We start from the raw sequence: 55508 nt of genomic DNA, 5'->3' as shown, positions 1-55508 counted from the left end.
CGGGAACAGCTGGGGCTTCCGCCCGTGGCATCGGCCGACGAGTTCCTCCGCAAGGCCCCGCTGATGCTGGTCACTACCGCCAAGCCGTTCGAATACGCCGTCACGGACTGGGGGCAGGAGGTCCTGATGGTAGGCGCCCCCACCTGGGAGCCTCCGCAGGACGTCCCGGAATGGCTGACCTCCATTGACAAACCAATCGTCCTTGTCACCACGTCCTCCGAGTTCCAGGACGACGGCGTGCTGGTCCGCACTGCCCTGGACGCGTTCCGGGACGAACCCGTTCACACTGTTGCCACCATGCCTGCAGGAATCCCTGACGGGCTGGACGTGCCCGCCAATGCCACCGTGGTGGATTTTGTTCCCCACAACGCCGTCCTTGACCGTGCAGCCGTTGCGGTCACCCACGGCGGCATGGGCTCCACCCAGAAGGCGCTGGCGCACGGCGTGCCGGTGTGTGTGGTGCCTTTCGGCCGGGACCAGCTGGAGGTGGCCAGGCGGGTGGAGGTCAGCAAGTCCGGGACCCGTCTGCCGCGCAGGAAGCTCTCGCCTGGACGGCTTCGGCGGGCCGTGAAGGACGCCATGGCCATGCGTGCCGGTGCCGCTCGGGTGGCTGAAGGCTACGCCGCAGCCGGCGGAGCCTCCGCCGCCGCGGATGCCATCGAGGCCCGGCTGCTGCAGTCACACGCGGCTTGACTCGCTCCGCGCCGCCCCTTGTGCTAGCGGGTGCCGGAACGCCGGATTTCCGCGGAATCACGGGAATCCGACTGGATGTGGGCGGCGATGAGGAAAACGTTTGCCCTCTTGTGGGTTCGTTGACTTGCCACAATGGTGTTAGCTGGATAGCGTGTTCCCTGATCCGACATGGGGGATCCTGCTAACCGACGGAGGTTCGTTGTGGCTCTCGCCGACTTTGCCCTGGCGCTGTGCGCGCTGCTGGGCACGCTGTTGATTCCCTTTCTGGTGATGTACCAGGTGCTCAGACTCAAGCGCCGCGCCGTGCGGGTTGCCGCCATCCGGGAGGGAATCCGCTAGCCATGCCGTACGTCGATATCAACCCCCACAAGGGCCGCCCCAAATGGCAGGCCTACGCCGTCCTGGCGCTCCTCCTGGTGGCCACCTCCGCTGTGGTGGCGCTTGCCCTGTCGCGGGTCTGACCGCTGGATTCTGCCTGAGCACCTAGACTTACTGTTTGAACCAGACAGTAAAGTCCAGCAGAACCTTATGCCGAAAGTCCTGGGGGGACAGACATGCCTGATCCGGCGGATCAAAACGCTCGCGCCCTCGCACCTGATGCAGATAAAGGGCAGCCGCAGTTGCGCCGACGCCGCGACCTCCGTCGCGCCGACGGTGACCTGACAGACGCCCGGACAGGAACCATGCCAGCCATCACTCCGAACCCCTCCAGTCCGTCAGAGGCAGGCCAGCCGCCTATCCGCCGCAGCTCCTGGGCCGAAGCGGCCGCCGCTGCGGACGCAGCGAAAACCACGGGCCACGTCCCCGCACCCAGCCGGCCGCCGGCATCCTTCGCGCCTGCCGGCCGCCAGCCGGAAGCTGGTGTGCCCGCGGTTGGGGTGCCTGATTCGGATACGCCGGCTGTTGACGTGCCGGCTTTTGCCGGTCCCAGCTTCGAGACGCCGACAGCTGCCGCCCCGGCGGCGGCCGATCAGGACATCAGCACCTCCGCCCCCGCGGGCGGCACTGCGGACGCTGCGCCGCCGTCGTCGGACGCTTCTACCAGTACCGAACCGGTGCGCCGGAGCAAGCGGCCCAGCGCCGCGGACGTTATTGCCGACACCCCGATGCCTGACTTCACCAGCTCGCCGGGCCTGTTTGTCCGTGAGCAGAAGCCCCGGCCGGTGGGCGGATTCCGCGGCGCCATGTACTCGCTGACCGGTGGGGCCTGGAACCTGGGCCCCGGCGCCAAACAGCGCGCAGAGGACGAACTGCGCCTCCGGATCGCGCGCCAGCTGCAGGGCAGCTTCAACACGGCGGTCCTGAGCCTGAAGGGCGGCATCGGCAAGACCTCCACCACGGTGGGCGTGGGCCTGACCCTGGCCGAATTCCGCGGCGATCCGCCCTGCGCCATCGATGCCAACCCGGACTCCGGCGACCTGGTGGAGCGCGCCCTCGGCGAGGGCATTTACCAGCAGGCCAGCCCGCGCACCATCACGGACCTGCTCAAGAACATCGAGTCCGTGGATTCGCTCACCGCGCTGTCCCGCTACATGCACCACGCCGGCCGGCTGCACCTGATCGCGGGGGAGCAGGATCCGGAGGTCTCGGACTCGCTCACGGCGGCCGAATATCTGCGGATCCGCAAGCTTATCTCCAGCTACTACTCCATCGCCCTGACCGACTGCGGCACCGGCGTCACGCACAACGCCATGAGCGGCATCCTGCAGTCCGCTGACAACCTGATCATCGCCGCAGGGTATGCGGTGAGCGGCGCCAAGCGGGCCCGCAGCACCCTGCACTGGCTGGCCAGCCACGGCTACGAGGATCTGGCCCGGAACGCCATTGTGGTCATCACGGACAAGGACGAAGTCTCCTCCCGCGTGGACAAGGACGCCATCGAGGAACACCTCGCCGGCATCTGCCGCCAGCTCATCGCCGTCCCGCATGACCGCGGCGTGGCCGACGGCGACCTGGTCACCCTGGACGTCCTCAAGCCTGAAACCCGGCGGGCGTACAAGGAAATCGCCGCCGCCATGGTGGACGGGTACCGCTAACGCCGTCCGGCAAGTGCTGCCGGTGCCAAAAAGCAGGTACCGGCTACTCGGGTGGCGGGCTGTGCGTGGTCCCTACCATCGGACCATGATGTATCTGACGTACAGCAAGCGCCGGCGTCCGGGGCGCCCCGGCGGGCCGGGCGGGGTCCTGCGGGATGCGGGCTGGACCGGCCTGTCCATCGCTGCCGCCGTCATCCTGCTTCCCGCCATCGGCACCAGCGCGCTGGCCCGTGCCATCCTGCGCAAAGGCCCTGATTCCCATGGTTCTGAAACCGACAGGACCCATTACCTGATCACCTGAGCGGCCCGCCGTTCGCCCAAGTGGGTAGCTGTAAGTGTCGCTTTCAGCGTCGAAAACGGCACTTGCTGCTACCTACTTTGGGTTTCCAGCGGGCTGGCCTCAATAATGATGTTCTTGCCCCAGAGGTCCTCCGTGAAGCAGGTGATGAGGATAAGGCGGCCCGGAACTATGTCCCAGATCGGGCTGGCCTCGAGCGTGCTTTTGTTCTCCGTTGTGATCGCGTCCACCTTAAAGCCAAGGGTCCCCTGCTCCGTGGTGACGGTGAACTGATCGCCCGGCTGGGAACGGGCGCTGATGTTGTTGAAAGGGGAGCCGCGGCCTTCCCAGCTGTGCCCGACGATATAGGTGGTGTTGGTGGACCCCGCGCCCGGGCTGCCGTACGGAGCAAGCCAGTACGCCTCCACCGTGTGCGGCGGGACGATAGATCCCAGGGTCAGCTCCTGCTCCGTCGGGGACAGCGCCAGCACATCCTGGTCCATCTCCACCGCGGGATAGGTGATGTGTAACGGAGGTGAGGCGACCTGCACCGGGCCCTGAGGCACGTCAAGCGACGGAACTGCCGGAGCCGGCGTCGCCGGACCTGCCGAAGGAGCCGGCTCCGAGGGTGCAGCCGACATGACGTCCTGTGAGGACGACGATGCCAGGATCAGCAAGGACAGAAAGAACGCCCCGGCCAGCGTACGGCCGGCCGGGACCCACTCCTGCTTTCCCCCGCCCAGGGAGATGGGACTGCGGTGCCGGGCTTTGCCGCCCGGTCCCCGCCCCCGTTGCCGGCGTTAACTGTTCCGACGCCTTCCGGCCAGCAGCCTGGCCCCGCTGATGCTTCCCGCCGCTGCGCCAATCCCGGCGATGACTGCACCCCAAGCCACAAGCGCCCCAGGGCCTACTGCTGAAACACTCGCGGCGGTGTCAACATCGGTCCCTTGGTTCCGCCCCCTTGTTTCGCCCGTCCCCCCGGTTCCGGTCCCGGTCTTGGCCAGCGGAGCTCCCGTGGTGGGAGAAGCCGTGGGCGTCGGCGTGGCGCCCCTTGCTGTGGTGGTTTCGGTGGCGGTACCGCCCGCCGTCGGCGTGCCGGTATCTGTCGCCGTCGGCGTGCTGGTGACTGTCGACGTCGGCGGTACCGTTTCAGTCGGCGTGCCCGTGGTGGGCGGCGGACCGGCGACGCAGCCCGGCGCGGTAAACACGTTGCTGTCAAGGGTGACGGCGCCATTGCGGGCCAGCGCCCGGCCCTCCACGGTGGCGCCCGTCTGGAGGGTTATCGACGTCAGAGCCAGGATGGTCCCCTTGAAACTCGAGGCGGTGCCCAGCGTGGCTGAACTTCCCACCTGCCAGTACACATTGCAGGCCTGGGCGCCGTTGGTCAGGATGACTCTGCTGGCCGAGCCCGTCACCAGGGTGGACGCGACCTGAAAGACGAAAATGGAGTTGAAGTTCCCTTTCCCGTCCAGGGTCAGCGCCCCGTTGAGACCCAGCGAACTGCTGGACGTATAGACACCCTCAGTCAGGGTGAAGCCGGCCAGATCACCTGACACCCCGGTGGTCATTGGCCGAGCTGCTGCTTCGTTGTAGGCGGTGACCACGTCCAGCTGCGCCTGCACCGCAAGCGCATTCGCCGCGTTAGTGGCGGCAAGAGCGAGGCCGGGAGGAAACCCCGTGATTGCCGACCCCGGGCTCACCCCCAAATTTCCCGGAAGAATGGATGGGCCCGTGTTGGTTACGGTGCTGCCGCCCAGCACGGAATAGGGGGCGGCGGTGCCAAGGTTGATCGGGGCCGCCGCAAACGCCGGCTGCTGCCAGGCAACGGCCAATGCCAGAACAAATATTGCGGCGGATCCCAGGACGGGCACGGCGGCCCGGCGGCGAAAACTCGCCGCAGCCGGCGGGGTGGATTGGTTTCGAACGGAGTGGTTTTGCGTAGAACTATGTCGCATTTGCGACTACTTTCCCCCAAGCGGAGCAAGCTGCTCCAAGCCATCACAAGCCCCCGGATGCTTGAGGGTGTGACGCCGTAGGGACTCTACGCCTCATCGGCCCACATAAATAGGGCTGAACGAAAGACCCGCAGTATTGGCAGGTTCCGCCCTACGGCTTGGGATGCACCTGCTGCTGCTTCAGCGCTGCCAGCCACTCCCGGAACGTCTGGCGTCCGACGGCGGCGCCCGCCTCCGGGAGCAGGGTCCCGTTGCGCATCGCTTTCCACAGCCGGCCCGGCGCTGTGGCGCCAACAACAAGCTTCCGCTGCCCTGATTCCCGGGCGTACGTCCGGACCATGTCCACCAGCTGCTCCACCCGCGGCCCGCCCAGGTCCGGAATCCGTCCCTGCGGGCCTGCCTCCGCGGCGTCCACCAGGGCCACGGCCACCTCGCGGGCGGCGATGGGCTGGGTGGTCATCCGGGGTACGACAGCCAGCGGGCCAACCGAGCTGCGGGCCAGGACCTGCCCGGCGAACTCGTGGAACTGGGTGGCGCGCAGGATCGTCCAGGGCACTTCCCCGCCGCTGACCAGCTCTTCCTGGACCAGCTTGCCGGAGTAGATCCCGGCGGCAGCCTTGTCCGCACCAACGATGGACAGCGCCAGGTAATGCCGCACGCCGGCAGCCTTGGCCGCCTGCAGCAGGTTGGTGGTGGTGGCCCGGAAAAACTCCACCGATGCTTTGGCGGACAGGGTCTGGATGCTGACAACATCAATAACGGTGTCCACGCCCTCCAGCGCCCCGGCCAGGCCGCGGCCGGTGACCAGGTCCACGCCCTCCGAGCGGGCGAGGATCTTCACGGTATGCCCCCGCTCCCTGGCGATGCTGACCACGTGGCGGCCCACTTTCCCGGTTCCGCCGGCGACTGCGATGTTCATGCGTGCACTTCCTTCGGTGGGTGCGCTGCCGGCGTTCCGGCAGCACGAGGAGGATGACCGGCAGCAGGCTGGCGGCCAGGCTCAAAAACGTTGCCCACGGCGTCGGCCATTGCCGGCCCCTGCAGATGTCCCAAATGGTAGCCCGGATGCGGAACGCCCAACACCGTCCACCCAGGGCGCGGCGCGGGTGGCCGCGGTCCCGGCCGCGAGGAAAGCGTAGAAACCGGCTCCGGCCAGCGCCAGGCAGGAACGCAAAAACATTGAGACCGCATGCCGAAGCGGTGGGGAGCGTCCGTGGTGGATCTTGCGGGTTATCCCCTCGCCTGTAGCTGGCGGGAGCGTTGCATCGCTTGCGTGGATCGTTCCGCGGCCTGATGCTCGCCTGAGACGCGGTACAGGTCCGATGCCCATTGAAATTCAGCGGCGGCATCCCGATACCGGGCCTCGTCAAAGAGCCTGCGTCCGATGTGGTGGCGTACGTTGGCTTCCTCCACCCGGGTTGAGGCCAGCTGGAGTGCTTCCTCCTGCAGTTGCGCGGCTTCATGCCATCGGTATCGGCGTTGTAAGACCTGGGCCAGCAGCAGGAGTAGTTCCCTGCGGTGAGGCGTATCAGCCAGCAGCTGGAAGCCTTCCTGGAAGGCCTCAGTTTCACGGTTCAGCAGCGCCAGAAAGCGAACACGTTCCAGAGGAGAGCAACCGGTAACGAGGATGTTTTCCAGCGCTTCCCGGTCGATCACCTCATCACGGAGCGTGGCAGGGTTGGTTCGCCACAACTCGGAAGTATCTTCCACCCTTACGTGCCCTCCATGGATTGTCACGGGACCGGATGCCACACCTACCGACCTTAAGGGCCAGCACCGTCCCCATGTTCTCATGAGCTCTTGGTCCCGGCGACGCCTGTCACGCGGACGACACTGCCCTTCACAGGCTCTGCTGCGGGGCATGAAAAAGCATGCCGCCAACCAGTGGAGCAGCCCCGCCAGTTCAGGACTGGCGGGGCTGCTTGGATGTTCCCCCGGTTGTTGCGGGTTATTTATCAGCTGCTAGGTGGGCAGGAATTCGGCGCTCCTTGGCTGTTGGGCGGGTTGAACTCGCAGTCGTCTTCCAGTTCCTGGGGTTCAGGGCTCACGTTCGTTGTGTTCCCTTGGGTTTCGTTGGTCTGTGTGGATCCGACGCCGCCCTGGTTCCTGCCGGGGCCTTCGAAGGTGGTGCAGGTCACGGTTCCCTGTGTCTTTGTACAGTTATCGGGAAGGGGAGCCGCCAGCGCGGACGTGGCGGATCCGCCCAGAAGGAAAGCGCTCAGGGTGAGTGCAAAAAGAGTCTTGCGCATTTTCATGGTCCTAGTCTTTTTGACGGCCAGACCGTTCTTTGTGCGATCCGGCACGACGGAGGAATGGTCGGCGGAACCACAAGCTAGACCAGAACCCGTTCCGGGGAACCATCTCAACTGTTTGTCTGCCCGAAGCTGGCATCACCGCCAGTCTTGGCAGTGGATGAGCCGCTCAGTGTCCCCGAGCAGATCGGCCCAAACGCGGCGTGGCCCAGAACGCGCCTCCCACACAGGGCAATCGCTGGCGTTACTTCGCGCGCCAGGCTGTTGCCCATAAAAAGATTAGCGCCCCTGCCCTGACTTGTCCCTACCTAATTTTATTGGCCTAACACGCACATCTTCGTGAGCGGCAGCGCCTTCAAAAGACGAAGGATCCCCGTGGAGGGTAGGCGTCGTAGGTTCCGTGTTTGTCCCAGCTATTAGGCCGTGGATGAACGCGACGCCAGCGGTAGTGCGCCCGCTGTTCTGGAGTGATTGACACTCCTCCCTGCTCGGCGTGTACTTGAATCGGCTTCTGCCTCAACTGAAGCCCAGCCATGGAGCGGCCTGACCCTCCCGTAAGGCCGCCAATAGACGGAGGTCGAAAAAATGGGACAGGCACGCGATGTATTGGACCGCTTAACCACTGCCGTGACCGCGAGAGATAAAGAGACTCAGGCGGCGTGCTACGCAGCTGATGCCGTGGCCGTCACCCCCGAAGAGGGTGAGCTAGTCGGGCCGGCAGCAATCAGTAACTACCTGTCGCAATTTGGGGAATCGTTCCCGGATATCAGCTATGAGTATGCGCAGAAGTATGAGGATGGAAATGTAGCCATCGATGAGGGCTTTGTCGTCGGAACCAACACAGGACCGCTGCCCCTGCCGTCCGGCGAAAGCCTACCTCCCACGGGCAAAAGCATCAGGGTGAGAAGTACCGACATCGTCCACGTGGAGGATGGTCTGATCACAAGGCACGAATTCTACTTTGACCAGCTGGAGTTCCTAGGACAACTCGGCCTGCTACCGGAATCCCTGTCCAAGCCCTGAGCCTTAGGGCCATTCCCACGGAGATCCAAGGGGGCCGTTCAACACCTAAAGTAGGGTTGCTGGGGTGCTGGCTTGATGTACCCCCACGGAATGGGTAGGTTGTTGCATGTACATTCAATTATTCGGAGCGGCGGCCAGTGGGAAATCTCAGTTCGGCGTGGTCGCAGGTCGCGGCAGTGGTGAGTGCGGTGGACGCAGCCCTCAGCAAGTGGCTGTCGGATACGCATAATGTCGGCCTGACCGACTACAACGCCATACTCCACCTGAGCAAGGCGTCAGGCAGGGAACTGCGCATTAACGACCTCGCGCACAGGGTCGGCCTGAACCAGAGTTCGGCGACCCGACTCGTAGGGCGACTTGAGGCCAAAGGGCTGGCCGTCCGGGATACGTGCCCGGACGATGGCCGGGGAGTCTACGCAGTGATCACCGATCATGGCGTGAACGTCGTGAATGCAATTGGCGAGTCCTACGAGAACAAGCTCGGCGAGCTGCTTGGTACTGCAGCACAGGAACACCCGCATCTTAATCTCGTTGACCTGGATGGCGCGTTCGGAACCATCCGGAAACTCATCTCCTAACTCCAGGTGCAGCTATTTTTTTTGGCCATATAGCTGCATGTACATACAAAAAAGTCCTTAATGTCTTGACCCTTACCCGTAGTTGAGGGCCAGGGCGAGTACACACGAATCGAAAGGAACAACATGAGCTGGTTCTATCTGGGAATCGCCGTCATTTTCGAAGTCGCCGTCGGCATCTTAGCGAGCAAAGCAGAAGGCTTCACCAGGCTGTGGTGGACGGTCGGAACCCTCGTCAGCGGCGCGGTCGCCACCCTCTTCCTCAGCCTCGCTTTGCTGACCTTCGACGTTGGCGTGGGCTACGCGATCTGGACCAGTGTCGCCGGCGTCGGGATCGTCATTTTCGGTGCGCTCTTCCTCAGTCAGCGCCTGAACTGGAAGAAGGGCCTGGGCATCGCTGTCGTCATCGGCGGGGTCGCAGGGCTCCAGCTCAGCGGCGCCGCCTGATCTCCCCGCCCCATCACTTTGAAAGGACACTCCTAATGACCATCACAATCAACCCCAGCGTTAACCGCACAACGCCCACCGGCAAGAAAGCAGGATCCTGGCTGGTGCTGCTGCTGGCCGGAGTCTTCGAGATTGGCTACGCGCTCAGCGTGGCCGGCAGCAAAGGATTTACCGTCCTCGGTTGGTCGGTCTCTGCCTTCATTTTCTTCCTCTTGACCCTGTTCTGCCTCAGTGTTGCACTCAAGTCCATCGACGTGGGAATCGGGTACGCCGTTTGGGCCGGCATCGGTGCCGTCGGCGCGGCCCTCCTCGCCCCCATCTTCTTCGATGAAGTCCTCACCCCCATTCGCGCCCTCTGGCTGGCCGTCATCATCGGCGGCGTCATCTGGCTCAAGCTCACTGACAGCGCAAAGCTGCAGCGAATCCCCACCGAAACGCCAGTCCCCGAACCAACTCGGTGATCGGCAGCACCCGCCCGGGGCGTGCTGAGTACAGCAGCCGCCACGGGCGGGGTACTGTCACCGTTCCGCTGTCTCTGCGCTGACGCCTGACCTGTGAGTCGCAGCGGTAAATATCGGTGTACGCAGGAGGAACCCTGAGCGGAGAATGGCCTTTCAGTCGAGAACAGCGGCGATGGCCTCAATCTCGACAAGCTGGTCACGGTAGCCAAGAACCGTAACGCCCATCCACGATCCATCCTCATTCAACGGGCACGCACCGGCCAAGAAGATGAGCCTTGCGTTGCTAGGAGCGGTCGCCGCGTACGCGTACTGCGCAACATCGGCAAGTGCGCCCGAACGAATGAGAGTGATCGCGCGCGGCATGGCTGTCCTTCTTGAAGGTTGGATAGTGGCTGGTTGCCAGCCTAGCAACGCGGACGCAGGCCACGTCCCGTAAGCCGATCCTTGAACGGACGGTCAGCGCAACGCTCGTGGCGCCTAGTGGCAGGGCTGCCACCTGAACAAATCATTCAGTGTCAGTCCCTGTTCATCGAGCAGGATGGAGATTGGTCAGCATCACATCGCCCTGCTGGGAGATATCGTCAGAGACCAACTCGCCGGTATCACGGCAAAGGCGCGTGGATTGTGCTGAACCCTGAGAAGCTGCGGTTGTGGAACCTGCTATGAAGCTCCGGTCATCTCCCGCGGCGGCGCATGCGCGGGAAGTCCGCCCACCAACTCTGCCGCTGCGGCCAGGGACCAGCGCTCGTTCTCATGCTCGTAGCAGACCACCATGGCCACATCCGAGCCCTTCGCTTCATCCATGGCGAGGAGCAGGGCATCCTCTACATGCCTTGCATATTCCAGCCGTTCGGCCAGCGTGCCCTGGATTTCGCTGTCATCAATCACCACGTGGGCCTTGCCGTCCACGATGACTTTGAGCGAATACCCCTGGTCCTCCTGCAGTGAGCCGCGGGTCGATGAAATTTCGGTAACTTTGTCCGCACGGACCAGGCCGTTGCTGATGGTGCGGATCCACAATTCCCCCATGAAATCTCCCTTGGTTTTGTGTGGAACGGATGGCAGCCTTCCACAAGGCAAACGCTAGTCCTCCCGTGGCTTTTTGTGACCCCCGAATTTGCTGAAATTCCAACGACAGCACATAAAAGTGGCCCGATCCCGGCCCCGTCATAGGATAAATCTGATGACTTCGCCAGACAGCCCGCCGCCGTTCAACTTCCGGAGCATCGCAATACCCGCGTTCGGCCCCGCGCTGCTGTTCTGCATCGGCGAAGGAGCTGTCCTGCCCGTGGTGGTCCTCTCCGCCCGCGACCTCGGCGCATCCGTGGCGGTGTCAGCACTGATCGTCACGCTGATCGGTCTGGGCTCCTGGTTTTTCAACCTGCCCGCCTCCCTCATCACGCTCAAATTCGGCGAACGCTGGTCCATCGTTGGTGCCGCCGCTGTGGGCGCGCTGGCCCTCGCCGCGGCCGCAATGTCCTCCCTGATCCCCAACGGACTGTGGCTGCTCGCCGGGGCGATGGCCGTCGTCGGGATGACCGCCAGCGTCTTCAACCTGGCACGGCAGAAGTACCTCACAGAAGCGGTGCCGCTCGAATTCCGTGCCCGGGCGTTGTCCACGCTGGGTGGCGTAACCAGGATAGGCATCTTCATCGGGCCGTTTGTGGGTGCAGCCGTCATGCAGTTCGCGGGCATCGGCGGGGCCTACTGGGTGGGCGTGGCCGGCATGGCGGCCGCCGCGGTGCTCGCCGTCACCATCCCGGACCTGGTGGTTCCGCCGGCGCCCGACGGCGGACACAAGGGCCCCGAACCTACCCTGCGGAACGTGGCGGCATCCCATTCCGGTGTGTTCCTGACGCTGGGCCTGGGCATCCTGCTGCTCAGCGCCCTCCGCGCCTCCCGCCAGGTGGTCATCCCACTCTGGGCCGACCACCTGGGCATGGACGCCACCCAGGCATCGCTGATTTACGGGCTGTCCGGGGCGATCGACATGCTGGTGTTCTACCCCGCCGGCAAGCTCATGGACCGCCGGGGCCGGCAGTTTGTAGCCATCCCCTCCACCGTCATCATGGGAATAGCCATGCTGCTGATCCCGCTGACCGCTTCGTTCACCGGGCTCCTGCTCGCCGCGCTGCTGATCGGCTTCGGCAACGGCATCAGTTCCGGCCTGATCATGACACTAGGTGCGGATTTCTCGCCGGACCGCGGGCGCGGCCAGTTCCTGGGCCTGTGGCGTTTTATCGCCGACGCCGGATCAACCGGCGGGCCCGTGCTGCTCTCCGTGGTGACTGCGCTGGCATCCCTGGGCGCTGGGGTCTCAGCCACCGGGATTCTGGGGTTTGCCGCGGCAGCTGTGTTCGCCGTCGTACTTCCCCGGCTGAAGCACCGGCGGAACTACTAACGGGTTGTGTTGCGGGTTTACGCCACTTGTTTTACTAAAACCGCAGGTCAGAGGCCTGTTGAATGTTCAATTTCTTGAGCAAACATTGATTATTTTCGCCCCTTAGTCCTGATCGAGCACGTGCAATGTGGTCTTCAGCAGTAAATCAAGCACGCAAAAGTCTGAGGGGACATCATGAAGAACAGCACACTGATCAAGGGATCTGCGGCAATCGCTCTGGGCGCAGCACTGCTGGTAGGCGGCGGCGGCACACTGGCCAACTGGAACGCAGATGCGTCGGCCACGCCGGGCACCATTGTTGCGGGGGACCTGAACGTGGAAAACACCACCGCCGGCGTGTGGAAGGACCGCACCGGCGCAACAATCAACATCACCACGTACAAGGTGGTTCCGGGCGACAAGCTCACCTTCACGCAGGACCTGGCCGTCACGCTCACGGGCAACAAGATGGCAGCAACCGTCGCCACCACCGGCATCGATGAGACCAGCGGATTCACTGCCGCCAACGTCACGGTTACCGACCCGGCCCTGACGGTGGGCGGCACCGCCGTCGTCAACCCGCTGGTGGCCTCCGCCAGCACGCAGACGGTGACAGCGACGATCACCTTCGAGTTCCTGTCCACCACCGAGGACCGCGACGACGTTGGCGCAAGCTACAACTTCAACAACGTTGGCTTCACGCTGACCCAGGTCACCCAGACCGGCCTGTCCTAGCCTGACGCTGGCGGGCGGCCCTGAGCAGCCGCCCGCCACATCAGGACAGATTCGGATCAGGACCAGGAGGAACAATGCGGATGCCGCGGATGCTGCGCACCGGTGCGCTAATCGCAGCAGCGGTAGTCCTGGGACTGTTGACGGTGCAGGGCTCATACGCCCTCTGGAATGCCGCCTCCGCCGCGGCTCCGGGCACCGTCACCGCCGCATCGTTCGATGTCAGCCTCACTGCAAGTCCCTCCGGGCAGGCCACCAACATGAGCCTCACCGGAGGGGCCCCGGCAACCATCAACCTCACCCAAGCCACCTCGCTCGCACCCGGAACGCCGGTATACGCAAGCGTTGTGATCGGCAATAACTCCAACGCCGGCGGAACGTTCAGCACCAGCATCATTGTGGGGCAGCCGACCGTTTCCAATACAGGGTTCGGAGCCCTGGCCCAGTACGTCACGGTATCTGCAAAGTTCGCTTCGGCCGTCACGGAATGCGGCAGTTCCACCGGCTACACGGCGCTCACCGCAGCTGGACTCACGTCCGCGGCCGTCCCGAAGGCGGCCAGCACGGTTCTCTGCTTCCAGGTCAGCCTCAGCTCCTCCACCTTCATCCTCCTGAAAGGTCAGACGGTGAACATCAGTCTTCCCATCACGGCCCGCCAGCTCTGCGGGGTGCCCAGTGGCTGCGCCTGAAATCATGCCCGCTGACCTGGCTTTTGGCCGGGGCGGTGGCAGGCCTGCCGAAGCGGGCAGCCGCCGCGCGACGGCTGGCCGCGGCAATACCGGCGCGGAAGCCTGCGCGGACGCCGGCGCGGAGCCAAAGCGCCGGGGCTATTTCGCAGCCGCAGGCAAGGCCCTGAACCTGGTCGTCCTGATGATCCTCGTTTTCGCGGCACTGGTGCTGATCGTGGTTCCGCGGGCCACCGGGTCCGAGGCCTACACGGTGCTGACCAACTCGATGGCCCCCAAGTTCCCTCCCGGAACGTTCCTGGTGATCAAGCCTGCCGACTTCAGCGAACTGAAGTACGGCGATGTGGTGACCTTCCAGATGTATTCCGGCCGGCCCGACGTCGAAACCCACCGCATTGTGGGCTTCGGTGCCACGCAGGAGGGGGAGAAGACCCTCATCACCAAGGGCGACAACAACGGCGTCAACGACGCTGATCCCGTCCGTGAACTGCAGGTCAAGGGCAAGCTGTTCTACGCCGTTCCGTTCGTGGGCTACGCAGCCAACGCGCTGGGCAATGCCGACCGCAACACCTGGAGCATGGTCGCCGCTGCCGGGCTGATCGGGTACGGGGCCCTGCAGTTGGTCAAGGGAATCCGCAGCCGGAGGCGCACCCAGCAGGCCGACGCCGGGGCGCTGGCGTGAAGCCCGCCCAGGTGCCCGGAGCCAGGCTGGCCATCGGCGCCTTCGTCCTGACTGTTCTGCTGGGGGTTGGCGGCGCTTCGGCCTCAGCCCTCTGGGAGCAGTCCGCCACCGCCACCATGACGGTTACCGCCAACGGCGCCTGGCCCGGCCCGGCGCTGGCCGGGCTGACCTGCACCAACGACAGCCCGCACAAGGTGGCCACGCTCGCGGTCACCGTCTCGGCGGCGCCGGCCACCATCACGTACGCAGCCCTCCAGGCCAGCGGGAACTATGGCACGAGCTATACGGGGTCAACAATCCTGCTCCCGAACGGCTCCGCGAACATCGTCCTGACGGCAAGCCCATATTCGCAGAGGTCCCAGATCCTCAAGGACAATGCCGCCGGCCCGTTGACAGTGCGGGTTACTGCCACGTATCTGGATCAAACGGCCGCCTTTATGGACGTCACCCTGGACAACGCCACCGCCAACGGCAAGGTCAGCTGCCCGCTGGCTCCGGTGCCGGTCAGACACTAGCAGCTTCCTTCATCCCTGCAGCAGCACCGCTGCCCCCAGTACCTGCGCCGGTGCCGTGAAGCGTCCGGCACCGGCGCAGCCGGTGCGGTCAGCGGGAAGCTGGGACCCGCCGTCGGGCCGCATAGGCGAACAGCGAAGTGGTGGCAACGGTGGCCAGGTACCCGGCGATCACAATGAGGGAAATGCCGGCCCAAAAGTAGTTGGTGGTGCTGGCTTCCTGGCCCGGCCCCGGGGCGATCCTGGCCAGCGAGTACACGGCCACCGCGGCCGAGGCCAGCCCGATCATCACCGGCAGCGTCAGCCAGATCTTGGCCGAGCCCCAATGCCTGCCGAAGCCGTCCCACACATTCCAGGCCCCGCCATGGCGCAGGATCAGCCAGCCGGCGGGGATCATGAACGCGCCCACCAGCAGGAACGCCGCCACCACGTCGGCCGGGCGGTGCCACTGGTTGATCAGCGTGGACACCCCGGACGCGATGGCGAACGTGCCGCCCACAAAGCCGGCCATTGGGCGCCAGCGGGGCGACGCCATCAGGAACACCGCGGCCGCCGCCGACGCCGCCAGCGTGGTGTGCCCGGACGGAAGGGAGTTCAGCTCCAGCGTGACCACACCCTTGTCCGGGCGGGCCGGCAGCACATCCTTGAGGATCTGGGTGGCAATGTTGGCGCCGATGCACGCTGACACGGCGATCCCCGCGGCGGTCCAGCGGCGCCGGATCACCGTGACGAAGAGAACCACCACGGCGGCCATCACCAGCGAGATGGTGGGCAGCCAGTCCAGGAACTCGGTGGCTGCCTTGCCCGCAGGTCCGTGCACATCCACTGCTTCCACCAGGGCGGACTCGTCGATGAACTGGCCCGTGGTGGTCTGCACAAAGTAGTAGTACGTGGCGATCAGCCCCACGATGCAGGCGAGCGTGGCAAAGGCGAACATAAAGCCTGAGCCCGGGGCGGGGCGCAAAGGAGCGCGGGCCGGCGCCTGTCGTGAAACGGTCATCAGTTAAGGGTGTCACAGAAAGCTGGGAGCGGCCTTCAGCCAAAGTGACTCGCAGCTAACGTCGTGAAAAGCCGGAATGACGACGTTAACTGCGAGTCGGTTGGGGGAGGGGACCGGCGTCAGGTGAGTGACGCCGCCAGCTCCTCGATGAGCTCAAACTGCTCGCGCACGCCGCCTTCCATGCCGGACTGCGCAATCGTGTCCCGGACTTCCTTGCTGCCCGCATCGGTGAGGATGCTCACGGTGGTGGCGCCGCCGTCGGCATCCCGGAAGGTGACCGTGTTGACCACGCCCTCCCCGCCGGATTCCTCCCCGGGCATCTCCATGACCTCGGTCTGGACGATCCTCTCGTTGGGCACGATCTCGCGGTACGTTCCGTGGAACGCCACCTCGAATTCGCCGTGCGCCACCATAACGTACCGCCACGCGCCGCCCACCCTGAAGTCCATGTCGGCCACGGTCATCTCGCCCCGCCGTCCGGCCCACCACTTCCTGACGAGTTCCGGCGTGGTCCAGGCGCGGTAGACCAGGTGCCGGGGCGCGTTGACGGTGCGGGTGATCAGGATTTGCTCGTCGCTGGGGAACGTAACTTCCATGGTGCCGCTGCTTGTCTGTGCCATTGCCCTATTCCTTCTCTCAGTCTTTCTAGCCGTCTTTGTCTTCTTGGTCTTTGAGGTCCTCCAACACGCCCTCCAGGAGCTCGAAACGCTCCTCCCAGAGGTGCTGGTAGCCGGCAACCCAGTCGTGGATAGGCTTCAGGGCCTCAGGATTGAGCCGGTACAGCCGCTGCCTGCCCTCATCCCGCACCTCCACCGCGCCCACCTCGCGCAGCACCCGCAGGTGCCGGGAGACGTGCGGCTGAGCCAGGCCCAGCAGGTCCACCAGTTCGTTGACCGGGCGCTCGCCGCCGGTCAGGGCGTCCAGGATTTCCCGACGGCGGGGCTCAGCCACCGCGTTGAACGCATCTGCCGTTGTTGCTGCCCGTGCCATGATTGGATTGTATACCCATATGGATATGCATTGGAAGGGGTTCTGTCCGCCACCGCTTGTACAGTGAACAGATGCCTACCCCGACTGTCCCGAATGGCGTCCCCCCGCTGGAGGAGCTGCTGGCCTCCGCGCACGTGGTGAGCCTGCCCATGCGGGTGAAGTTCCGGGGCATCATGGAGCGCGAAGCCCTGCTCCTGCACGGACCCCTTGGGTGGGGGGAGTTCGGCCCGTTTCCGGAATACGCGGATGGGGAAGCTTCCCGCTGGCTTGCCGCCGCTGTTGAGGCCGGGTGGCAGGGCTTCCCGCCTCCCCTCCGGTCCAGCATCCCTGTCAACGCCACCGTGCCCGCCGTCTCCGCGGACCGGGTCCCGGACGTCCTGGCCCGCTTCGGCCGGGTGGACGCCGTGAAGGTCAAGGTGGCCGAGCGCGGCCACACGCTCGACGACGACGCCGCCCGCCTCGCCGCCGTCCGCTCCGCCCTCCCGGATGCGGCCATCCGTGTAGACGCCAATGGCGGCTGGGACGTGCCCACGGCGGTGTCGGCACTCACCCGTCTGGCCGGCGTCGGGCTTGAATACGCGGAGCAGCCGGTTCCCACCATCGACGGGCTGGCCGAGGTGCGCTCCCGGCTGCGGGCGGCCGGAACCCCCGTGCTGATAGCGGCCGACGAAAGCGTCCGCAAGGAATCCGACCCCCTCCGGGTGGCCCGGGCCGGCGCGGCCGACCTGATTGTGGTGAAGGTGGCGCCGCTCGGGGGAGTGCGGCGCGCGCTGGAGATCGTGGCGCAGGCCGGGCTCCCCGCCGTCGTGAGTTCCGCCCTGGACACTTCCGTGGGGATCCGGGCCGGGCTTGCCCTGGCGGCATCCCTGCCGGAGCTTCCCTACGCATGCGGGCTGGGCACCGTCTCCCTGTTCGAGTCCGACATCAGCACCGATCCGCTGGTGGCCGACGACGGCGCCATCCTCCTCCGCGATGTCTCTGCCGACGCCGGGCTGCTATCGCAATTCGCGGCTTCGCCGGAACGCCGGGACTGGTGGCTGGCCCGGCTCCGCCGCGTCCACACCCTCCTGACCGCCCCCTGAACCCCCTCCACCCTCCACCCGGGACGCTCTCTCACTTGATGCGGGTTTTCGGGCAACCCTCTCGCACTTGATGCGGGTTTTCCTGAGACGCTCTCTCACGTTTCTGCAGGTCACGAGCGGTTCACCGGAACTTCATCTGGCTGACGGCTCTGCGTAGGAACCGGCTGACAGGGTGGGCGGGACCTCATCGAATTCTTGGAAGGCCCCCATGTCTGAAACGACAGCCCGCAAGTTCACCCTGCTGCCCATGCTTGGCCATACAAAGGGCAAGCGCAGCGCCGTCACCTGCGCCCTGAAGTGCGACAACGCCTGCGCCGGCGACGTCTGCAACACGAGTTCCAACAGCTACTTCCGCGACATCGCCTCCGCCACAATGTCCCGCCGCGCCGCCCTGGGCTTTGGGGCCGCCGGTGCGCTCGCCGTCGTGCTCGGTGGAAACCTGGCCTCAGCGGAACCGGCTACCGCCGGCGGACTGTCGCCCGCCGCCAAAGAGGGTTTTGCAAAGTCCAAGCTCCAGTTCACGGCCATCGCGCCTGTTGATGCCGCCGTCGACGCCGTCACCGTTCCGGAGGGCTTCACCTGGAAGCCGGTGATCCGCTGGGGCGATCCGATCTTCAACGGTGCGCCGGCCTTTGACCTGAACAACCAGACGGCTGCCGCGCAGGAGCAGCAGTTCGGCTACAACAACGACTACACGGACATCCTGGAGATCCCGGGCAGCAAGGGACGCCGGGCGGTGCTGTTCGCCAACCACGAGTACACCAACGAGAACATCATGTTCCCGGCCACCATGCCGGCAGCCCAGATGCGCGCCGTGGGGGCTGCCGCGCACGGGCTCTCCGTGGTGGAACTCGAGCGGAAGAACAAGAACACGCCGTGGACGTACGTCAAGGGCGCCGGGCTGAACCGCCGCTACCTGAACTCCACCGTTTACGAACTGACAGGTCCGGCCGCCGGCTCGTCGCTGGTTAAGACCGTTGCGGACCCGGACGGCCGCTTCATCAAGGGAACCCTGGGCAACTGCGCCGGCGGCACCACCCCGTGGGGCACCATCCTGTCCGGCGAGGAGAACTTCCAGGGCTACTTCGCCGGCAACGGCACGTCCGCCGGGGACAAGCGCTACGGCATCACCTCCAAGCCCACCGCGCGCCAGTGGGAACTGGACGATCCCCGCTTCGACACCCGCAACGCCGGCTACGAAAATGAGGCCAACCGCTTCGGCTGGATCGTGGAAGTTGACCCGTTCGACCCCACCTCCACCCCCAAGAAGCACTCGATGCTGGGCCGCTTCAAGCACGAAGGCGCCAACGTCATCATTGCCGAGTCCGGGCACGTGGTGGCCTACTCCGGGGACGACGAGCGCTTCGACTACCTCTACAAGTTCGTCTCCCGCGATAAGTACCGCGAAGGCGACCGGGCGCACAACATGACCCTCCTGTCCGCCGGCAGCCTGTACGTGGCAAAGTTCACCGGCAACTCACCGGCCTCCGAGATCACCGGCACCGGCGCTGTTCCCGCCGACGGCGCCTTTGACGGCACCGGCGAGTGGCTGCCGCTGGTGGTGGACGGCGTCTCCGCCCTGCCGGACATGTCTGTGGAGGAAGTGTTGGTGTACACCCGCCTCGCCGCCGACAAGGTGGGCCCCACCAAGATGGACCGTTGCGAGGACGTGGAGCCGAACCCCTTCACCGGCAAGGTTTACGTGGCCTGCACCAACAACTCCAACCGCGGTGTGGGGTCCAACGAGGCCGCCACCGAGGTCAACCCGCGCAACCAGAACCGCGACGGCCACATCGTGGAAATCATCGAAACCGGCGGCCAGACCTCCACTAAATTCGCCTGGAACCTGCTGATGGTTTGCGGCGATCCGGCCCAGGGTGACGTCACCTACTTCTCCGGCTTCCCCGTGGACAAGGTCTCGCCCATCTCCTGCCCGGACAACCTGGCCTTCGACTCCGTGGGCAACCTCTGGATCTCCACCGACGGCGCCCCCTCCGGCATCGGCAAGGCGGACGGTCTGTTCAAGGTCACCCTGGACGGCGCCGAGCGCGGCAAGGTGGAACAGTTCCTCGCCGTCCCGCGCGACGCCGAAACCTGCGGACCCATCATCCACGACGCCGAGCGGACCGTTTTCGTCTCCGTCCAGCACCCGGGGGAGGACGGCTCGTTCGACGCGCAGGTCTCCTTCTTCCCGGACTACGTTGCTGCAGGGGCGACTCCGGCAGCCGGCCAGGCGCGCGCCCCGCGTCCGTCGGTGATCCAGGTGTTCCGCACGGACGCCTAGGTCCCTTCCGTCCGTCCCTCCTCTCCAGACGCTCTCTCACTTTCTGCAGGTTTCTGGGCAACGCTCTCTCACTTTTCCATCCCGCTGCGGCGGGAGATGAGAGAGCGTCGCCCGTTTTCCAGCATTAAGTGAGAGAGCGTTGGGCTTTAAGCGACAGGAAGTGAGAGAGCGTCGGGGGTGGCAGACTGGATTGGTGACTTCGCTCAACGAACCTGCCCCCGACGCCCCAGCCGACGGGGAGACAGCGCCCGTACGTCCTGCGACGCCGTTGGGGTCGCTGGCGGCAGCGCGGATCGCCGTCGACGCCTTGATCGACGGCGGCGTCCAGCACGTGGTGGTGGCGCCGGGCTCCCGCTCCGCACCGATGGCTTATGCCCTAGCCGAGGCTTCTGCGGCCGGACGGGTTGAGCTGCTGGTCCGGATCGACGAACGCAGCGCCGGCTTCACAGCACTGGGCCTGGCACTGTCCACGGGCTCCCCGGCAGCCGTGCTCACAACGTCTGGGACCGCCGTCGGGAATCTTCTGCCGTCTGTGATGGAAGCCAACCACGCAGCCGTTCCGCTGGTGGTGGTGTCCGCCGACCGGCCCGAGGAGCTTCGCGGCACGGGCGCCAACCAGACCACCATCCAGCTGGACCTGTTCGGCGAGCACGTCCGCTTCGCCGCCGACGTCGCCGCCGGCACCAGCCCGCTCCGCGCCGTGGAGACTGCGCTCGCCGCTGCCACCGGCGCGTTCTCGGACCTCGCACCGGGCCCGGTCCAGCTGAACCTCGCCTTCCGCGACCCGCTGGTTCCCTCGCCGGAGGACCAGCTCCCGACGGCGGCCGGCCGGCAGCGCTTCCGGATCGGCACCGATCCCCTCACCATGAGCCTGCCACCCGCCGCCGAAACCCTGCCGGAGCGCCGGACCGTGGTGCTTGCGGGGCACGACGCCGGTCCCGTCGCCGAGGCGTTCGCGCGCGCCCACGGCCTTCCGCTGCTTGCCGAACCGTCCTCCAACGCGCGCTTCGGGCCGAATGCCGTGGGCCCGTACCGGCTGCTGCTGGAGCACTTCGGTCCCGCTGCCGCCCTTCCCATTGAGCGGGTGGTGGTGTTCGGCCGGCCCACCCTTTCCCGGCCCGTCGCCGCATTGCTGGCCCGGGCGGATGTGCCTTCCGCGCTGTACCAGCCGGTTCCGGTGGCCTGGTACGAGCCCGGGCGCCGCACGGAACTTCCGCTGGAAAGCCTGGCCGACCTCGCCGACTTTGCCGGCCGCGGCCCGTCCGCCTGGCTTGATGCCTGGCTCCTGGCCGGATCCGCTGCGCAACACGCACTGGATGGTGTGCTGGCCTCAGGTCAGGCGGGCACCCCGGCAGGCGCGTCCGGTGCTGCCTCCGGTGAAGCCGCAGGCGGGTCCAGTCCCGCCACCGGTCCGTCCGTGGGAGCTCAGGTGTGGAAGCATGCCCGGGGGCAGCTGCTGCTGGGTTCCTCCAACGGGATCCGCGACGTTGACCTGTCCGGCCTGCCCGCCCCCGAACCCGCCGCTACCGTGTACGCCAACCGCGGCCTGGCCGGGATCGACGGCACCATCTCCACAGCCACCGGAATCGCCCTGGGCGGGCGGCAGGAAACCACAGTCCTGCTGGGCGACGTCACCTTCCTGCACGACGCCGGCGGTCTGCTCCTAGGCTCCGGCGAGGACGAGCCCGATCTGCGGATTGTGGTGCTCAACGACTCCGGCGGTGCCATATTCGGGCTGCTGGAACACGGCGCGGTGGATGAAGCCGGGCGGTACGGGGACACCGTCGAGCGGCTCTTCGGCACCCCCCACAGTGTGGACATCGCGGCACTCGCCGCGGCATACGGCGTCGGGCATTGCTCGGTCAGCACCACCGCGGCCCTTGCCGAAGCGCTGGCCCAGCCGATCAAGGGCCGGAGCATCATCGAGGTGCACACCGACCGCCACTCCTTGAGGCAGCTGCACGCCACCATCAAGGCCGCGGTGTCCGCCGCCGTCGCAGGGGTCCTCGTCCGGTAGGCGACGCGCCTGCCACCTGACGACCCGCCTCCCGCCTCACGACGCGTCTGTTCCCTAGCGCGGCGCCCGCCACCTGACGATGCGCCTATTCCTTGGCGCGGCCCGTGTTTCCCTCGCGCCAGGGAGCGTGCGCGTCGAAAAAGAACAGGTGGGTCGACGGCGTTCTCCACATAGCGGCGCCTGAACCTGTTGGCGGGACGTCGCGGCTGGCATCGTCACGGTATGACAGAGTTGCCGCCCCTACTCCTGGCCCGTGACCGCATCCTGCACGGGCTGAGACCCAACGAATTAGCCAGGCGGGTGAAAGCCGGATCCCTTGTTCGGGTGAGGCGCGGCGTCTATACCGACGGCGCGTCGTGGCGGAAGCTTTATCCCTGGGAGCAGTACCGGCTCCGCATCCAGGCCGCGGCGGAAACCTTCGAGGCTCCCACCGTGTTCGCCCGGCACTCGGCGGCGAGTGTGTGGGGGATTCCCACCGTCGGCCTGCACCACCCGGTTCAGGCGCTGACACTTAAGAACGACGGCGGCCGGTCCCGTGCCGGAGTCAGCCGCCACTATGCGGATCCCTCAGGACTGACCGTGGTCCGGCGGGAGGGCCTGCTGGTCACCGGGCGGATTCGCACCGTCCTTGACCTTGCCGCGTTCACCCCGTTCACGTCAGCGGCCGCGCCCCTGGACCATGTGCTGAAGCCGGACCAGACCATGCGGCTGCGTGCCCTGAGCAAGGATGAGCTGGAGGCAGGCATCGGATCGGCCTACAGTTCAGCGGCCCAGGGAAGGATCCGGGCAGCCATTGCCTTCGCTGATCCCTTGTCCGGCTCGGCAGGGGAGTCCTACAGCCGCGCCCTGATGCATGTGGCCGGCTTCGAGCCTCCGGTCCTGCAGCATGCCATTCACGACGCTGACGGACTGGTGGGGTACACCGACTTCTACTGGAAGAAGGCAAGGGTGGTTGGCGAGTTCGATGGCGTGGCCAAGTACATCAAACCCGAGTTCCTCAAGGGACGGACCCCATCCCAGGCGGTGGTGGATGAGAAGAACCGCGAGAACCGCGCCCGTGCCCTGGGGTTCAATGTGGTGCGGTGGGACTGGTCTGAGCTGATGGAGCCCGGAGTGCTGGAACGCAAGCTGGCCGCGGGTGGCGTGCCCCGCCGTCGTACGCGTTCTGGTAATTTCGACGCGCTAAAAGCGCCATGACGCGCTCATGCCCTGTCGCTAGGGATAAACCACTAGCGCCAGGGCAGAAGCGCGTCGAAAAGAACTTAGCGCGTCTATTCCTCGATTTCGATGTGCGTCGGGTCCAGGACGCGGCGCAGGAATTCCTTGGTGCGGGCCTGGGTGGGTGCGCCGACAACCTGCTCAGCTGCGCCTTCCTCCACCACCACGCCGCCGTCCATGAACACCACACGGTCCGCCACTTCACGGGCGAAGCCCATCTCGTGGGTCACCACCAGCATGGTCATGCCCTCCTTGGCGAGGTTCCGCATGACCGAAAGGACGTCGCCCACGGTTTCCGGGTCCAGGGCGGACGTGGGCTCATCAAAGAGCATCAGCTCCGGGTCCATGCTCAGCGCCCGGGCAATGGCAACGCGCTGCTGCTGGCCGCCGGAGAGCTGGTCCGGGAAGCGGTCGGCAAGATGACCCAGCCCCACGCGCTCGAGGTTGTGCATGGACACCTTGTCCGCCTCGGCCTGGGAGCGTTTGAGCACCTTGGTCTGGGCGATGGAGCAGTTGCGCTTCGCGTCCAGGTGCGGGAAGAGGTTGAACTGCTGGAAGACCATGCCCACCTTGCGGCGCATCTTGTCGATGTCCACGTCGGGATCGGTGGCCTCGAAGCCGCCCACCTGGATGGTGCCCTCGTTGGGCTGCTCCAGCAGGTTGACGCAGCGCAGCAGGGTGGACTTGCCGGAGCCGGAGGGGCCGATCAGGCACACCACCTCACCCGGCGCCACCTCCAGGCTGATGCCCTTGAGGACCTCGTTGGTGCCGTAGGACTTGCGCAGGTTCTGGATTGACACACCGGCTGCGTTGATTATTGCGGTTCCCCCGCCGGAGGAATGTACGACGTCGTTCATTGACTTCCCTGCCTATCGCTTGGTCCGCGCGGAGCGGCTTTCGAACTTCCGGGCCAGGAGGCTCAGCGGGATGGTGATGACCAGGTAGAAGGCGCCGGCCACCAGGAGCGGCGTCAGGCCGGCACCCAGGCTGGAGATGCCGTCGCGGCCGAATTTGGTGAGCTCGTACTGCGAGGCGGTCAGGCCCAGGACGTAGATCAGCGAGGAATCCTTGGTCAGCAGGATGACCTCGTTGGTCAGCGGCGGCAGCACAATCTTGAAGGCCTGCGGGATGACGATGGAGACCATGGCGCGCCACTGCGGCATGCCGAGCGAGCGGGCGGCTTCCAGCTGGCCCTTGGGCACAGCCTGCAGTCCGGCGCGGAGGGTTTCGGCGATGTACGCCGCGGCCACCATGCCCAGCGAGACCATCACCACAATGGTGACGTTCCAGGAGACGCCGAAGGCCAGCGGGACACCGTAACCGAAAGCGATGAACACCAGCAGGGCCGGGATGCCGCGGAAGAACTCGATGTAGCCGGTGGCGATCCAGCGGTACACCGGGAAGCTGGAGAGCTTCATCAGCGCCAGGACCAGGCCGCCGGAGAGGCCCACGACGAAGCCCAGGAACGTGTAGATCAGGGTGTTTTTCAGGCCGATTATGAAGATGTTGGGGAACATCGGATCGATCTTGCCGAAGTTGAAGACGCTGTTTCCGATCGTCTCCCAGTCGGTGGCCAGAATCAGCGCGGCCACGGCCACAATAAAGATTCCGGCCTGGACGTACAGGCTCACTCTGGCCCGTTCACGTGCGGTCATTGCCAAGGGGTGCTCACATTCGTTGTGCGTGGCTGGGGCCCCGGACGGGTGGGGTACAGCTCGTCCGGGGCCCCAACTGCGTAGTTCTCAGGGCTGCGAAGGTCTCAGGCCGGCCTGGATAAGGCCGGAAAGCCCGTTACTTGGCGGTGTCGCCGAACCAGGTTGTCCTGAACTTCTCCAGCGTGCCGTCGTCCGTGAGGCGCTCCAGCGTGACGTTGACGCTCTCGGCCATGGCCTTGTCGCCCTTCTTGATGGCGACTCCGAGCTTCTCGCCGGTGGCAAACTTCTCCACGCTCTCGAAATCGTTGTCATCCTTGATGGCGTAGCCGAGGACGGACTGGTTGCCCAGCGCGGCGTCAATGGTTCCGGCTTTGAGTGCCTGGACCAGGAGGCCGGTGTCCTCGAACTGCTGGGCGTCGATCCCCTTCTCGGTGGCGTAATCCGCTCCGGTGGTGGCCTGCTGCACGCCTACCTTCTTACCCTTGGCATCGTCCAGGCTGTTGATGCCCGACTTGTTGCTGGCCACGAGGGCGAGGTCGTCATCAAGGTACGGCGTGGAGAAGTCCATCACTGCCTTGCGGGTTTCCGTGATGGAGATCGAGGAGATGGACACATCGCACTGGGTGAGGGCGGTGCCGGTTTCGATCGCTTCGAAGGAGCTGTCCACGATGCTCAGTTCGGCGTCGAGGTCCTTGGCAATTTCCTTGGCGATGTCGATGTCGTAGCCCACCGTCTCGCCGTCCTTCTCGAATTCGAAGGGCTCGTAGGGGATGTCGGAGCAGACCGTAAGCTTGCCGGAGTTGATGAGCTTAACACCGCCCTCGGTGGCTGCCGGTGTGGTGCTTCCGCCGCCGCATGCCGTGAGGGTGAGGGCACCGGCGGCGAGGATTGCTGCTGCCTTGGCGGCAATTTTGGCCGTGGCCAGGGACTTGAGCTGCATGTTTCTTACCTTTTGTTGCAGGAGTATGCGGTACTAAATCGGTTCATAGTGTAGCCCGAATACGAGATGTGCATCACAGGAAACTTAGTTTCACTATTGGATAACTAAATCACGGCTGAAATCAAGCCCAAAGAACATGGGAGTGTCTCGCATCCCGGACTCCTCCCAACTGGGTAGCGCTATCTGTCGTTATGGGCCGTCAAAACGACAGATAGCGCTACCCAGTTGGGTGTGTGGGGGCGGGGGAGTTGGGGGCGGAGCGTTAGCTGTTGATGCCCAGCGACTCGAGCATCGGCCGGAACTTGGCCCAGGTTTCGGCGAGCTCCGCCTCGGGCTGGGAGCCGTCCACGATCCCGCAGCCGGCGTACAGCCGCACGGTATGCGGGTCCTCGATGACGGCGCCGCGCAGGGCAATGCCCCACTCGCCGTTGCCCGCCGCGTCCAGCCACCCCACCGGCCCCGCATAAGGGCCGCGGTCCAGGTGTTCGAGTTTGCGGATGAGCGCCCCGGCAACCAGCGTGGGGGTTCCGCACACGGCCGCCGTGGGGTGCAGCGCGTTGATCAGGGCCAGACAGGTGGGCACGTGGCCCTCTACCTCGGTCAGCTCAGCCTTCACGTCCGACGCCAGGTGCCACACGTTGGGGAGCTCCAAAATAAACGGTTCGTCGTGCGCGTTCATGGCCTCGGAGAACGGCGCCAGCTGGGACGTCAGCGACTGGATGGCGATCTCGTGCTCGTGCCGCTGCTTCTCGGACCCGGCCAGGACCCGTTCGGCGTATTCCATGGGGATGCCGGCCTCGCCATGCGCGTCGCGGCGGTCCAGGGTCCCCGCCAGCACGCGCGCCTGGGCGGTGCGGCCCTCCACCTGGATCAGCATCTCCGGCGTGGCCCCCACCAGCCCGTCCACCCCGTACGTCCAGCATTCGCGGTAGCGCGCGGACAGTTCGCGGAGCACTTGGGCAGCATTGACGCCGGTTGGAACGGTGGCCACAATGTCTCGCGCCAGCACCAGTTTTTCGAGGGCACCGGTCTGGATTTCGGCCACCCCGGCGGCGACGGCGGCCATCCAGTCTTCCTCGCTGAGCGAGCCAGTGTGCAGTGTTGCGCCGGCAGCCAAAGGCAGGGGACGTACGACGGCGGCGCCTGCCTTTGCGGGAAGGTCACCGCTGGGGGCGTCACTACCGGGCGCATCGCCAGGAGAGGAGGCGAGGGACACAGCAGAGCTGCCGCCGCTCAGCCAGCGTTCCAGGGCAGCGAGGGCGCCCGCCTCGGTGAGTTCGCCGTCGTCGAACGTTAACTGGGTGAGCCAGTAACTGCCGTCACGGACCCCCACCACAATCTCCGGCACAATCAAGCGGGACTCGTGGGCCGATTTCTTGGAAAAGGCAAAGGAGCCGAAGGCGACGGGGCCCGTGCCGGGGAGCTCAACGGCGTCGGTGATGTTGGCTTCCAGGACCAGGTGGCGCCACCAGATGTCGGCTTCGAGGAAGCGGTCCGGGCCGGTGGCGGTAAACCGGGTGATCTCCCCGAATCCCACCAGTCCGGCTTCGCGCCGGGTCCAGCAAAGGACGTCGTCCCGGACCAGAAACTGCGGCAGCCCCCCGGGAGATGCTGTGCCATCCAGGGGGATCGTCAGGGTTTTGATAACGCCGGTGCGGAACGTGCTCGTCATGATTGCTCAACAGTACTTGAAAGTACTGCCTATGCTCAGTACCTCTAAGTACCCATAAGCGCAATCAACCAGCCGTAAAGCCGGCCGAATTCCGCGTGGTTCGTCGGCCCGCCTAACGTTTGAGACAATGTCATGGTGAACCGAGCATCCTTGGATAAGCGTCCGGACGAAGTAGCCACGATGTTTGACGACGTCGCACCTAAATACGACGTCGTCAACGATGTCCTCTCCATGGGGCAGACCCGCCGCTGGCGCAAGGTTGTGGTGGAAGCGATGGAGGTCTCGCGGGGCCAACGGGTGCTTGACCTGGCTGCGGGAACGGGCACCTCCAGCGAGCCATATGCCGACGAAGGCATAGACGTGGTGGCCTGCGACTTCTCCCTCGGAATGCTCAAGGTGGGCAAGCGGCGCCGCCCGGACATTGACTTCATCGCCGGTGACGCCACCAACCTTCCCTTCGCGGACAACACCTTTGACGCCAGCACCATCTCGTTCGGGCTGCGCAACGTCAACGAGCCCAAGAAGGCCCTTGCCGAGATGCTCCGCGTCACCAAGCCCGGCGGCAAGCTGGTCATCGCCGAGTTCTCCCAGCCCGTGGTGCCGCTCTGGCGCAACCTGTACACCGAGTACCTGATGCGTGCGCTGCCTGCCATCGCCGTGAAGGTGGCCTCCAACCCGGACGCCTACGTTTACCTGGCCGAGTCCATTCGCGCCTGGCCTGACCAGGACCACCTGGCGGCCTGGCTGCAGGAATCCGGCTGGGAAAACGTGACCTACCGCAACCTCACCGGCGGGATCGTGGCGGTGCACCGCGCGTTCAAGCCGGCTTCGTCGGACACGGCAGGGCCCGACGCCGCTGCTGCCGCCATCGCCGCGAACAAGGGTCCCGTCGCCAAGCTCCGCCGCAACATCACGCGCAGCCCGCGCTGACCGGTGTGAATGTTCTGATTGTCGGCGCGGGGCCGGCCGGCTCCACCGCTGCGTACTACCTTGCCCGGGCGGGCATTTCCGTGACCGTCCTGGAGAAGACCAGCTTCCCGCGCGAGAAGGTCTGCGGCGACGGCCTCACCCCGCGCGCTGTCCGTGAGATCCAGAAGCTGGGCCTGCCGCACCCTGAGTCGGATGGCTGGCGCCGCAACAAGGGCCTGCGCCTGATCGCGGGCGGGCGTACCATCGAGCTGCCCTGGCCCGAGGTCAGCGACTTTCCGCAGTATGGCCTGATCCGCACCCGCCTGGGCTTCGACGAGGAACTGGCCCGCCATGCGCAGGCCGCCGGGGCCGAGATCCTGGAGCGGCACAGCGTCACCGAAGCCATGCGCAACGAGGACGGCCGCGTGACCGGTGTCCGCGCAGCGCTGCTGGACGAGTCCGGACGGAAGACGGGGGAGACGCGCGAGTTCAGTGCCGACGTCGTCCTCGCCGCGGACGGCAACTCCACCCGGACCGCGGTATCGCTGGGAATCCAGAAGCGTGACGACCGTCCCCTGGGCGTGGCAGTCCGCACCTACTTCACCTCCCCGCGCCACGACGACGACTGGATGGAAGGCTGGCTGGAACTCCCGGGCCGCGACGGCAGCCTGCTCCCCGGCTACGGCTGGGTCTTCGGCGTCGGCGACGGCACCTCCAACGTGGGCCTGGGCATCCTGAACTCGTCCAAGGAATTCGGCAAGCTGGATTACAAGCAGGTCCTGCGCGAATGGACCGCCGGCATGCCCGCCGAGTGGGGCTTCACCCCTGACAACCAGGTGGGGGAGATCCGCGGCGCCGCGCTGCCCATGGGCTTCAACCGCACCCCGCATTACTCGCCCGGCCTCCTGCTCCTGGGCGACGCCGGCGGCATGGTGTCCCCTTTCAACGGTGAGGGCATCTCCTACGCCATGGAGTCCGCGCGCTTTGCGGCCGAGTTCATCACTGACGCCTCCTCACGCTCTTTCGCGGCGGGCGGAACGTACGACGCCGACGCGCACCTTGCGGGGTACGCCGGCTATGTGCGGAACCAGTGGGGCTCGCACTTCACGCTGGGCAGGGCGTTTGCCGCGCTGATCGGAAAGCCCGCCGTGATGAAACTAGCGCTGCGGACCGGGATGCCCATCCCGGTCCTGATGAGGTTTGTGGTGCGGCTGCTGGCCAACCTCACAGACCCCGCCGCCAAGGGCTTCGAGGACCGGGCCATCCGTGTCCTGGAGTCGCTGGTTCCTGCCACCTCCAACACAGCTTCGCGCACCCCAACAGACTCGAATCAGCGGTATCCGCAACAAAAAGTTAGGGTTAACCCGTGACCAACTCCGCAGACCACAGCTGGACGCACGCCGGGCACGGCCTGCCGGACTCCGAACCCAGCCTCAACACCACCGCCATTGCCACGGGACTTCAGCTGCCCGCAGGCTTCGCGGCCATCGCGGAGGATGCCGAGCTGGGCCCCGCCATCACCACCAACCTGGCGCGGGTGGAGAAGAAGCTGCGCGAAGCAATTGCCAACTCCGATCCCCTGGCAGACGCAACGTCGCGTCACCTGGTGGAGGCCGGCGGCAAGCGCATCCGTCCCCTCTTGACGCTGCTGTGTGCCCACCTTGGCGACGCCTCCCTGCCCGCCGTGGTGCAGGCCGCCGTGGTGGTGGAACTGACACACCTGGCCACGCTCTACCACGATGACGTGATGGACTCGGCTCCCTTCCGCCGCGGCGCCCCCACTGCCCACGAGGTCTGGGGAAACTCCGTGGCCGTCCTGACCGGCGACCTCATCTTTGCCCGCGCCTCCATTCTGGTGTCCGAGCTTGGCTCCCGCGCCCTGGGCATCCAGGCCCGCACGTTCGAGCGGCTCTGCCTGGGCCAGCTCCACGAAACCGTGGGGCCGCGCCCGGACGAGGATCCGGTGGAGCACTACCTCTCCGTTATCGCGGACAAGACGGGCTCCCTGGTGGCTGCATCGGGCCAACTTGGTGCCATCTTCGCCGGCGCCGATCCCGCCTACGAGGACCTGCTGGTGGAGTACGGCGAAAAGGTGGGTGTGGCCTTCCAGCTCGCCGACGACGTCATTGATGTCACCGGCGTCAAGGTCAAGTCCGGCAAGTCCCCGGGCACGGATCTGCGCGAAGGTGTGCCCACGCTTCCGGTTCTGTTCCTGCGCCGGGATGCGGCGTCCGGTGACCAGTCCGCCGTCGAACTTTTGAAGCTTATCGACGGCGACCTCACGTCAGATTCTGCCCTGGCTGCCGCGGTGGCCGGGCTGCGGGAACACCCTGTCACGGCCGAGTCATGGGTCGTGGCGCGCGGCTGGGCTGATGAAGCAATTGCTGCCCTGGCGCCGCTGCCCGAGGGTGTTGTGAAGGCCTCGCTGTCCAACTTTGCCCTGGCAGTGGTTGACCGGGCCAGCTAGCCCCGCGCTGGAGTTCCGCGCCTGGAATCCCTAGGCGGCGCGGATCCAGCTGGCGTGTGCTGGACTTAACAATGTGGGCTTAAACGGAATAGCCCCGGCTCGCTGCAACGATACGAGTCATCACGTTGCATTGAACCGAGGCTATTTCTCCGTTCGCATCAAATCCGCCGGAGGCGTTTAGCGGATCCGTGAACAGTCTATGACAGGTTTGTCACAAGATGCAAGCCTGTTGTTACTTCCGATGTCACAGGTTTTCAGCTTCCTTCGTGGGGCACATTGCGGCCATCTGAGGGCGTTTGGCGCTGAAGTTACGGCGTGTCCGTGTCGAAGTGCCCCAGGACCGCTGCTTTGTCCACATGGCCCTATCCCGGACTGCCCACCTGCCGCAGCCAAGGCCACGGTGGAAGCATGGATATTGAAACCTTCCTCTCCCAGCGCGGTGCCGCTCGGACCGCGACGCTCCGTGGCGCCGGGTTCTCGCGGACGTTCCTCGACAAGGCAGTGGCGGCCGGGCGCATCGTCAGGATCCGCCGAGGTATCTACTGCTTGCCGCGGGAGGCGGGTGTGCTCGGCCTGGCGCTGAAGCACAACGCCCTGCTGACCTGTCTGTCGGCTGCCCCCACGTACCGGCTGTGGACACTGCACGAACCAGGTCCTGTGCACCTCAGCCCGGGGCACAAGAAGACCCCACCGGGAACGCTGACCCACGGCCGATGTGCACACGCGGCCCATGCATGGCTGCCGGTGGCGGGTCTGGCTGACGTCCTTATTCATGCGCTGTGGTGCTTGCCGGCTCTGGAGTCGCTGGTCATGGTTCAGTGTGCGGCTCAGCGGGGAGATGTGACCCTGGATTTCCTGCGGCGAAAGCTCCCCGGCAACCGCAACGCTCCCGCCCGCGCAGTGCTGGACAACGTGGTCCCACGGGCGGATTCCCTGCTGGAGGTCCTGGCCAACTACCACTTCCGGCGCGCGGGGCTGCATGTCCGCAGGCACGTGGAACTGCCGGGAGTGGGCGAGGTGGACTTCCTCATTGAGGAGTGCCTGGTGGTGGAAACCGACGGCAATACGCACCTGGAGCCGAGGCAAGTTAAAAAGGACCGAAAACGCAACAACGCCACCCTCATTGGCGGGCGGCTTGGCCTCAGATTCGGTTATGACCACGTCGTCCATCACCCTGAGCGGATGGTGGCAGACGTGTTGGCGGTACTGGAGTTGTGCCGGCGGGGAGCCTTCGGCGCACAGTAAGTGCCGCCGTCGTGGGGCACTTTGGGGCGCGTAACCGCGGAAACAGGCTCAGCGCGCGGCGTGTCCGTGTCGAAGTGCCCCACGACGGCGGGGCCCCAGCCCCGGAAACCCTTAGTCTTCGTCGTTGAAGGCCCACTCGAACATGTCGAAGACGAACTCGGAGAAGGTTCCTTCTTCGTTCTTCCACTGGCCGCGGGCGTTGTTGCGGCGCCACACAATGGGATCGGGAACGCTGAGGTCGCCCACGCGGAAACCCCAGGTGAACTGCTCTTCCTCGTCCTCCATGAACATCAGGAAGCCTTCGTCGTCGACTTCCAGCTCTTCCGGATCCCAGAAATAGTGGTAGGCCTCCATGAGGTCCTCGCAGCCGCCGAGGGCCTGGTAGAACTCGCGCAGGACCAGGGGAACCTGGAATTGGTGTTCGGCGAGGGCTGCATCCAGCTCTTCTGTGGGCAGCCCGTCTTCTTCCTGCCATTCGTCTTCGAGATACTTCGGAACAAGCGCGCGGAATTTCTCGAGGAACATGTCAGTCATGGCTCTTATCCTAGCTAATTTCCGTCCCTCAACTTGCCCTCGTCAACCCCAAGCCGGTGCCAGCCGCGAACAGCCAACGGAATACGCCATGACCGGCGCCAGGCCACCACACGAAAGGTGAAAACCACAGCCGCCACCCCGCACGCCGTGAGCGCTGTGAAGCCGCCCAGGACCCACAGCACCGCGGTCAGCGCCGCGCCGCTGAAGGCCGGCAGCGCATAGAGGTCGCTGGGGTCGAACAGCTGCGGTACCTCATTGGCGGTGATGTCGCGCAGCAGGCCGCCGCCCACCGCCGTCGTGACTCCCAAAAGCACAGCCGCCACCGGGTTGATGCCCAGCGCAAGTGCCTTGAGCGTGCCGGTGATGCAGAACAGGGCCAGCCCGCCGGCGTCGAACAGGGTCAGGAGCGAGGTGAAGCGCTGGACGCTGGAGAAGAGGAAGTAGACCAGCACGGTGGCCAGGACCGGGGGAACCAGGTAGGCGGGGTTGGTGAAGGCGGCCGGGGTGGTGTTGAGGATGATGTCGCGGATCACGCCGCCGCCCAGGGACACAAGGGAGGCCAGGAGCAGCGAGCCCACGAAGTCGAACTGTTTCCGGGCTGCCAGGAGGGATCCGGATACGGCGAAGAAGAAGACGCCGGCCAGGTCCAGCCATACCAGGGCGATGTCAAAAGGGAATGTCATGGAGCGTCCCGGCGGTTTCAAAGAGGGCGGACAGGGCGGCTCCAACGTTACGCTAGCCCCTATGAACAGCCCCATCATGATCGCCTGTGCCCATGGGACGTCCAACCCCCAGGGCGCCGCGGAGGTCAACGCCCTGCGTGACGCCATCGCGGCCCTGCGCCCCGGACTCGACGTGCGCGAGGCGTATGTGGACGTCCAGCAGCCGGATCTTGTGGACGTTGTTGCGGGCCTGCCCGAAGGGGAAAGCGCTGTGGTGGTGCCGCTGCTGCTGAGCGTGGGCTACCACGTGAAGGTGGACATCGCCCGGGCCGTCAAGAGCCGGCCGGGAAGCCTCGCCGCCGCGCCATTGGGCCCGGACCCGCGGCTGGCAGCCCTGTTGGACCAGCGACTGCGCGAAGCGGGCGTCACCGACCGCGACGCCGTCGTCCTTGCCGCCGCGGGGTCCTCCAACCCCAATGCCGCGGTCAGCGTCGAGGAGCTCCTGGGGCACCTGAGCGAGCTGCGGTCCAACAGGATCGTCGCCGCCTACGGGGCGTCCGCCAAGCCCTCGGTGCCCGACGCCGTCGCCATGCTCCGCGAGGAAGCCGAAGGCGGTGCCGGCGCAGGGGAGTCCGCCGGCGGCGTTGACCTGGGCGGCCGCGTGGTGATCGCTTCCTACCTCCTGGCGCCGGGCTACTTCCACGACCAGCTCGCCAAGGCGGGGGCCGACCTCGTGACCGCGCCGCTGCTGCCGTCGCCCGTGCTGGCTGAGATTGCGCTGGAACGCTACGACGCCGCCGTCGCAGCCGCCCGCTAACACCGCCACTAAAACACACCGCCGCCGCTCTCTAGAACACCGCCGCCGAAGCACAGCACGCTGCCGTCTTCAAGGCTGTCCGGCGTTTCGTGACGAAATGTTTCCCTAGGTGACCTAGGGTTTCCGGGACCTTTGTGACGCTATTCGGGTGGGCCCTACAGTCGATGCATGACTGATACAGCTCTAGCCGGAGCGTCCGCGGACTCCGCTGCCTCCAAGCGCCCCGCACGCACCTCTTCCCGCCCTGCCGCCAAGCCGCACGGGCAGTGGAAAGTGGACGGCAAAACCCCGCTGAACGCCAACGAAACCTGGAAACAGGAAGACGACGGCCTTAACGTGCGCGAGCGTATCGAGTCCATCTACTCCAAAGAGGGCTTCGACTCTATCCCCGGCCAGGACCTGCATGGCCGCTTCCGCTGGTGGGGCCTGTACACCCAGCGCAAGCCCGGGATCGACGGCGGCAAGACCGCCACGTTGGAGCCGCACGAGCTTGAGGACAAGTACTTCATGCTCCGGGTCAGGATCGACGGCGGTGCGCTCACCACCGAGCAGCTGCGCGTTATCGGCCAGATCTCGGTTGATTTTGCGCGGGATTCCGCCGACCTCACGGACCGCCAGAACATCCAGCTGCACTGGATCCGGGTGGAAGACATCCCGGAAATCTGGAACCGCCTGGAAGGTGTTGGCCTGTCCACCACCGAGGCCTGCGGCGACGTGCCCCGCGTCATCCTGGGCTCCCCGGTGGCCGGCATCGCCAAGGATGAGATCATCGACCCCACGCCGCTGATTGCTGAGCTGGGCGAACGCTTCATCGGCAACCCGCTGCTCTCCAACCTGCCGCGCAAGTACAAGACTGCCATCACCGGCCACCCCAGCCAGGACGTGGTCCACGAGATCAACGATTTCGCCCTCGTGGGAGTCAAGCACCCCGAGCTGGGCGTGGGCTATGACCTCTGGGCCGGCGGCGCCCTCTCCACCAACCCGATGCTCGGCAAGCGCCTGGGTGCCTTCGTGAAGCCCGAGGAGGCCGCCGAAGTATGGCTCGGCGTCACCAGCATCTTCCGCGACTACGGTTACCGCCGCATGCGCACCAAGGCACGCCTGAAGTTCCTGATGGCTGACTGGGGTCCGGAGAAGTTCCGCCAGATCCTCGAGGACGAATACCTGGGCTACAAGCTGGCCGACGGTCCCGCCGCGCCCAAGCCCACGTCACCGGGTGACCACATCGGCGTGCACGAGCAGAAGGACGGCAAGTTCTTCATCGGCGCCACCCCGCTGGCCGGCCGCCTCTCCGGCGCTGCGCTGGTCAAGCTCGCTGACACGCTCGAGGCCCGCGGCTCCTACCGCCTGCGCACCACGCCGCACCAAAAGCTCGTGGTGCTGGACGTTGCCAAGGAACAGGTTGAGCCGCTGGTAGCTGAGCTGGACGCACTGGGCCTCTCCGCCCGGCCGTCAGTGTTCCGCCGCGGCACCATCGCCTGCACCGGAATCGAATACTGCAAGCTGGCCATCGTGGAAACCAAGGTCACCGCCGCCACCGCGGTCGCCGAACTGGAACGCCGCCTGGCCGACCTCGCCGCGTCCGGCGAACTTCCGCACGCGCTGTCCCTGCACATCAACGGCTGCCCCAACTCCTGCGCCCGCATCCAGACCGCGGACATCGGCCTCAAGGGCATGATGCTGCCAACGCCCGACGGCGACCCCACCCCCGGCTTCCAGGTCCACCTGGGCGGCGGGCTGGCTTCCACCGACCGGGAAGAGGCCGGCCTGGGACGCACCGTCCGCGGGCTCAAGGTTTACGTCGAGGACCTGCCGGACTACGTGGAGCGGGTTGTCCGCTCCTTTGTGGCGAAGCGCTCCGAGAACCAGACGTTTGCCGAGTGGGCACACGCAGCGGACGAGGGGGACCTGCAATGAGCGAAACTCAATCAGTGGCAGGCGCCGCGGCGCCTGCCCTCCGCAGCAAGGACGAGCTCAAGGCGCTGGCTGAATCCGGCGCTGCCGAGCTCGGCTGGGACGCGCCTGCCCGCGACGTCATCGCCTGGGTGGAGCGCAACTTCGACCTGTCCGCAGTGGCCGTCGCCTGCTCCATGGCCGACTCAGTCCTCCCGGCCCTGGTTGCTGACCAGATGCCCGGCGTCGACGTCCTGTTCCTGGAGACCGGCTACCACTTCCCGGAGACCTACGCCACTCGGGACGAGGTGGCAGCAAACCTCCGCGTCAACGTGGTGGACGTGCTCCCGGAGAACACCGTGGAACAGCAGGACCGGCTCCTGGGCAAGGACCTCTTCGCCCGCGACGCCGCCCAGTGCTGCGCCCTCCGCAAAGTTGCCCCGCTGCGCCGTACCCTGGCCGGCTACGAGCTGTGGTTCACCGGCGTCCGCCGCGACGAGTCACCCACCCGCACCAACACACCGCTGGTCACCTGGGACGAGGCCAACGGCCTGGTCAAGGTCAACCCGGTGGCGGCCTGGACGTTCGACCAGCTGGTGCAGTACTCCGATGACAACCTCCTGCCCGTGAACCCGCTGCTTTCCCAGGGTTACCCCTCCATTGGCTGCCAGCCCTGCACCCGGAAGGTGGCGCCGGGAGACGACCCCCGCGCCGGCCGCTGGGCAGGGACCGACAAGACAGAATGCGGACTACACGTATGAGCACTTTCCTAACCGAGGAGCCCACCCAGGTGACCGACGCTGCCGTTTCAACCCGGCTCTCCAGCCTGGACACGCTTGAGTCCGAGGCCATCCACATCATCCGTGAGGTTGTTGCCGAGTTCGAGAAGCCCGCGCTGCTGTTCTCCGGCGGCAAGGACTCCGTGGTGATGCTGCACCTGGCCACCAAGGCGTTCTGGCCCGGCAAGGTTCCGTTCCCCGTGCTGCACGTGGACACCGGCCACAACTTCCCCGAGGTCATCGACTTCCGCGACCGGACGGTGGAGCGGCTGGGACTGAAGCTCGTCGTCGGCTCCGTCCAGGAGTTCATTGACCGCGGCGAACTGGCCGAGCGCGCCGACGGCACCCGCAACCCGCTGCAGACCGTCCCGCTGCTGGACGCCATCCAGCAGAACAAGTTCGACGCCGTCTTCGGCGGCGGCCGCCGTGACGAGGACAAGGCCCGCGCCAAGGAGCGCATCCTGAGCCTCCGCGACGAGTTCGGCCAGTGGGATCCCCGCAACCAGCGCCCCGAGCTGTGGAACCTGTACAACGGCCGCCACACCGTGGGCCAGCACGTCCGGGCATTCCCCATCAGCAACTGGACCGAGCTGGACATCTGGCGCTACATCGAACGCGAGAACATCGAGCTGCCGGGCCTGTACTACGCCCACAACCGCGAAGTGTTTGCCCGCGACGGCATGTGGCGTGCGGTGGGCGAGGTTTCCCAGCCGCTGCCGCACGAGGAAGTCATCATCAAAACGGTCCGCTACCGCACCGTGGGGGACATGTCCTGCACCGGTGCCGTTGAATCGGCCGCAGCCACCGTGAGCGACGTTGTGATTGAAGTTGCCGCCTCCACCATCACCGAACGTGGTGCCACCCGTGCAGATGACCGCATCTCCGAGGCAGCCATGGAAGACCGCAAGAAGGATGGTTACTTCTAAATGAGCACCGAGACTTCACTCCTGGCCGCCGAGCTGGAAACAGCCCTGCCCACCACCCTGTTCCGCTTCGCCACCGCAGGATCGGTCGACGACGGCAAGTCCACTTTGGTGGGCCGCCTCCTGCACGACTCCAAGGCGATCCTGGCCGACCAGCTCGACGCCGTTGCCCGCACCTCAGCGGACCGCGGCTTCGGCGGCGCGGGCGCCACCGGGACCCAGGCGATTGACCTCGCCCTCCTGACCGACGGCCTCCGCGCCGAGCGCGAGCAGGGCATCACCATCGATGTGGCCTACCGCTACTTCGCCACGGACCAGCGCAGCTTCATCCTGGCCGACTGCCCCGGGCACGTGCAGTACACCAAGAACACGGTGACCGGCGCATCCACCGCGGATGCCGTCGTCGTACTCATTGACGCCCGCAAGGGTGTCCTGGAGCAGACCCGCCGGCACCTGTCCGTGCTGCAGCTGCTCCGCGTGGCGCACGTGATCGTGGCTGTGAACAAGATCGACCTGGTGGACTTCAGCGAGTCCGTGTTCCGCGAAATCCAGGCCGACGTGCAGCGGGTGGCGCGCGAGCTGGGCATCGGTTCCGCCGAACTGGGCACCGCGGACCACATCGATGACCTGCTGGTCATCCCCGTGTCCGCGCTCGACGGCGACAACGTGGTGGAGCGCTCCGAGCGCACCCCCTGGTATGACGGTCCCGCCCTGCTGGAGGTCCTGGAGACCCTGCCGGCCGCCGACGAGATCGACACCCAGCTGGAGAGCTTCCGGTTCCCCGTGCAGCTGGTGGTCCGGCCGCAGGGTGCGCTGGCTCCCGACGCCGTTGCTGCCGGCCTGGATGTGGAGGCCTACCGCGACTACCGCGCGTACGCCGGCCAGATCACCGAGGGCTCCGTCAAGGTGGGGGACAAGGTTTCTGTGCTGACCCCCGGCCAGGGCCCCCGCACCACCACCGTGGTGGGCATCGACTTCGCCGGAGCCTCGCTCCAGGAAGCCGCCGCCCCGCAGTCTGTGGCCATCCGCCTGGCCGACGAGTTCGACGTCGCGCGCGGCGACACCATTGCCGCCGCCGGGACCGTCCGCGAATCGTCGGCCGACCTGTACGCTGCCCTGTGCTGGCTCTCACCGAAGCCGCTGCGGGAAGGCGCCAAGGTGCTGGTCAAGCACGGCACCCGCACCGTGCAGGCGCTGGTCCGCAACGTCAGCGGCAAGCTGGACCTGGCGTCGTTCAAACTTGAAGCCACGTCAAGCCTTGAGCTGAACGACATCGGCCACGCGCAGCTCCGGCTCTCCGCCCCGCTGCCGCTGGAGAACTACACGCACCACCGCCGCACCGGCGCGTTCCTGGTGATCGACCCGCTGGACGGCAACACGCTGGCCGCCGGCCTGATCAAGGACCACCCGGGCGACCACGAGGACGAGCGCTACTCCATCTAGTTCCCGCACGAACGGCCCTGCCCCGCACGAACGGTGTTGTCCCCCTGTGTGTCAGGCTCTTGTGTGACAGGTTTTCTGTTTGCACCGGAGGAGACATATGGGACGGGGAAGGTCCCTTATGGATTTTGTTATTCCGGTCCGTCAGTCGAATCGTCGCTTCACTGTTGACGAGAAAAACGCGATTCTGGATGAGAACGAAAAGTGCCTTGAGCTAGGCTCCAAGACCGCCCTTGCGAGGGCGGTCGGAGTCAAGGCCGAGACCATCCGAGAGTGGGCAATCGACCGGGAATCCGGTGATCTGCCGGCCGATTCAAGATGGAAGGATCCGCGATTGAATGCAGGCGATAAGAAGCAACTCAAACGCGTTCTGAAGGAGAACGAGATTCTCAAGGCCAAGCTGGCCAGGTCCGAGGCCGCGGTGGACATCTTGGGAAAAGCTTCCGCGCTCTTGGACGCCATGGCCAAGAGCGCGGCGGCGACCGAACCGCAACTGGAGGAGCCGGAGCCGGGGCGTCCGGAGTGGTTGATGCCAAAGCCTGGAAAGACATCGCCCTGACCTTCGCCCGGAACCTGGTCACGGCCGGCTGGTCAGCGGTCAAAGCCTGCGCCCTGGTTGGCGTGCACCGCACCGCCTGGTACCGGCATCAGAATCCTCCCGGCCTGGCCGGGATCACCGTTCCGCATGTCGACCGTGACTACCCGAACCGGATCACCACGGCCGAGTCCGACGAGTTCATGGGACTGCTTAATTCCGAGGAATACGGGAACCTTTCGGTCACACAGGCCTATTACCGGATGCTGGACGCGGGTTACTGCCCGTTCTCGATCGCCGCAGCGCACCGGATCGTGGCCCGGCATGGGCAGAACGGAGACCGCCGCGAACAACGCACCGGCACCGGGCCCAAAAGAGCCAAACCAGTCCACGCTGCGACGGCTCCGAACCAGCTCTGGAGCTGGGACATCACCACGCTCCACGGCCCCGGCAAACACACCTACAAGCTCTACACAATCATGGACGTGTTCTCCCGCAAGGTCGTCGGTCACCGCGTCGAATACACCGAAACGGCCGCCCTTGCCTCAGCACTTATCAGGGACGCCGTCGCCGACAACAATCACCGGCCCGCCGTGATCCATGCCGACAACGGGGCGCCGATGCGGGCAGCCACGACGTTGGACCTGGCCCGCGCCTTGGGCATCACTTTGTCCTACTCCCGGCCACGGGTCTCTGACGACAACCCCTATTCAGAGGCCTTGTTCAAAACCGTGAAATACGACCTGGACTTCCCCCGCCGGTTCCAAGATCTGCAGCACGCACGGGACCACATGGCGGCGTTCTTCACCGGCTACAACACCCACCACCGCCACAGCGGCCTGAACTACTACACCCCGGACACCGTCCACCATGGACTCGTCCGGCAAGCACGCCAGCAACGCCAAGACACACTCGATACCTGCTACGCCCGCAACCCACACCGATACCGACACAGGCCCGCCGCGCCAGGAGTCCCACTCACAGCGGGCATCAACAACAAACAAACCACCCGGCTGTCACAAACAGCTTGATAAATACCGGTCCCACACCGGTTATGCGGGGCAGAGCCGTCTGTGGCGTGTGGCCAGGTTCGACGGCGGCCCTTGCCTCGCGGCGGCCGCCCCACCATCATCGTGAGTGGGAGGGCACGCCGTGGAACAGATCAACAGCAAACTCATCAACTGGGCCTCCATCCTGGATGCCAAAACCCGTGAGCAGGCCCTGGCGACGTCGCGGCTGCCGTTCATCTACCCGCACCTGGCGCTGATGCCGGACGCGCACCTGGGCAAAGGCGCCACCGTGGGGTCCGTGATCCCTACCGAACGCGCCATCATCCCCGCGGCGGTGGGGGTGGACATCGGCTGCGGAATGATCGCCGTCCGGACCCAGTACTCGCTGACGGACCTGCCGAAGGACAGGAAGCGGCTGCGGGAGAACATCGAACGCGCCATCCCGCTCTCGGCCGGACACAACAACCGCAAGGTCCAGGCCACCGCAGAGCCCCGCGTTGCCGAACTGTCCAAGCTGGCCGCCAAGGCCGGATTCAGCCCTGCCCAGTATGTGGCCAACTGGGAGCTGCAGCTTGGCTCGCTGGGATCCGGAAACCACTTCATCGAGGTGTGCGCCGACGAGACCGACGCCGTCTGGCTGTTCCTGCACTCCGGCTCGCGGGGCGTGGGCAACAAGATCGCGCAGCACCACATCGGCGTCGCGCAGAACCTGACCCGGAAAAGGCAGATTACGCTTCCAGATCCGGACCTTGCCTACCTTGAGGAGGGCACGCCACAGTTCAGCCGCTACATCGAGGAGCTGCGGTGGGCCCAGCATTTCGCCCTGCTGAACCGCGAAGAAATGATGGACCGCGTCATCACCCGGTTCAGCACCTGGGTGGGCGGACCGGTCAAGGAGCAGGAGCGGATCAACTGCCACCACAACTTCACCCAGCAGGAAACGCACTACGGGAGGTCCGTCTGGGTGTCCCGCAAGGGCGCCATCAAAGCCGAGCACGGCGATCCCGGCCTGATTCCCGGATCCATGGGGACGGCGTCGTACGTGGTGGAGGGCCTGGGCAATCCCGTGTCGCTGAACTCCTCACCCCACGGCGCCGGGCGCGAATATTCTAGAAATGCCGCCCGCAAAACGTTCTCCCTCGAGGAGTTGAAGAAGGCCATGCGCGGTATCGAATTCCGCGCCACGGAGGCCTTCATCGACGAAATCCCGGCGGCCTACAAACCCATCGACGTCGTCATGAGGGACGCGGCTGACCTGGTCACGGTCCGGCACAAGCTCCGCCAGTTGGTCAACGTCAAGGGCAATTGACGCTGCGCGGGATATGGCGGGCCAAGTCCGGCGAATATGACGCTAGATGAACGCGCGTGACCCCCCGTTTCCGCTTCATTGAACCGGGTTTACGTGACTCCCTATGGTGAACCAATGACTAGTTCCAAGCCCGGGATGATTCGCATCGTGGCAGGCGAAAGCGCGGTGCCCAAGCGCAAGCGTGCCATCGAGGCCGCCCTCGCCATCGGACTGGTCCTTCTGATCGCCGCAGGTGCCGTGGTGGCTTCCACCGTCTCCCGCAATACCGACGCCGCCGCTGCCACCCCGCCGCCCACCCCGGCAGCCGAGCTCAAGCTGGGCTACTTCGGAAACCTGACCCACGCGCCAGCGCTGGTGGGCCTCAAGCAGGGCTTCCTGGCCAAGAACCTGGGCAGCACCGCCCTCAGCACGGAGACCTTCAACGCCGGACCCGCCGCCATTGAGGCCCTGAACGCAGGCGCCATCGACGCTGCGTACATCGGCCCCAATCCGGCCATCAACTCCTTTGTCAAGAGCAAGGGTGAATCGGTCAGCATCATCGCCGGTGCAGCCGCCGGTGGTGCCCAGCTGGTGGTCCGGCCTGAGATCAACTCGGCTGCGGACCTCAAGGGCAAGACCCTCGCCTCCCCGCAGCTCGGCGGCACCCAGGACGTGGCGCTGCGCGCCTGGCTGGGCTCGCAGGGCTACAAAACCAACGTGGACGGCAGCGGCGATGTCCTGATCAACCCCACCGAGAACGCCCAGACGCTCAAGCTGTTCCAGGACGGAAAGCTCGACGGCGCGTGGCTGCCTGAGCCGTGGGCGTCCCGGCTGGTGCTCCAGGCCGGAGCCAAGGTGCTGGTGGACGAAAAGGACCTCTGGGACGGTTCGGCCTCCGGCAAGCCCGGCGAGTTTCCCACCACCATCCTGATCGTGAACAGGACGTTCGCGGCCGAGCACCCGGACACCGTGAAGGCGCTGCTGAAAGGCCACGCAGAATCGGTGGCATGGCTCAATGAGGCCCCTGCCGCGGAGAAGACCGCTGTCATCAACGCCGCGCTGCAGGAGTCGGCCGGCGCCGCACTCCCGGCCGACGTCATCGAAAGGTCCCTGGCCAACATCGTGTTCACCGTGGATCCGCTGGCCGGAACCTACCCCAAGCTCCTCAAGGACGGGGTGGAGGCCGGCACCACCAAACAGGCCGACATCAACGGCCTCTTTGACCTCAAAGCCTTGAACGAAGTGACGGGTGAGTCCATCTCGGCCGCCGGCCTCGGGGACGACTAAACCGCAGCTTTGCAGCATCAACCATCAACGTAAGGACGGGACCATGCCAGTCGTACTGGAAAACCTGGGCAAGCGCTTCGGCGACGGCGCCCCGGTGCTGGACGACGTCAACGCCAACATTGGGAAGGGCGAGTTCGTGGCCCTCCTCGGAGCCTCCGGCTGCGGCAAGTCCACCCTGCTGAACATCATGGCGGGACTGGAGGTCCCGACGTCGGGCGCTCTTGAAGTACCCAGCGACGGCGCGGCCTTTATGTTCCAGGACGCCGCCCTCTTCCCTTGGCTGACGGCCCGGGAGAACATCGAGCTCGCACTGAAGCTGCGCGGCGTGGGCAAGGCCGACCGGCGCGTCAAGGCCGACGAACTCCTGGACTTGGTCCACCTCGGCGGCGCGGGCGACAAGCGGCCGCACGAGCTGTCCGGCGGCATGCGCCAGCGCGTGGCACTGGCCCGTTCCCTCGCGCAGGACCGGCAGCTGCTGCTCATGGACGAGCCGTTCGCGGCCCTGGACGCCATTACCCGCGACCTCCTCCACGACGAGCTGGAGCGCATCTGGAAGGAAACCGGGCGCACCATCGTTTTTGTCACCCACAACGTCCGCGAGGCCGTCCGGCTGGGCCAGCGCGTGCTGCTGCTGTCCTCCCGTCCGGGCCGCGTGGTCCAGGAATGGGCCGTCACCGAGGAACACCGAACCGACGCCGGGCTTGCCGGACAGCTGACCGGGGTCATCACAGCCCGGCTGCGGGAGGAGATTCGCCGCCATGCCAAGTAACCCCACTCCACTCGCCGAGGCCAGTTCCACGGAACCCGCACCCGCACCTGCTGAACCGGCAGAAACCAGGCACATCACCGCCGCGCTGACCCGATCCTCCACCGGGCATGAGGATCTTCGCGAGCTCGAATCTGGCCTTGATTCCCTCCAGTCCGACGCCGCCCGCAAGGCCCGGATTGACTGGAGCCGTGTGCTCCTGCCGATCGCCGCCCTGGTGGTGCTGATCCTCGTCTGGCAGTTCTACGTGTCGCTCGGCGTCAAGCGGCGGGACCTCGTTCCCGGGCCGCTGGATGTGCTGGGGCAGGTTGGCGTGCTGTGGGGCGAGGGGAAGCTGCAGGAAGCTGTCTGGACCTCGCTTCAGCGCGGCCTGGTGGGCTTCCTGATCAGTGTTGCCGTCGCCACACCGGTGGGGCTGCTGTTGTCCCAGGTGGCTCCGCTGCGGCGCGCGTTCGGGCCGCTGATTTCCGGCTTGCAGGTGCTGCCGTCCGTGGCGTGGGTGCCGGCCGCCATCATCTGGTTCGGCCTGACGGATGCCACCGTGTACTTCGTGGTGCTGATGGGTGCCATCCCGTCCATCATCAACGGCCTGATTTCCGGCGTGGACCAGATCCCGCCGCAGTACCGCCGTGTGGGCACCGTCCTGGGCGCATCACGGCTCCAAATGGCGCTGCAGATCATCCTTCCCGCGGCGCTGCCGGGCTACCTGGGCGGGCTCAAGCAGGGCTGGGCGTTCTCCTGGCGCTCCCTCATGGCCGCTGAAATCATCGCGGTGGGCGGAACCATCGGCTTCGGCCTCGGCTCGCTGCTGGACCAGGGCCGCCTGCTGTCCGACATGACCGTGGTGATGTCCGCGATCCTGCTGATCCTCGCCGTTGGCATCCTGATCGAACTGCTGGTCTTCGCACCGATCGAGAAGCGCCTCCTGCGCAGCCGCGGCCTGCTCTCGGGCAGCACCCGCTAGCGCAGGCTTCCCAAAACTGAACATCACGAGCCCGACGGCGAGTCCCGCCGTCGGGCTCTGCTGTGTCCCAGGCACCCCGCAGCCGAAACGGGGCACATTGACACGGACACGCCGCGTTTTGAGCGACTGCAAGCCCTGATCCACGCCAAAGTGCCCCACGACGGCAGCAATCACCAGGCGCTGGTGCGCACTGGCGCTATGACAGCCGGCGGCGTCAGGCAGTTTTAAGCCTCATGTAGTGGTCCCGCTCCGGCTTGTCCAGGTGTTCTATCGCGTAGCGCAAGGCTGTCCGCGGCATCGTGGCGGCGTGTGCGTCAAGGAATTCCAGCAGCCGGGGCATGTCGCTGCGGCCGGCCTCGCGCAGCCAACCTCCGGTGGCCTTGTGGATCAGGTCCTCCGTGTCGTCGAGGAGCAACTCTGCGATGGCGAAGGTGTCCTCCGTGTCGCCGGTCCGCAGGAACCAGGATGTCGCCACGATGGCGGTACGGCGTTCCCACAAGTTGGGCGAGCGGGCCAGGCCGTAGAGGACGTCACGGGGTTTGTCGACGAGCCACCCGCCCACAACGCTGCCGGCGCCAAGGTCCACCAGGTCCCAATTGTTGATCCTGTCATGCCGGCGCAGGTACAGCTCATAGAGATCCCGGCGCAGTTCTTCCGGGGCCTTCCTGCCGGAAGCCTGCAGCGCCATGATCTTGACCGCTCCAGCCCGGGCCTCGTGGATGTCTTTGTCCAGGAGGTCCTCGATCTGCGGCAGTTCCATGGTGACAAACTCTTTGGCCAGCTCGAAGACCTCGCCCATTCGGACTCCTAGAAAGAAGTCACCCTCGGCGTATTCCCCGGGGCCCAGCTTGAAGTAGCGGACTTACTTCGCCTGCTCGGCGTCGGACCGCAGTTCCTGGAGCCGGGCGAGGAATGCGTCGGCGGTGTTGGGGGCGGGCTCTGGAGATCCGGATGCCATGCAGCCAGTCTGGCAGACGCTGGTGGCGGATGGTCGCCTCACTGCCGGCGCCGGGTTTGCGTAAGTCTTGCCGCGGTTACGGATATGAAGTGCCGGATTGCCGGCGGCCGTGGGGTCACCGGTGCCTAAAAGTTACGCCTTTGCGGCATCGAGCCGGTGATTCGGGTCTGGCAGACTGGCGCCATGACCGTCAGCTTTGTGTGCCGCACCGAGTCCGTCCTGCCCCGAAAACAGCTGTTCGACCTCGCACGCAGCATTGACGCCCATATGGACTCCCAGAAGGGCTCGGGGGAGCGGGCGGTTGGAGGCGTGCGGACCGGTCTGATCGGCGAGGGCCAGGAAGTCACCTGGCGCGCCCGGCACTTCGGAATCCCGCTGACCATGACAAGCCGCGTCACCGCCGTCGACTTTCCCGGCAGCTTTGTGGATGAGCAGGTGAGGGGCCCGTTCAAGTCTTTCCGGCACGTCCATGAGTTCGAGTCCGCCGGCGAAGGCAGCATCATGACGGACCGCGTGGAGTTCGCGGCGCCATTCGGAATCCTTGGCCGCCTGGCCGAGCGGCTGTTTCTGCGCCGCTACCTGCAACGCCTCATCGCCGAGCGGGGCCGGTTCCTGGCTCACCCCTCAGAAGGTGGAGGCCGCCGTCGTGGGGCACATTGACACGGACACGCCGGGTTTTGAGCAGCTCCAGGGCCTGATCCACCCCAAAGTGCCCCACGACGGCGGCGCATCCCTGGGGCGGAAGTGCCCGGCGCCTCAGTGGCTTTCCGGGAACGGCGGGGGACCGATGATCTCGATGCCGCCATTTACCCGCCCTGATTCGCGGATGCGGTTGAAGTCCACCACCCCTGCCACTTCCCGAGGAGCCATAGGTTCGCTCGCGCCGAAGTAGAACTCCTGGGCACTGCCCGGGGTGTGCAGGCACAGCACGCGGGTCCCCTCCTGAAGGACTTTGAAGGCGTGCGGAACACCTCTCGGTGCGATGGTCACACCACCCGCAGCCACCCGGTGTTCAGTCCCGTCCATGTGCATCAGGATCTCCCCGGCCAGGATGTACATGGTTTCGTCCGAGTCCGGGTGGGTGTGCAGAGGTGTGACCTTGTTCAGTCCCATCTCGTCTTCGAACAGGAGGAATGCCCCCGCAGTCTCCTCTGCTGTCGCCTTCCACGTATGCACGCCGCCCCCGAAGAACCAGCGCCGGGGGCCTTCGCCGGGCTGCCGGATGATTGCTGTGGCTGAGTTCTTCGTCTCCATGGTGCCCGCCTCGATGCATTGATAACTTTATGGGACTGATGTCCCATCACAAGACTGGTGTACCATGAAGCCCATGTCAAGGGCTTATGCGGACGTGGGACGGACGGGCCAGAAGCGCCGGACGCTGGATGCCCTGGTTGCTGCCGCGCGCCAGCTCGTTGCTTCCGGTGCCACGCCTACGGTGGACGAAGCCGCACTCCTCGCGGGCGTCGCCCGGAGCACCGCCTACCGGTATTTCCCCGGCCAGAGAGAGTTGCTGGCCGCGGCCCACCCGGAAACCGCCCGGACCTCGCTGCTGCCTGCGTCACCTCCTGAGGACGTGGCCGAGCGGCTGGATGCAGTGGTAGCGGAGTTCACTGCGATGATCATCGAAACCGAAGCCCAGCAGCGGACCATGCTTCGGCTTTCGCTCGAGCCCGCCGACGGTCAGCAGCACTTGCCCCTCAGGCAGGGCCGGGCGATCGGCTGGATCGCCGAGGCACTCTCCCCGCTTCAGGGAAAGATGGACGAGAAGGACATCCATCGGCTTGTCCTGACCATCCGAAGCGCCATCGGCATCGAGGCGCTGGTGTGGTTGACGGACATTGGCGGCCTCGGCAGGGAAGAGGCGGCTGCTTCCATGAGATGGACGGCCTCGGCCCTCCTGTCCCACGCGCTGACCCACGGACTTCCGCCCAAGGCCTGACCCGCCGTCGGGCCCTGCTGTTGTCCGTGGCTGCCGCGACCGAACAACCGCCGAAACGGGGCACATTGACACGGACACGCCGCGTCCCGAGCAGTTGCAGGGCCTGATCCGCCCCAAAGTGCCCCACGACGGCGGCCCGCCACTCTGCCCCGTGCTGCGAACCCTAAGTTACGCCGGGTTACCTTACGTGAACTGGTGTTTCCGCCGTCGTTGTTGGGGAATGTGACGCGGCCCTATCGTCGATCTATGGCAATTCAGGATATTTACCCCACAGCACTGCGGCTGCTCGGCCGCCCCGTGCTGGTGGTGGGCGGCGGACCCGTGGCTGCGCGCCGCGCCAAGGGCCTGCTCGACGCCGGTGCCCGGGTCACCGTCGTGGCTCCCGTTGCCTCCGCTGCGCTCCGTGAACTCGCCGACGCCGGCCTGCTCACCTGGGAGCCACGCACCTACCGTACGGAAGACGTCGACGGCGTCTGGTTCGTCCAGACCGCCACCGGCGATGCGGCCGTGGACACCCAGGTTTCCAAGGATGCCGAGGCGCAGCGCATCTGGTGCGTCAACGCCTCCGACCATGAAGCCTCGGCCGCCTGGACTCCCGCCGTCGCCGTGGTGGACGACGTGAAGATTGCCATCAACGCCGGGGGAGACCCGCGCCGGGCCATGGCCTTGCGCGACGCCGTCGCCACCGCACTGGAAACCGGCGACCTCCCGCTGCGCCGGCGCCGTACTTCGAAGGACACGGCTTCCGCCGGAAGCGTGGCCCTCGTGGGTGGCGGACCGGGCGACACCGGCCTGATTACCGTCCGCGGCCGCCGGCTCCTGGGCCAGGCCGACGTCGTGGTGGCAGACCGTCTCGGCCCCCGCGAACTCCTGAATGAACTTTCCCCCGACGTCCGTGTCATTGAGGTGGGCAAGACCCCCGGCCACCACCCCGTGCCGCAGTCCGAGATCAACCGGATCCTCGTGGACGAAGCACTCAAAGGCAACCGCGTGGTCCGGCTCAAGGGCGGCGACCCCTACGTCCTGGGCCGCGGCGGCGAGGAAGCCGAATTCTGCCGGCAGCACGGCGTCGAGGTTGAAGTGGTTTCCGGCGTCACGTCCGCGATCTCCGTACCCGCCGCCGCCGGCATTCCCGTGACGCACCGCGGCCTGGCCAAGGGCTTCAGCGTGGTCACCGGGCACGAGGAACTTTCCGAGGTCCCGGCCAGGGCGGATCACACCATCGTCCTGCTGATGGGCGTGGGCCAGCTGCGCGAATCTGCAGCCGCCCTCCACAGTGCCGGTTTGCCTCAGGACACTCCAGTTGGCATCGTTGAGAACGGCTATCTGCCGAATCAGCGCGTGACGATCGGCACGCTGGGTTCCATCGCCGACCAGGCGGAAGCCACCGGCGTCGCAAATCCGGCGGTGATTGTCATCGGTGACGTGGTGCGCGTGAGCCCGTTCGCGCCGTCGCACTTCAAAACCGCCGACTATGGCACCACCACCCCGAACAAGCCCCGAGTCCTCACCACCTAGCCCACCAACCCAACTAAGTAGCGCTAACTGTCGTTATGAGCCCTCAAAACGACAGATAGCGCTACCCAGTTGGGCCGGATCGAACAAAAGGAACACAGCCGTGTCATCAAGCACCACCGTAGGCTCTGCCGATCGTCCGCTGCGCGTCGCCGTCGTGGGCTCCGGCCCGGCAGGCGTCTACGCCGCTGACATCCTCACCAAGAGCGAGGCCGTCAAGAGCGGCGAGCTGACCGTGAGCATCGACCTCTTCGACCGCTACCCGGCACCCTACGGCCTGATCCGCTACGGCGTGGCCCCGGACCACCCGCGCATCAAGGGCATCGTCAACGCCCTGCACAAGGTCCTGGACCGCGGCGACATCCGATTCTTCGGCAATGTGGACTACGGCACCGACCTCTCCATCGAGGACCTGCGCACGCACTACGACGCCGTCATCTTCGCCACCGGCGCCATCAAGGACGCGGACCTGAACATCCCGGGCATCGAGCTGGACGGCTCCTACGGTGGCGCTGACTTTGTCTCCTGGTACGACGGACACCCGGACGTTCCCCGCGAATGGCCGCTGGACGCCAAGGAAATCGCCGTGATCGGCAACGGCAACGTGGCGCTGGACGTGGCCCGCGTCCTCTCCAAGCACGCCGATGACCTGCTGGTCTCCGAAATCCCGGACAACGTCTACGCCGGCCTGAAGGCATCCCCGGTCACCGACGTGCACGTCTTCGGCCGCCGCGGCCCCGCCCAGGTGAAGTTCACCCCGCTGGAGCTGCGCGAGCTGTCCCACTCCAAGGACGTGGACATCATCCTCTACGCCGAGGACTTCGAGTTCGACGAGGAATCGGACCGCCTGATCCAGAGCAACAACCAGGTCAAGACCATGGTGGGCACGCTCACCAACTGGATCGCCGAGCAGCCCGAGGACCTCTCCGAGCTCACCGCATCCCGCCGCCTGCACCTGCACTTCCTGCACAGCCCGGTGGAAATCTATGACGACGCCGAGACGCCGGGCAAGGTGGCCGGCATGAAGTTCGAGCGCACCGAGCTGGATGGCACCGGCAACGCCCGCGGCACCGGCGAGTTCGTGGACTACCCGGTCCAGGCCGTGTACCGCGCCATCGGCTACTTCGGTTCCGCGCTGCCGGAGATCGAGTTCGACCACAAGAAGGGCGTAGTGCCGAACGACGGCGGACGCGTCCTGGATGCCGCCGGCACCCACGTGCCGGGCATCTACGCCACCGGCTGGATCAAGCGCGGCCCGGTGGGCCTCATCGGCCACACCAAGGGCGACGCCCTGGAGACCGTGACCTACCTGCTGGAGGACCGCGAAAACCTGCCGGTCGCCGCTGTTCCCGAGGCTGACGCCATCGTCGATCTCCTTGACTCCCGTGGCGTGAAGTTCACCAGCTGGGAAGGCTGGCTGGCCCTGGACGCCCACGAGCTCGCCCTGGGCGCCGCAGCCACCGAAGCCGGCGGATCGCACGGCGTCGAGGTCAAGCGTGAGCGCATCAAGGTGGTGCCGCGCGAGGACATGGTGGACATCTCCCGTGACGGTGTAGCCGCCCAGGTCTAACCTGAAGAGCGCGAACTGGCAGCACATGACCGCAAACCGCACGGTTGAGGTCATCTGCTGCCAGTTCGCGCTTTCTTTTTACGCCCCGCTCTAAGCCGCGAACGTTTTAACCCAGCCCGGCTAACTCCCGGCTCCGCCGGCGGCCATGAGTTCGAGCCGGTTGAGTGTTTCGCGGTTGCGGGCGAGGATGAGGGCATCCCGCAGGGGCTTCGGCACAAACTTCCCGGGGCCCCGCACCGCGTCTTCGGCCATGGTGACGCGGCACTGCATTCCCTGGTCCTCGATGGTGATGAGCACTTTGGCCTCGCCCGCCGGCCACACCCGGGCCACCAGTTCCAGCGAGCGGCCGGGTTCGACGTCGGCCACACTGGTGCTGTCATTAATCACCAACGGCCAGGCCCCCACGGAATGGTGGAGCCTGGATCCCTTGTCCGGCCATTGCGCGTCGACGGCCCGGATCCGCGACGCACCCACCACCCAGCCGGAGTAGAGCCAGCCGTCCGCGATGACTTTCCACACTTCCTCCGCCGGGGAGTTGAAAACCTTGCTCACTGTTGCCATGGGCTTCCTTTCGGTCAGGGCGAAGGGCCCACGGGTATGGGATGAATTACGGGGAGAATGAGGGGCAGGTTGCTGGGCCGCCCGGTACGAGCGCTCCCGCAGGCGCCGGGTCCATGGGTACGTCCCCGCGTCTGGCAGAGGATGTTCCAAGGGGTTGAAGCGGAGCGGAGTATCAGGGGCGCCTGGAGTTTCCCGCAGCCGAAGCTCGCCGGCGCGCACCCACTGCCCGGCCGGCTTGGCGAAGCAGAGTTCCAGGACCCAGTCCCCGGTTGACCCGTCCGCCGGCCGTTGCAGCGTCCGCAGGCCCAGAAGCACAGGACCGTACTGCCCCTGGTATGGCATAAGGGTGGTAAGCGCGGCATCGGAAACACTCCGCCGGGGTATGAGGGCAAACCGGGCGGGAAACCGCCAGCCAGTGGACGCGAACAGTACGTCTGCGGCCGCACCGGATGGATTGATCCGCAGGGCAAGGCCCAAAATGTCAGGGAACGACGGCGGCAATCCCACCGACCGTGAGAAACGCGCCTTGACCGGTTCAACACCGGGCGAATCGAGCCAGTCGAGGCCGCTCACCTGAGGCCCGTCGCCCTTCCTGGTCAGCTCACCGTCAAAGCTGACTCCCTGGGGATGGATGGGCCTGTCAGGCCGCACCACCTTGATGGCCCGGAACAGGGCAGCGAACGTCCACCCCGCCAGTTCCGTGGCGGGCACTGCCGGATCAGGCCCGCGGGTGTTGGAACCCATCGCTTTCATCGGAACCACCTCCTACATCCTGCCGAAGCGTGCCCGGACCAGCGCAAAAATGCCGTAGCAAATGAAGCCTGCGCCAATCGCCACCAGAAGGGAAGGGCCGAACGGGTGTTCCCGGAGTGCCTTCAGGCTGCCGTCGAGCCCCGTGGATTCGTCCGCATTCTGCTTTCCGGCCGCGATAACAAAGAGCAGCCCGGTCAGGTTGAGGGCGATTCCCTTGGCCACGTGGCCCGTGAGCCCCAGAGCATCGATGAGCTTGCCGCGGTGGGAGCCGTCAAAATGGAAGAGCTCGTCCTTGAAACCACGGCGCAAACCCTTCGCCACAAAGTAGATCCCCACTCCCATGATGGTCAGCCCCAGGGCTATCAGGACCCACAGCCCGAAGGGGGCTCCCAGAAGTGCAGCGCTGAAGTCACGGGTGGTTCGGCTGGAATCGGCACGCAGCCCCACGGCGAAGCCCGCAAAGCTCAGGCCCACGCTGCCGTAGGCCAACGCCAGGAACCCTGACGAGACCAGTTTGGCCAGGCGTTCCTTGCGTGGCAGGTGCCGGGCGCGGAGCGTTGCCTCGCTCAGTTGCCAGAGCGCCAGCCCCGTACAGGCGATGAGGCAGGACCACATCACGGCGGGGCCCCAGGGGTTGGCAGCCAATTGTTCAATGGCGCCCGTCGCTTCGGCCTGGCCGGGCTGACCGAAGGCAACAGCGACGGCGATGGCGCCAACGATCACATGCAGCAGGGCCACAACGGCGAAGCCGGAACGAGCCACGACATCCAGCGCCTTGGCGTTTGATGCCTCCTCGACAGCGTCGGCCGCCTCGCTCATGGTGGAGTCCCCGTCTGACATGGCTTTCCGTCCAGCTACCCGTTCATGGGGCCTTCGGCATGCAGCTTCTCGGCTCCCGGGCCTTCCACTGTGACGGTGCAGCGGACCACCAGGCTGTCCGGGGCTGTATCCAGCTCCACCAGCGTTTCGTGGGCATTCAGGACCGTGAAGGCCTCGGAACCGGCCAGGACAGTGAAACCCCTCGCCTCGGCCGTGCGGCGCGCGTTCTCGAATGCATCATGCTGAAGCTTCTCAACATATCCGCTCTCACCCTCACGGGCGGCGTCGCCAAATGCCCACCCAAACAGGGTCCCTTTGTTCTCCATGGCTGCGATATTACGCGTGTGCGGCTGCATTAAAACGGGCTTTCGTAAGATTAGTAAGTGTGCTTACCATAGGCTACACCATGACCTTGATGGGACACGGCAAGTGAAGACCCGCAGAAGCGGCATCTCGTAACCAGCTCAACGTTAGGAAGCGCATCATGGCAGGAAATCTCATTGCACGGACAGTCCACGATCTCACGGCTGCGGCCTGGTTCGGCGGATCATTGATGGGTGCCATCGGACTGAACGGTGCAGCGGCGGAAGCCAAGGATCCTTCGGAGCGGACCCGCCTCTCCAGTGCGGGCTGGATGAAATGGGCGCCGATCCAGACGGCAGCCTTCGCCTCGCACCTTGTGGCTGACCTGGCCATCGCCTGGGAGAACAAGGACCGCATCGCCAAGCAGGACGGCGTTGCCCGGGACACCGTTATCAAGACGGCAGTGACGGTAGCCGGCGCGGCCGTAACGCTCTACGCGGGCATCCTGGGCAAGAAAGTGGAGAAGCTCGCGGACCAAGGGGCACTGGGCGCAACCGAGCCTACGCCGGAAGCTTCCGAGGAACTGAAAACCGCCCAGGAGCAGCTGAAGATGCTGCAGTGGGCTATTCCGGTGTTCGCCGGCCTGGTGGTCTTCCTCGGTGCCAAGCACGGCGAGATGCAGCGGCCCAAGAACGTCTTCGCGGGCCTGCGCTCCTAGCCTCCCCGTTGGAATTTTTGTCCAGATAGGGAGACAAAAACGTCCTCAAAGTCGCCGCATCTGGACAAAAACTCTGGGGGCGGTGGCAGGACCTGAGGGCGTGGCAGGAACAGGCAGTAACGCCCGACGGCGGTCCGGCACCTGGGATTATTAAGTCGCCAGAGTGCCGGGCCGCCGTCGTCTGTCCCCGGTTACTGGGGGGATGCGTTGGCTGGGTTTGCCGGACTCGGTTGCCGGAGTACCTTGCCGGACTATGTTGGTTGGCTGTTGGCCGGCGGCAGATCCGGATTCATCGGCTCAAACTTGGGGTCCTCGGCGGTCCAGACCTGGATGATCGCCCAGACCACGGCCGCCAGCGGAACGGAGAGCACGGCGCCTACGATGCCGGCCAGGATGGTGCCCGCTGTCAGTGCCATCAGGATCACCAGGGCGTGAAGCTGCAGCGATTTGCCCATCACGATCGGCTGCAGGAGGTCGCCCTCCAGTTGGTTCACGGCAATCACCACTGCCACCACAATCAGGGCCACCACCGGGCCGTTGGCCACCAGGGCCACCAAGGCCGCCAGGATGCCGGCCACAGTGGCGCCCACCAGCGGGATGAAGGCTGTCATAAACACGATGATGGCCAGCGCGAACGCCAGGGGAACCTGGAGAATAAACAGCGCCGCGCCGATGGCCACGGCGTCCACCAGGGCCACCACAGCGGTTCCGCGGACATACCCACCCAGGACTTCCAAAGTCCGGCTGCCCACCCTGCGCAGTTTCGCTTCCCGCTGCCCGCTGAAAGGCCGCAGGAAAAAGCTCCAGATCTTGGCCCCGTCCTTGAGGAAAAAGAACAGGAACACAATCATCAGTGCAGTTCCGGCGAGGAACTCCGTCACCACCGAAAGCCCTGTGATGGCGCCGGAACGGACCTGGCTGCTGGTGGCGAACTGGATGATTCCCTCGCGCGCCTGGTTCAGCTGCTCCTGATCCAGGGGAATGGGGCCGTTCAGCAGGAATTGCTCCAGCTCGTCCAGCCCGGTGGAAGCCTGCTGCACCAGCTCGCCCCACTGGCTCCGGACGGAGAAATAGATCACCGTGGAGACGCCCGCCAGCAGGAGGAGCAGCGCCACAAAAGCCAGGCCGGTAGCTGCTCCGCCCGGCAGGCCCCGGCGGCGGAGCATGTTCACAAACGGGCCGATGGCTGCGGCGAGGATCAGTGCGATCAGGACGGGGATGACCAGCAGCTTGATCTGCATCAGGGCGTAGACGGAAGCTATCGCCACGCCCAGGATCAGCAGG

At 65.8% G+C, this 55508-nt stretch carries 59 protein-coding genes (2 of these 59 cut by a window edge); 37 read left to right on the top strand and 22 right to left on the bottom strand.

The features are described 5' to 3' along the window. The 4 genes from F8G81_RS18215 to F8G81_RS18200 form a co-directional block, all read left to right on the top strand. A protein-coding gene (locus tag F8G81_RS18215; RefSeq protein ID WP_267276056.1) for a glycosyltransferase crosses the window boundary here: on the top strand, positions 1-693 show its 3' portion. It extends 543 nt beyond the left edge of the window; only the last 693 of its 1236 coding nucleotides appear in the window; the start codon falls outside the window, past its left edge; its stop codon occupies positions 691-693. Positions 694-861: 168 nt separating this feature from the next. Then, positions 862-1032 carry a hypothetical protein gene (locus tag F8G81_RS18210; RefSeq protein ID WP_267276055.1) on the top strand — a complete coding sequence of 57 codons (171 nt, stop codon included), beginning with the start codon at positions 862-864 and terminating at the stop codon, positions 1030-1032. A gap of 344 nt (positions 1033-1376) precedes the next feature. Beyond that, the gene (locus tag F8G81_RS18205) at positions 1377-2729 is read left to right on the top strand and encodes a MinD/ParA family protein (RefSeq protein WP_267276054.1); all 1353 of its coding nucleotides are present in this window, start codon (positions 1377-1379) and stop codon (positions 2727-2729) included. An 85-nt stretch (positions 2730-2814) separates the two neighbouring features. Next, the gene (locus F8G81_RS18200) at positions 2815-3030 is read left to right on the top strand and encodes a hypothetical protein (RefSeq protein WP_267276053.1); all 216 of its coding nucleotides are present in this window, start codon (positions 2815-2817) and stop codon (positions 3028-3030) included. Between the two features lie 68 nt (positions 3031-3098). Here F8G81_RS18200 and F8G81_RS18195 read toward each other — a convergent pair whose 3' ends face one another. From F8G81_RS18195 to F8G81_RS18175, 5 genes are all read right to left on the bottom strand, one after another. Next, positions 3099-3647 (bottom strand): class F sortase, encoded by a 549-nt coding sequence (locus F8G81_RS18195; protein ID WP_267276052.1) that lies wholly within the window; start codon positions 3645-3647, stop codon positions 3099-3101. A gap of 159 nt (positions 3648-3806) precedes the next feature. Next, positions 3807-4961 (bottom strand): ice-binding family protein, encoded by a 1155-nt coding sequence (locus F8G81_RS18190; RefSeq protein ID WP_267276051.1) that lies wholly within the window; start codon positions 4959-4961, stop codon positions 3807-3809. A gap of 151 nt (positions 4962-5112) precedes the next feature. Then, positions 5113-5880 carry an SDR family oxidoreductase gene (locus F8G81_RS18185; protein WP_267276050.1) on the bottom strand — a complete coding sequence of 256 codons (768 nt, stop codon included), beginning with the start codon at positions 5878-5880 and terminating at the stop codon, positions 5113-5115. Positions 5881-6191: 311 nt separating this feature from the next. Next, positions 6192-6671: a hypothetical protein gene (locus F8G81_RS18180; RefSeq protein ID WP_267276049.1), complete on the bottom strand. Its 480-nt coding sequence runs from the start codon at positions 6669-6671 to the stop codon at positions 6192-6194. A 245-nt stretch (positions 6672-6916) separates the two neighbouring features. Continuing rightward, positions 6917-7216 (bottom strand): hypothetical protein, encoded by a 300-nt coding sequence (locus tag F8G81_RS18175; protein WP_267276048.1) that lies wholly within the window; start codon positions 7214-7216, stop codon positions 6917-6919. A 582-nt stretch (positions 7217-7798) separates the two neighbouring features. Here F8G81_RS18175 and F8G81_RS18170 point away from each other — a divergent pair. From F8G81_RS18170 to F8G81_RS18155, 4 genes are all read left to right on the top strand, one after another. Beyond that, positions 7799-8236, top strand: coding sequence for an ester cyclase (locus tag F8G81_RS18170; RefSeq protein WP_267276047.1), 438 nt, complete (start codon positions 7799-7801; stop codon positions 8234-8236). Between the two features lie 137 nt (positions 8237-8373). Beyond that, on the top strand, positions 8374-8814 hold the full coding sequence (locus F8G81_RS18165; RefSeq protein WP_267276046.1) for a MarR family winged helix-turn-helix transcriptional regulator: 441 nt from the start codon (positions 8374-8376) through the stop codon (positions 8812-8814). Between the two features lie 123 nt (positions 8815-8937). After that, the gene (locus F8G81_RS18160; protein WP_267276045.1) at positions 8938-9258 is read left to right on the top strand and encodes a DMT family transporter; all 321 of its coding nucleotides are present in this window, start codon (positions 8938-8940) and stop codon (positions 9256-9258) included. A 35-nt stretch (positions 9259-9293) separates the two neighbouring features. After that, entirely contained in the window at positions 9294-9719 is a 426-nt protein-coding gene (locus F8G81_RS18155) for a DMT family transporter (protein WP_267276044.1), read from the top strand. A gap of 153 nt (positions 9720-9872) precedes the next feature. Here F8G81_RS18155 and F8G81_RS18150 read toward each other — a convergent pair whose 3' ends face one another. Further along, entirely contained in the window at positions 9873-10082 is a 210-nt protein-coding gene (locus F8G81_RS18150) for a hypothetical protein (RefSeq protein ID WP_267276043.1), read from the bottom strand. Positions 10083-10379: 297 nt separating this feature from the next. Further along, the gene (locus tag F8G81_RS18145; protein WP_267276042.1) at positions 10380-10748 is read right to left on the bottom strand and encodes a hypothetical protein; all 369 of its coding nucleotides are present in this window, start codon (positions 10746-10748) and stop codon (positions 10380-10382) included. A 154-nt stretch (positions 10749-10902) separates the two neighbouring features. Between F8G81_RS18145 and F8G81_RS18140 the strand changes: the two genes are divergently transcribed. The 5 genes from F8G81_RS18140 (at position 10903) to F8G81_RS18120 (ending at position 14714) form a co-directional block, all read left to right on the top strand. Next, entirely contained in the window at positions 10903-12120 is a 1218-nt protein-coding gene (locus tag F8G81_RS18140) for an MFS transporter (RefSeq protein ID WP_267276041.1), read from the top strand. A 174-nt stretch (positions 12121-12294) separates the two neighbouring features. Continuing rightward, positions 12295-12834, top strand: coding sequence for an alternate-type signal peptide domain-containing protein (locus tag F8G81_RS18135; RefSeq protein ID WP_267276040.1), 540 nt, complete (start codon positions 12295-12297; stop codon positions 12832-12834). 74 nt (positions 12835-12908) lie between these two features. Beyond that, entirely contained in the window at positions 12909-13520 is a 612-nt protein-coding gene (locus F8G81_RS18130; protein ID WP_267276039.1) for a hypothetical protein, read from the top strand. Positions 13521-13524: 4 nt separating this feature from the next. After that, positions 13525-14199 carry a signal peptidase I gene (locus F8G81_RS18125; protein WP_267276038.1) on the top strand — a complete coding sequence of 225 codons (675 nt, stop codon included), beginning with the start codon at positions 13525-13527 and terminating at the stop codon, positions 14197-14199. Beyond that, entirely contained in the window at positions 14196-14714 is a 519-nt protein-coding gene (locus tag F8G81_RS18120) for a hypothetical protein (protein WP_267276037.1), read from the top strand. Before F8G81_RS18125 ends, F8G81_RS18120 begins: the two co-directional genes overlap by 4 nt. A gap of 88 nt (positions 14715-14802) precedes the next feature. On the opposite strand, the gene F8G81_RS18115 is transcribed toward F8G81_RS18120, so the two are convergent. From F8G81_RS18115 to F8G81_RS18105, 3 genes are all read right to left on the bottom strand, one after another. Then, complete coding sequence (locus tag F8G81_RS18115; protein ID WP_267276036.1) at positions 14803-15711, bottom strand: phosphatase PAP2 family protein; 909 nt, start codon at positions 15709-15711, stop codon at positions 14803-14805. A 119-nt stretch (positions 15712-15830) separates the two neighbouring features. Continuing rightward, complete coding sequence (locus F8G81_RS18110) at positions 15831-16331, bottom strand: SRPBCC family protein (protein WP_267276035.1); 501 nt, start codon at positions 16329-16331, stop codon at positions 15831-15833. Positions 16332-16356: 25 nt separating this feature from the next. Continuing rightward, on the bottom strand, positions 16357-16701 hold the full coding sequence (locus F8G81_RS18105) for an ArsR/SmtB family transcription factor (protein ID WP_267276034.1): 345 nt from the start codon (positions 16699-16701) through the stop codon (positions 16357-16359). A gap of 71 nt (positions 16702-16772) precedes the next feature. Between F8G81_RS18105 and F8G81_RS18100 the strand changes: the two genes are divergently transcribed. From F8G81_RS18100 to F8G81_RS18085, 4 genes are all read left to right on the top strand, one after another. Next, the gene (locus F8G81_RS18100; RefSeq protein ID WP_267276033.1) at positions 16773-17783 is read left to right on the top strand and encodes an o-succinylbenzoate synthase; all 1011 of its coding nucleotides are present in this window, start codon (positions 16773-16775) and stop codon (positions 17781-17783) included. A gap of 208 nt (positions 17784-17991) precedes the next feature. After that, entirely contained in the window at positions 17992-20067 is a 2076-nt protein-coding gene (locus F8G81_RS18095; RefSeq protein ID WP_267276032.1) for a PhoX family protein, read from the top strand. A gap of 193 nt (positions 20068-20260) precedes the next feature. Next, positions 20261-22084, top strand: a complete 1824-nt coding sequence (menD, locus tag F8G81_RS18090; protein ID WP_416377065.1) for a 2-succinyl-5-enolpyruvyl-6-hydroxy-3-cyclohexene-1-carboxylic-acid synthase — start codon at positions 20261-20263, stop codon at positions 22082-22084. A gap of 222 nt (positions 22085-22306) precedes the next feature. Further along, positions 22307-23281: a type IV toxin-antitoxin system AbiEi family antitoxin domain-containing protein gene (locus F8G81_RS18085; protein ID WP_267276031.1), complete on the top strand. Its 975-nt coding sequence runs from the start codon at positions 22307-22309 to the stop codon at positions 23279-23281. Positions 23282-23355: 74 nt separating this feature from the next. Here F8G81_RS18085 and F8G81_RS18080 read toward each other — a convergent pair whose 3' ends face one another. The 4 genes from F8G81_RS18080 to F8G81_RS18065 all read right to left on the bottom strand — a co-directional run bounded on the left by F8G81_RS18080 (position 23356) and on the right by F8G81_RS18065 (position 27569). Beyond that, a complete protein-coding gene (locus F8G81_RS18080) occupies positions 23356-24159 on the bottom strand; it encodes an amino acid ABC transporter ATP-binding protein (protein WP_267276030.1) in 804 nt (267 codons plus the stop codon). A gap of 12 nt (positions 24160-24171) precedes the next feature. Beyond that, positions 24172-24963, bottom strand: coding sequence for an amino acid ABC transporter permease (locus F8G81_RS18075; protein WP_267276029.1), 792 nt, complete (start codon positions 24961-24963; stop codon positions 24172-24174). 130 nt (positions 24964-25093) lie between these two features. Continuing rightward, positions 25094-25897, bottom strand: a complete 804-nt coding sequence (locus tag F8G81_RS18070; RefSeq protein ID WP_267276028.1) for an ABC transporter substrate-binding protein — start codon at positions 25895-25897, stop codon at positions 25094-25096. Positions 25898-26159: 262 nt separating this feature from the next. After that, the gene (locus tag F8G81_RS18065) at positions 26160-27569 is read right to left on the bottom strand and encodes an isochorismate synthase (RefSeq protein ID WP_267276027.1); all 1410 of its coding nucleotides are present in this window, start codon (positions 27567-27569) and stop codon (positions 26160-26162) included. Between the two features lie 135 nt (positions 27570-27704). Between F8G81_RS18065 and F8G81_RS18060 the strand changes: the two genes are divergently transcribed. The 4 genes from F8G81_RS18060 to F8G81_RS18045 all read left to right on the top strand — a co-directional run bounded on the left by F8G81_RS18060 (position 27705) and on the right by F8G81_RS18045 (position 32190). Then, the gene (locus F8G81_RS18060) at positions 27705-28499 is read left to right on the top strand and encodes a demethylmenaquinone methyltransferase (protein WP_267276026.1); all 795 of its coding nucleotides are present in this window, start codon (positions 27705-27707) and stop codon (positions 28497-28499) included. 5 nt (positions 28500-28504) lie between these two features. After that, on the top strand, positions 28505-29848 hold the full coding sequence (locus F8G81_RS18055) for a geranylgeranyl reductase family protein (protein WP_267276025.1): 1344 nt from the start codon (positions 28505-28507) through the stop codon (positions 29846-29848). Continuing rightward, positions 29845-30945, top strand: a complete 1101-nt coding sequence (locus F8G81_RS18050) for a polyprenyl synthetase family protein (protein ID WP_267276024.1) — start codon at positions 29845-29847, stop codon at positions 30943-30945. Before F8G81_RS18055 ends, F8G81_RS18050 begins: the two co-directional genes overlap by 4 nt. Before the next feature lie 408 nt (positions 30946-31353). Next, entirely contained in the window at positions 31354-32190 is an 837-nt protein-coding gene (locus tag F8G81_RS18045; protein WP_267276023.1) for a type IV toxin-antitoxin system AbiEi family antitoxin domain-containing protein, read from the top strand. A gap of 111 nt (positions 32191-32301) precedes the next feature. Here the strand turns inward: F8G81_RS18045 and F8G81_RS18040 are convergent, their stop codons facing one another. Together F8G81_RS18040 and F8G81_RS18035 are read right to left on the bottom strand one after the other, a co-directional pair. Continuing rightward, on the bottom strand, positions 32302-32724 hold the full coding sequence (locus F8G81_RS18040; RefSeq protein ID WP_267276022.1) for a hypothetical protein: 423 nt from the start codon (positions 32722-32724) through the stop codon (positions 32302-32304). Positions 32725-32738: 14 nt separating this feature from the next. Beyond that, positions 32739-33407, bottom strand: a complete 669-nt coding sequence (locus F8G81_RS18035) for a trimeric intracellular cation channel family protein (RefSeq protein ID WP_267276021.1) — start codon at positions 33405-33407, stop codon at positions 32739-32741. 61 nt (positions 33408-33468) lie between these two features. Here F8G81_RS18035 and F8G81_RS18030 point away from each other — a divergent pair, with 61 nt between their 5' ends. The 11 genes from F8G81_RS18030 (at position 33469) to F8G81_RS17980 (ending at position 45088) form a co-directional block, all read left to right on the top strand. Beyond that, the gene (locus F8G81_RS18030) at positions 33469-34203 is read left to right on the top strand and encodes a sirohydrochlorin chelatase (protein WP_267276020.1); all 735 of its coding nucleotides are present in this window, start codon (positions 33469-33471) and stop codon (positions 34201-34203) included. Positions 34204-34371: 168 nt separating this feature from the next. Continuing rightward, entirely contained in the window at positions 34372-36120 is a 1749-nt protein-coding gene (locus F8G81_RS18025) for a nitrite/sulfite reductase (RefSeq protein WP_267276019.1), read from the top strand. Further along, on the top strand, positions 36117-36857 hold the full coding sequence (locus F8G81_RS18020) for a phosphoadenylyl-sulfate reductase (RefSeq protein WP_267276018.1): 741 nt from the start codon (positions 36117-36119) through the stop codon (positions 36855-36857). The genes F8G81_RS18025 and F8G81_RS18020 overlap by 4 nt, the downstream gene beginning before the upstream one ends. Beyond that, a complete protein-coding gene (gene cysD, locus F8G81_RS18015; RefSeq protein WP_267276017.1) occupies positions 36854-37801 on the top strand; it encodes a sulfate adenylyltransferase subunit CysD in 948 nt (315 codons plus the stop codon). Before F8G81_RS18020 ends, cysD begins: the two co-directional genes overlap by 4 nt. Next, positions 37802-39241, top strand: coding sequence for a sulfate adenylyltransferase subunit 1 (locus tag F8G81_RS18010; RefSeq protein WP_267276016.1), 1440 nt, complete (start codon positions 37802-37804; stop codon positions 39239-39241). 118 nt (positions 39242-39359) lie between these two features. Then, a complete protein-coding gene (locus F8G81_RS18005; RefSeq protein ID WP_267276015.1) occupies positions 39360-39797 on the top strand; it encodes a hypothetical protein in 438 nt (145 codons plus the stop codon). After that, positions 39761-40804 (top strand): IS3 family transposase, encoded by a 1044-nt coding sequence (locus F8G81_RS18000; RefSeq protein ID WP_267276014.1) that lies wholly within the window; start codon positions 39761-39763, stop codon positions 40802-40804. Before F8G81_RS18005 ends, F8G81_RS18000 begins: the two co-directional genes overlap by 37 nt. A 121-nt stretch (positions 40805-40925) precedes the next feature. Further along, positions 40926-42092 (top strand): RtcB family protein, encoded by a 1167-nt coding sequence (locus F8G81_RS17995; protein WP_267276013.1) that lies wholly within the window; start codon positions 40926-40928, stop codon positions 42090-42092. A 135-nt stretch (positions 42093-42227) separates the two neighbouring features. Then, complete coding sequence (locus F8G81_RS17990; RefSeq protein ID WP_267279276.1) at positions 42228-43358, top strand: ABC transporter substrate-binding protein; 1131 nt, start codon at positions 42228-42230, stop codon at positions 43356-43358. 43 nt (positions 43359-43401) lie between these two features. Beyond that, complete coding sequence (locus tag F8G81_RS17985; protein WP_267276012.1) at positions 43402-44127, top strand: ABC transporter ATP-binding protein; 726 nt, start codon at positions 43402-43404, stop codon at positions 44125-44127. Continuing rightward, positions 44117-45088 carry an ABC transporter permease gene (locus F8G81_RS17980; RefSeq protein ID WP_267276011.1) on the top strand — a complete coding sequence of 324 codons (972 nt, stop codon included), beginning with the start codon at positions 44117-44119 and terminating at the stop codon, positions 45086-45088. Before F8G81_RS17985 ends, F8G81_RS17980 begins: the two co-directional genes overlap by 11 nt. A 214-nt stretch (positions 45089-45302) precedes the next feature. On the opposite strand, the gene F8G81_RS17975 is transcribed toward F8G81_RS17980, so the two are convergent. After that, positions 45303-45887 (bottom strand): DNA alkylation repair protein, encoded by a 585-nt coding sequence (locus tag F8G81_RS17975; RefSeq protein ID WP_267276010.1) that lies wholly within the window; start codon positions 45885-45887, stop codon positions 45303-45305. A 342-nt stretch (positions 45888-46229) separates the two neighbouring features. On the opposite strand from F8G81_RS17975, the gene F8G81_RS17970 reads away from it, so the two are divergent. Further along, positions 46230-46706, top strand: coding sequence for an SRPBCC family protein (locus tag F8G81_RS17970; RefSeq protein ID WP_267276009.1), 477 nt, complete (start codon positions 46230-46232; stop codon positions 46704-46706). Positions 46707-46802: 96 nt separating this feature from the next. On the opposite strand, the gene F8G81_RS17965 is transcribed toward F8G81_RS17970, so the two are convergent. Beyond that, entirely contained in the window at positions 46803-47300 is a 498-nt protein-coding gene (locus tag F8G81_RS17965; protein WP_267276008.1) for a cupin domain-containing protein, read from the bottom strand. A 73-nt stretch (positions 47301-47373) separates the two neighbouring features. Between F8G81_RS17965 and F8G81_RS17960 the strand changes: the two genes are divergently transcribed. The 3 genes from F8G81_RS17960 to F8G81_RS17950 all read left to right on the top strand — a co-directional run bounded on the left by F8G81_RS17960 (position 47374) and on the right by F8G81_RS17950 (position 51070). Further along, a complete protein-coding gene (locus tag F8G81_RS17960) occupies positions 47374-47985 on the top strand; it encodes a TetR/AcrR family transcriptional regulator (RefSeq protein WP_267276007.1) in 612 nt (203 codons plus the stop codon). Positions 47986-48231: 246 nt separating this feature from the next. Beyond that, complete coding sequence (gene cobA / locus F8G81_RS17955) at positions 48232-49503, top strand: uroporphyrinogen-III C-methyltransferase (RefSeq protein ID WP_267276006.1); 1272 nt, start codon at positions 48232-48234, stop codon at positions 49501-49503. A 100-nt stretch (positions 49504-49603) separates the two neighbouring features. Then, positions 49604-51070 carry an FAD-dependent oxidoreductase gene (locus tag F8G81_RS17950; RefSeq protein WP_267276005.1) on the top strand — a complete coding sequence of 489 codons (1467 nt, stop codon included), beginning with the start codon at positions 49604-49606 and terminating at the stop codon, positions 51068-51070. Between the two features lie 120 nt (positions 51071-51190). On the opposite strand, the gene F8G81_RS17945 is transcribed toward F8G81_RS17950, so the two are convergent. Genes F8G81_RS17945 through F8G81_RS17935 form a run of 3 tightly spaced genes read right to left on the bottom strand, consistent with a single transcriptional unit; the run spans position 51191 to position 53529 of the window. Further along, the gene (locus F8G81_RS17945; RefSeq protein ID WP_267276004.1) at positions 51191-52384 is read right to left on the bottom strand and encodes an SRPBCC family protein; all 1194 of its coding nucleotides are present in this window, start codon (positions 52382-52384) and stop codon (positions 51191-51193) included. A gap of 12 nt (positions 52385-52396) precedes the next feature. Continuing rightward, complete coding sequence (locus F8G81_RS17940) at positions 52397-53224, bottom strand: DUF1206 domain-containing protein (RefSeq protein ID WP_267276003.1); 828 nt, start codon at positions 53222-53224, stop codon at positions 52397-52399. A 14-nt stretch (positions 53225-53238) separates the two neighbouring features. Further along, entirely contained in the window at positions 53239-53529 is a 291-nt protein-coding gene (locus F8G81_RS17935) for a hypothetical protein (RefSeq protein ID WP_267276002.1), read from the bottom strand. A 158-nt stretch (positions 53530-53687) separates the two neighbouring features. Here F8G81_RS17935 and F8G81_RS17930 point away from each other — a divergent pair, with 158 nt between their 5' ends. After that, positions 53688-54224 (top strand): hypothetical protein, encoded by a 537-nt coding sequence (locus F8G81_RS17930; protein WP_267276001.1) that lies wholly within the window; start codon positions 53688-53690, stop codon positions 54222-54224. A gap of 251 nt (positions 54225-54475) precedes the next feature. Here F8G81_RS17930 and F8G81_RS17925 read toward each other — a convergent pair whose 3' ends face one another. Further along, positions 54476-55508, bottom strand: the 3' portion of a protein-coding gene (locus F8G81_RS17925) for an AI-2E family transporter (RefSeq protein WP_267276000.1). The gene runs 161 nt beyond the window's last position; the window shows 1033 of its 1194 coding nt (coding positions 162-1194); its start codon lies beyond the right edge, outside the window; the stop codon is at positions 54476-54478.

The sequence above is a fragment of the Arthrobacter sp. CDRTa11 genome (assembly GCF_026427775.1).
In the GTDB taxonomy this organism is placed as follows: Bacteria; Actinomycetota; Actinomycetes; order Actinomycetales; family Micrococcaceae; genus Arthrobacter.
The sequence above is the reverse complement of the archived record's forward strand: the minus strand, read 5'-3'. Positions and strand labels throughout refer to the sequence as shown.

Bases quoted from the DNA above. Each gene is read 5' to 3' on its own strand.
- F8G81_RS18210 (WP_267276055.1), top strand. From the start codon at position 862: ATGGGGGATCCTGCTAACCGACGGAGGTTCGTTGTGGCTCTCGCCGAC.
- F8G81_RS18205 (WP_267276054.1), top strand. From the start codon at position 1,377: ATGCCAGCCATCACTCCGAACCCCTCCAGTCCGTCAGAGGCAGGCCAG.
- F8G81_RS18200 (WP_267276053.1), top strand. From the start codon at position 2,815: ATGATGTATCTGACGTACAGCAAGCGCCGGCGTCCGGGGCGCCCCGGC.
- F8G81_RS18195 (WP_267276052.1), bottom strand. From the start codon at position 3,647: ATGTCGGCTGCACCCTCGGAGCCGGCTCCTTCGGCAGGTCCGGCGACG.
- F8G81_RS18190 (WP_267276051.1), bottom strand. From the start codon at position 4,961: ATGCGACATAGTTCTACGCAAAACCACTCCGTTCGAAACCAATCCACC.
- F8G81_RS18185 (WP_267276050.1), bottom strand. From the start codon at position 5,880: ATGAACATCGCAGTCGCCGGCGGAACCGGGAAAGTGGGCCGCCACGTG.
- F8G81_RS18175 (WP_267276048.1), bottom strand. From the start codon at position 7,216: ATGAAAATGCGCAAGACTCTTTTTGCACTCACCCTGAGCGCTTTCCTT.
- F8G81_RS18170 (WP_267276047.1), top strand. From the start codon at position 7,799: ATGGGACAGGCACGCGATGTATTGGACCGCTTAACCACTGCCGTGACC.
- F8G81_RS18160 (WP_267276045.1), top strand. From the start codon at position 8,938: ATGAGCTGGTTCTATCTGGGAATCGCCGTCATTTTCGAAGTCGCCGTC.
- F8G81_RS18155 (WP_267276044.1), top strand. From the start codon at position 9,294: ATGACCATCACAATCAACCCCAGCGTTAACCGCACAACGCCCACCGGC.
- F8G81_RS18150 (WP_267276043.1), bottom strand. From the start codon at position 10,082: ATGCCGCGCGCGATCACTCTCATTCGTTCGGGCGCACTTGCCGATGTT.
- F8G81_RS18145 (WP_267276042.1), bottom strand. From the start codon at position 10,748: ATGGGGGAATTGTGGATCCGCACCATCAGCAACGGCCTGGTCCGTGCG.
- F8G81_RS18140 (WP_267276041.1), top strand. From the start codon at position 10,903: ATGACTTCGCCAGACAGCCCGCCGCCGTTCAACTTCCGGAGCATCGCA.
- F8G81_RS18135 (WP_267276040.1), top strand. From the start codon at position 12,295: ATGAAGAACAGCACACTGATCAAGGGATCTGCGGCAATCGCTCTGGGC.
- F8G81_RS18130 (WP_267276039.1), top strand. From the start codon at position 12,909: ATGCGGATGCCGCGGATGCTGCGCACCGGTGCGCTAATCGCAGCAGCG.
- F8G81_RS18125 (WP_267276038.1), top strand. From the start codon at position 13,525: ATGCCCGCTGACCTGGCTTTTGGCCGGGGCGGTGGCAGGCCTGCCGAA.
- F8G81_RS18115 (WP_267276036.1), bottom strand. From the start codon at position 15,711: ATGACCGTTTCACGACAGGCGCCGGCCCGCGCTCCTTTGCGCCCCGCC.
- F8G81_RS18110 (WP_267276035.1), bottom strand. From the start codon at position 16,331: ATGGCACAGACAAGCAGCGGCACCATGGAAGTTACGTTCCCCAGCGAC.
- F8G81_RS18105 (WP_267276034.1), bottom strand. From the start codon at position 16,701: ATGGCACGGGCAGCAACAACGGCAGATGCGTTCAACGCGGTGGCTGAG.
- F8G81_RS18100 (WP_267276033.1), top strand. From the start codon at position 16,773: ATGCCTACCCCGACTGTCCCGAATGGCGTCCCCCCGCTGGAGGAGCTG.
- F8G81_RS18095 (WP_267276032.1), top strand. From the start codon at position 17,992: ATGTCTGAAACGACAGCCCGCAAGTTCACCCTGCTGCCCATGCTTGGC.
- F8G81_RS18085 (WP_267276031.1), top strand. From the start codon at position 22,307: ATGACAGAGTTGCCGCCCCTACTCCTGGCCCGTGACCGCATCCTGCAC.
- F8G81_RS18080 (WP_267276030.1), bottom strand. From the start codon at position 24,159: ATGAACGACGTCGTACATTCCTCCGGCGGGGGAACCGCAATAATCAAC.
- F8G81_RS18070 (WP_267276028.1), bottom strand. From the start codon at position 25,897: ATGCAGCTCAAGTCCCTGGCCACGGCCAAAATTGCCGCCAAGGCAGCA.
- F8G81_RS18065 (WP_267276027.1), bottom strand. From the start codon at position 27,569: ATGACGAGCACGTTCCGCACCGGCGTTATCAAAACCCTGACGATCCCC.
- F8G81_RS18045 (WP_267276023.1), top strand. From the start codon at position 31,354: ATGGATATTGAAACCTTCCTCTCCCAGCGCGGTGCCGCTCGGACCGCG.
- F8G81_RS18040 (WP_267276022.1), bottom strand. From the start codon at position 32,724: ATGACTGACATGTTCCTCGAGAAATTCCGCGCGCTTGTTCCGAAGTAT.
- F8G81_RS18035 (WP_267276021.1), bottom strand. From the start codon at position 33,407: ATGACATTCCCTTTTGACATCGCCCTGGTATGGCTGGACCTGGCCGGC.
- F8G81_RS18030 (WP_267276020.1), top strand. From the start codon at position 33,469: ATGAACAGCCCCATCATGATCGCCTGTGCCCATGGGACGTCCAACCCC.
- F8G81_RS18025 (WP_267276019.1), top strand. From the start codon at position 34,372: ATGACTGATACAGCTCTAGCCGGAGCGTCCGCGGACTCCGCTGCCTCC.
- F8G81_RS18020 (WP_267276018.1), top strand. From the start codon at position 36,117: ATGAGCGAAACTCAATCAGTGGCAGGCGCCGCGGCGCCTGCCCTCCGC.
- cysD (WP_267276017.1), top strand. From the start codon at position 36,854: ATGAGCACTTTCCTAACCGAGGAGCCCACCCAGGTGACCGACGCTGCC.
- F8G81_RS18010 (WP_267276016.1), top strand. From the start codon at position 37,802: ATGAGCACCGAGACTTCACTCCTGGCCGCCGAGCTGGAAACAGCCCTG.
- F8G81_RS18005 (WP_267276015.1), top strand. From the start codon at position 39,360: ATGGATTTTGTTATTCCGGTCCGTCAGTCGAATCGTCGCTTCACTGTT.
- F8G81_RS17990 (WP_267279276.1), top strand. From the start codon at position 42,228: ATGATTCGCATCGTGGCAGGCGAAAGCGCGGTGCCCAAGCGCAAGCGT.
- F8G81_RS17985 (WP_267276012.1), top strand. From the start codon at position 43,402: ATGCCAGTCGTACTGGAAAACCTGGGCAAGCGCTTCGGCGACGGCGCC.
- F8G81_RS17980 (WP_267276011.1), top strand. From the start codon at position 44,117: ATGCCAAGTAACCCCACTCCACTCGCCGAGGCCAGTTCCACGGAACCC.
- F8G81_RS17975 (WP_267276010.1), bottom strand. From the start codon at position 45,887: ATGGGCGAGGTCTTCGAGCTGGCCAAAGAGTTTGTCACCATGGAACTG.
- F8G81_RS17970 (WP_267276009.1), top strand. From the start codon at position 46,230: ATGACCGTCAGCTTTGTGTGCCGCACCGAGTCCGTCCTGCCCCGAAAA.
- F8G81_RS17965 (WP_267276008.1), bottom strand. From the start codon at position 47,300: ATGGAGACGAAGAACTCAGCCACAGCAATCATCCGGCAGCCCGGCGAA.
- F8G81_RS17960 (WP_267276007.1), top strand. From the start codon at position 47,374: ATGTCAAGGGCTTATGCGGACGTGGGACGGACGGGCCAGAAGCGCCGG.
- cobA (WP_267276006.1), top strand. From the start codon at position 48,232: ATGGCAATTCAGGATATTTACCCCACAGCACTGCGGCTGCTCGGCCGC.
- F8G81_RS17945 (WP_267276004.1), bottom strand. From the start codon at position 52,384: ATGAAAGCGATGGGTTCCAACACCCGCGGGCCTGATCCGGCAGTGCCC.
- F8G81_RS17940 (WP_267276003.1), bottom strand. From the start codon at position 53,224: ATGTCAGACGGGGACTCCACCATGAGCGAGGCGGCCGACGCTGTCGAG.
- F8G81_RS17935 (WP_267276002.1), bottom strand. From the start codon at position 53,529: ATGGAGAACAAAGGGACCCTGTTTGGGTGGGCATTTGGCGACGCCGCC.
- F8G81_RS17930 (WP_267276001.1), top strand. From the start codon at position 53,688: ATGGCAGGAAATCTCATTGCACGGACAGTCCACGATCTCACGGCTGCG.